48 protein-coding genes and 1 pseudogene (1 of these 49 running past the window's edge) are annotated in these 57671 nt (G+C 74.0%); 30 read left to right on the forward strand and 19 right to left on the reverse strand.

What is annotated here, in order from left to right:
• The first annotated feature begins 373 nt into the window (after positions 1–373).
• Positions 374–1402: a hypothetical protein gene (locus ACFXG1_RS16390; protein ID WP_384719553.1), complete on the forward strand. Its 1029-nt coding sequence runs from the start codon at positions 374–376 to the stop codon at positions 1400–1402.
• A 92-nt stretch (positions 1403–1494) separates the two neighbouring features.
• Here the strand turns inward: ACFXG1_RS16390 and ACFXG1_RS16395 are convergent, their stop codons facing one another.
• A complete protein-coding gene (locus tag ACFXG1_RS16395; protein ID WP_384743189.1) occupies positions 1495–4266 on the reverse strand; it encodes a hypothetical protein in 2772 nt (923 codons plus the stop codon).
• A gap of 675 nt (positions 4267–4941) precedes the next feature.
• Between ACFXG1_RS16395 and ACFXG1_RS16400 the strand changes: the two genes are divergently transcribed.
• Both ACFXG1_RS16400 and ACFXG1_RS16405 read left to right on the forward strand, forming a co-directional pair.
• Positions 4942–6177, forward strand: a complete 1236-nt coding sequence (locus tag ACFXG1_RS16400; RefSeq protein WP_384743075.1) for a S8 family peptidase — start codon at positions 4942–4944, stop codon at positions 6175–6177.
• A gap of 237 nt (positions 6178–6414) precedes the next feature.
• Positions 6415–7590, forward strand: a complete 1176-nt coding sequence (locus tag ACFXG1_RS16405) for a serine hydrolase domain-containing protein (protein WP_384743078.1) — start codon at positions 6415–6417, stop codon at positions 7588–7590.
• A gap of 82 nt (positions 7591–7672) precedes the next feature.
• Here the strand turns inward: ACFXG1_RS16405 and ACFXG1_RS16410 are convergent, their stop codons facing one another.
• Together ACFXG1_RS16410 and ACFXG1_RS16415 are read right to left on the reverse strand one after the other, a co-directional pair.
• The gene (locus ACFXG1_RS16410; protein WP_384719987.1) at positions 7673–8473 is read right to left on the reverse strand and encodes a class I SAM-dependent methyltransferase; all 801 of its coding nucleotides are present in this window, start codon (positions 8471–8473) and stop codon (positions 7673–7675) included.
• A gap of 162 nt (positions 8474–8635) precedes the next feature.
• Positions 8636–11848 (reverse strand): BTAD domain-containing putative transcriptional regulator, encoded by a 3213-nt coding sequence (locus ACFXG1_RS16415; RefSeq protein ID WP_384743082.1) that lies wholly within the window; start codon positions 11846–11848, stop codon positions 8636–8638.
• 471 nt (positions 11849–12319) lie between these two features.
• Between ACFXG1_RS16415 and ACFXG1_RS16420 the strand changes: the two genes are divergently transcribed.
• Genes ACFXG1_RS16420 through ACFXG1_RS16430 form a run of 3 tightly spaced genes read left to right on the forward strand, consistent with a single transcriptional unit; the run spans position 12320 to position 15349 of the window.
• Positions 12320–13069 (forward strand): SDR family oxidoreductase, encoded by a 750-nt coding sequence (locus tag ACFXG1_RS16420; protein ID WP_384722317.1) that lies wholly within the window; start codon positions 12320–12322, stop codon positions 13067–13069.
• Positions 13059–13742, forward strand: a complete 684-nt coding sequence (locus tag ACFXG1_RS16425; protein ID WP_384743085.1) for an NAD(P)H oxidoreductase — start codon at positions 13059–13061, stop codon at positions 13740–13742. The genes ACFXG1_RS16420 and ACFXG1_RS16425 overlap by 11 nt, the downstream gene beginning before the upstream one ends.
• Positions 13739–15349: an MFS transporter gene (locus tag ACFXG1_RS16430; RefSeq protein WP_384743088.1), complete on the forward strand. Its 1611-nt coding sequence runs from the start codon at positions 13739–13741 to the stop codon at positions 15347–15349. Before ACFXG1_RS16425 ends, ACFXG1_RS16430 begins: the two co-directional genes overlap by 4 nt.
• On the opposite strand, the pseudogene ACFXG1_RS16435 reads toward ACFXG1_RS16430, so the two are convergent.
• The 6 genes and pseudogenes from ACFXG1_RS16435 to ACFXG1_RS16460 form a co-directional block, all read right to left on the reverse strand.
• Positions 15282–16466, reverse strand: a pseudogene (locus tag ACFXG1_RS16435) (hypothetical protein); the annotation flags it as partial. The gene ACFXG1_RS16430 and the pseudogene ACFXG1_RS16435 overlap by 68 nt on opposite strands.
• 115 nt (positions 16467–16581) lie before the next feature.
• On the reverse strand, positions 16582–17760 hold the full coding sequence (locus ACFXG1_RS16440; protein WP_384719859.1) for a sugar ABC transporter permease: 1179 nt from the start codon (positions 17758–17760) through the stop codon (positions 16582–16584).
• Between the two features lie 71 nt (positions 17761–17831).
• Positions 17832–18728, reverse strand: coding sequence for an ATP-binding cassette domain-containing protein (locus ACFXG1_RS16445; protein ID WP_384719855.1), 897 nt, complete (start codon positions 18726–18728; stop codon positions 17832–17834).
• A 171-nt stretch (positions 18729–18899) separates the two neighbouring features.
• Positions 18900–19943 (reverse strand): substrate-binding domain-containing protein, encoded by a 1044-nt coding sequence (locus tag ACFXG1_RS16450; protein ID WP_384743192.1) that lies wholly within the window; start codon positions 19941–19943, stop codon positions 18900–18902.
• Between the two features lie 291 nt (positions 19944–20234).
• Positions 20235–21710 (reverse strand): FGGY family carbohydrate kinase, encoded by a 1476-nt coding sequence (locus ACFXG1_RS16455; protein WP_384721259.1) that lies wholly within the window; start codon positions 21708–21710, stop codon positions 20235–20237.
• Positions 21711–21741: 31 nt separating this feature from the next.
• A complete protein-coding gene (locus ACFXG1_RS16460) occupies positions 21742–22806 on the reverse strand; it encodes a 2-hydroxyacid dehydrogenase (protein WP_384743093.1) in 1065 nt (354 codons plus the stop codon).
• A gap of 233 nt (positions 22807–23039) precedes the next feature.
• Here ACFXG1_RS16460 and ACFXG1_RS16465 point away from each other — a divergent pair, with 233 nt between their 5' ends.
• From ACFXG1_RS16465 to ACFXG1_RS16475, 3 genes are all read left to right on the forward strand, one after another.
• The gene (locus ACFXG1_RS16465) at positions 23040–23693 is read left to right on the forward strand and encodes a histidine phosphatase family protein (RefSeq protein WP_384723123.1); all 654 of its coding nucleotides are present in this window, start codon (positions 23040–23042) and stop codon (positions 23691–23693) included.
• Positions 23694–23698: 5 nt separating this feature from the next.
• A complete protein-coding gene (locus tag ACFXG1_RS16470) occupies positions 23699–24475 on the forward strand; it encodes a DeoR/GlpR family DNA-binding transcription regulator (RefSeq protein WP_384723120.1) in 777 nt (258 codons plus the stop codon).
• Between the two features lie 132 nt (positions 24476–24607).
• A complete protein-coding gene (locus tag ACFXG1_RS16475) occupies positions 24608–26059 on the forward strand; it encodes an FGGY-family carbohydrate kinase (RefSeq protein WP_384743097.1) in 1452 nt (483 codons plus the stop codon).
• Positions 26060–26251: 192 nt separating this feature from the next.
• Here the strand turns inward: ACFXG1_RS16475 and ACFXG1_RS16480 are convergent, their stop codons facing one another.
• Positions 26252–26842: a lytic polysaccharide monooxygenase gene (locus ACFXG1_RS16480; RefSeq protein WP_384743099.1), complete on the reverse strand. Its 591-nt coding sequence runs from the start codon at positions 26840–26842 to the stop codon at positions 26252–26254.
• 340 nt (positions 26843–27182) lie between these two features.
• Here ACFXG1_RS16480 and ACFXG1_RS16485 point away from each other — a divergent pair, with 340 nt between their 5' ends.
• On the forward strand, positions 27183–27659 hold the full coding sequence (locus ACFXG1_RS16485) for a hypothetical protein (protein WP_384743102.1): 477 nt from the start codon (positions 27183–27185) through the stop codon (positions 27657–27659).
• 46 nt (positions 27660–27705) lie between these two features.
• Here the strand turns inward: ACFXG1_RS16485 and ACFXG1_RS16490 are convergent, their stop codons facing one another.
• Positions 27706–29049 carry a PLP-dependent aminotransferase family protein gene (locus ACFXG1_RS16490; protein WP_384722037.1) on the reverse strand — a complete coding sequence of 448 codons (1344 nt, stop codon included), beginning with the start codon at positions 29047–29049 and terminating at the stop codon, positions 27706–27708.
• Between the two features lie 341 nt (positions 29050–29390).
• Here ACFXG1_RS16490 and ACFXG1_RS16495 point away from each other — a divergent pair, with 341 nt between their 5' ends.
• A complete protein-coding gene (locus ACFXG1_RS16495) occupies positions 29391–29933 on the forward strand; it encodes a DinB family protein (protein ID WP_384722040.1) in 543 nt (180 codons plus the stop codon).
• A gap of 249 nt (positions 29934–30182) precedes the next feature.
• Here ACFXG1_RS16495 and ACFXG1_RS16500 read toward each other — a convergent pair whose 3' ends face one another.
• From ACFXG1_RS16500 to ACFXG1_RS16510, 3 genes are all read right to left on the reverse strand, one after another.
• A complete protein-coding gene (locus ACFXG1_RS16500; protein WP_384743105.1) occupies positions 30183–31001 on the reverse strand; it encodes an SAM-dependent methyltransferase in 819 nt (272 codons plus the stop codon).
• Positions 31002–31159: 158 nt separating this feature from the next.
• Positions 31160–31717 (reverse strand): TetR/AcrR family transcriptional regulator, encoded by a 558-nt coding sequence (locus ACFXG1_RS16505; RefSeq protein WP_384722737.1) that lies wholly within the window; start codon positions 31715–31717, stop codon positions 31160–31162.
• A complete protein-coding gene (locus ACFXG1_RS16510; RefSeq protein WP_384743108.1) occupies positions 31710–32129 on the reverse strand; it encodes a hypothetical protein in 420 nt (139 codons plus the stop codon). The genes ACFXG1_RS16505 and ACFXG1_RS16510 overlap by 8 nt, the downstream gene beginning before the upstream one ends.
• A 223-nt stretch (positions 32130–32352) precedes the next feature.
• Between ACFXG1_RS16510 and ACFXG1_RS16515 the strand changes: the two genes are divergently transcribed.
• Genes ACFXG1_RS16515 through ACFXG1_RS16525 form a run of 3 tightly spaced genes read left to right on the forward strand, consistent with a single transcriptional unit; the run spans position 32353 to position 34681 of the window.
• Positions 32353–33051, forward strand: a complete 699-nt coding sequence (locus ACFXG1_RS16515; protein ID WP_384721836.1) for an ABC transporter permease — start codon at positions 32353–32355, stop codon at positions 33049–33051.
• A complete protein-coding gene (locus tag ACFXG1_RS16520) occupies positions 33048–33722 on the forward strand; it encodes an ABC transporter permease (protein WP_384721833.1) in 675 nt (224 codons plus the stop codon). Before ACFXG1_RS16515 ends, ACFXG1_RS16520 begins: the two co-directional genes overlap by 4 nt.
• Positions 33722–34681 carry an ABC transporter substrate-binding protein gene (locus ACFXG1_RS16525; protein WP_384721830.1) on the forward strand — a complete coding sequence of 320 codons (960 nt, stop codon included), beginning with the start codon at positions 33722–33724 and terminating at the stop codon, positions 34679–34681. The genes ACFXG1_RS16520 and ACFXG1_RS16525 overlap by 1 nt, the downstream gene beginning before the upstream one ends.
• 48 nt (positions 34682–34729) lie before the next feature.
• Here the strand turns inward: ACFXG1_RS16525 and ACFXG1_RS16530 are convergent, their stop codons facing one another.
• Genes ACFXG1_RS16530 through ACFXG1_RS16540 form a run of 3 tightly spaced genes read right to left on the reverse strand, consistent with a single transcriptional unit; the run spans position 34730 to position 37743 of the window.
• Positions 34730–36022 carry a hypothetical protein gene (locus ACFXG1_RS16530; protein ID WP_384743113.1) on the reverse strand — a complete coding sequence of 431 codons (1293 nt, stop codon included), beginning with the start codon at positions 36020–36022 and terminating at the stop codon, positions 34730–34732.
• Positions 36023–36024: 2 nt separating this feature from the next.
• Positions 36025–36549, reverse strand: a complete 525-nt coding sequence (locus tag ACFXG1_RS16535) for a GNAT family N-acetyltransferase (RefSeq protein ID WP_384723094.1) — start codon at positions 36547–36549, stop codon at positions 36025–36027.
• A 30-nt stretch (positions 36550–36579) separates the two neighbouring features.
• Positions 36580–37743, reverse strand: a complete 1164-nt coding sequence (locus ACFXG1_RS16540; RefSeq protein WP_384743116.1) for an ABC transporter ATP-binding protein — start codon at positions 37741–37743, stop codon at positions 36580–36582.
• A 151-nt stretch (positions 37744–37894) separates the two neighbouring features.
• On the opposite strand from ACFXG1_RS16540, the gene ACFXG1_RS16545 reads away from it, so the two are divergent.
• On the forward strand, positions 37895–39196 hold the full coding sequence (locus ACFXG1_RS16545; RefSeq protein WP_384743119.1) for an alpha/beta fold hydrolase: 1302 nt from the start codon (positions 37895–37897) through the stop codon (positions 39194–39196).
• A 49-nt stretch (positions 39197–39245) separates the two neighbouring features.
• A complete protein-coding gene (locus tag ACFXG1_RS16550) occupies positions 39246–39998 on the forward strand; it encodes a PIG-L deacetylase family protein (RefSeq protein WP_384718714.1) in 753 nt (250 codons plus the stop codon).
• Between the two features lie 113 nt (positions 39999–40111).
• Here ACFXG1_RS16550 and ACFXG1_RS16555 read toward each other — a convergent pair whose 3' ends face one another.
• Positions 40112–40822: a polysaccharide deacetylase family protein gene (locus tag ACFXG1_RS16555; RefSeq protein ID WP_384718716.1), complete on the reverse strand. Its 711-nt coding sequence runs from the start codon at positions 40820–40822 to the stop codon at positions 40112–40114.
• Positions 40823–41326: 504 nt separating this feature from the next.
• On the opposite strand from ACFXG1_RS16555, the gene ACFXG1_RS16560 reads away from it, so the two are divergent.
• A complete protein-coding gene (locus tag ACFXG1_RS16560; RefSeq protein WP_384743122.1) occupies positions 41327–42781 on the forward strand; it encodes an MFS transporter in 1455 nt (484 codons plus the stop codon).
• 145 nt (positions 42782–42926) lie between these two features.
• Here the strand turns inward: ACFXG1_RS16560 and ACFXG1_RS16565 are convergent, their stop codons facing one another.
• Entirely contained in the window at positions 42927–43538 is a 612-nt protein-coding gene (locus ACFXG1_RS16565; protein WP_384722790.1) for a hypothetical protein, read from the reverse strand.
• 213 nt (positions 43539–43751) lie between these two features.
• Here ACFXG1_RS16565 and ACFXG1_RS16570 point away from each other — a divergent pair, with 213 nt between their 5' ends.
• The 13 genes from ACFXG1_RS16570 to ACFXG1_RS16630 form a co-directional block, all read left to right on the forward strand.
• Positions 43752–44405: a helix-turn-helix domain-containing protein gene (locus ACFXG1_RS16570; protein ID WP_384722788.1), complete on the forward strand. Its 654-nt coding sequence runs from the start codon at positions 43752–43754 to the stop codon at positions 44403–44405.
• A 208-nt stretch (positions 44406–44613) separates the two neighbouring features.
• Positions 44614–45642, forward strand: coding sequence for an NADPH:quinone oxidoreductase family protein (locus tag ACFXG1_RS16575; RefSeq protein ID WP_384743126.1), 1029 nt, complete (start codon positions 44614–44616; stop codon positions 45640–45642).
• Positions 45639–46841, forward strand: a complete 1203-nt coding sequence (locus tag ACFXG1_RS16580) for an acyl-CoA dehydrogenase family protein (protein WP_384724033.1) — start codon at positions 45639–45641, stop codon at positions 46839–46841. The genes ACFXG1_RS16575 and ACFXG1_RS16580 overlap by 4 nt, the downstream gene beginning before the upstream one ends.
• Complete coding sequence (locus ACFXG1_RS16585) at positions 46838–47956, forward strand: acyl-CoA dehydrogenase family protein (protein ID WP_384743129.1); 1119 nt, start codon at positions 46838–46840, stop codon at positions 47954–47956. The genes ACFXG1_RS16580 and ACFXG1_RS16585 overlap by 4 nt, the downstream gene beginning before the upstream one ends.
• Positions 47957–48070: 114 nt before the next feature.
• Entirely contained in the window at positions 48071–49690 is a 1620-nt protein-coding gene (locus ACFXG1_RS16590; RefSeq protein WP_384743132.1) for an ABC transporter substrate-binding protein, read from the forward strand.
• A 74-nt stretch (positions 49691–49764) separates the two neighbouring features.
• The gene (locus ACFXG1_RS16595) at positions 49765–50730 is read left to right on the forward strand and encodes an ABC transporter permease (protein ID WP_384743135.1); all 966 of its coding nucleotides are present in this window, start codon (positions 49765–49767) and stop codon (positions 50728–50730) included.
• On the forward strand, positions 50723–51589 hold the full coding sequence (locus tag ACFXG1_RS16600; protein ID WP_384743137.1) for an ABC transporter permease: 867 nt from the start codon (positions 50723–50725) through the stop codon (positions 51587–51589). The genes ACFXG1_RS16595 and ACFXG1_RS16600 overlap by 8 nt, the downstream gene beginning before the upstream one ends.
• Before the next feature lie 98 nt (positions 51590–51687).
• Positions 51688–52602 (forward strand): ABC transporter ATP-binding protein, encoded by a 915-nt coding sequence (locus tag ACFXG1_RS16605; protein ID WP_384724273.1) that lies wholly within the window; start codon positions 51688–51690, stop codon positions 52600–52602.
• The gene (locus tag ACFXG1_RS16610) at positions 52595–53272 is read left to right on the forward strand and encodes an ABC transporter ATP-binding protein (RefSeq protein ID WP_384743140.1); all 678 of its coding nucleotides are present in this window, start codon (positions 52595–52597) and stop codon (positions 53270–53272) included. The genes ACFXG1_RS16605 and ACFXG1_RS16610 overlap by 8 nt, the downstream gene beginning before the upstream one ends.
• 112 nt (positions 53273–53384) lie before the next feature.
• Positions 53385–54281 (forward strand): phosphatidylinositol-specific phospholipase C/glycerophosphodiester phosphodiesterase family protein, encoded by an 897-nt coding sequence (locus ACFXG1_RS16615; RefSeq protein ID WP_384743143.1) that lies wholly within the window; start codon positions 53385–53387, stop codon positions 54279–54281.
• 128 nt (positions 54282–54409) lie between these two features.
• Positions 54410–54604 carry a hypothetical protein gene (locus ACFXG1_RS16620; RefSeq protein ID WP_384743146.1) on the forward strand — a complete coding sequence of 65 codons (195 nt, stop codon included), beginning with the start codon at positions 54410–54412 and terminating at the stop codon, positions 54602–54604.
• 389 nt (positions 54605–54993) lie between these two features.
• Complete coding sequence (locus ACFXG1_RS16625) at positions 54994–55485, forward strand: hypothetical protein (RefSeq protein ID WP_384724502.1); 492 nt, start codon at positions 54994–54996, stop codon at positions 55483–55485.
• Positions 55486–55619: 134 nt separating this feature from the next.
• Positions 55620–57671 carry the 5' portion of an AAA family ATPase gene (locus tag ACFXG1_RS16630; protein ID WP_384743149.1) on the forward strand. The gene runs 1404 nt beyond the window's last position, so 2052 of the gene's 3456 nt are visible here — the first part of the coding sequence; the start codon lies at positions 55620–55622; its stop codon lies beyond the right edge, outside the window.

Here is a 57671-nt window from a genome sequence, read left to right on the forward strand (position 1 = left end):
GGGTTTCGTCGGGCTGTTGGGGGCCGGCGGGGCCCGGGAGTGATCTCCGGGCCCGCGCACCGGGGCGCGCGCCGCGCGCCCCGGCTTAGCCGGTTAGGTGTCGCTTCGTCCGGGTACGGCTCGTGGTCGTGTCGGCGCATGGGGTGACAGTCGGTCAGGTATAAACCGGGTGGTCCGCTCGGGGCGGGTGACGGGTCCGGTGCCCGTGGCGTCCCGGCGACGGCCGGTCGACCGGTACCGGGCCCCGGGCCGGGGCTCCTGGAGAGCAAGGCGGTCCCCCATGAGTACACCTCGATTCCTGTTCCCTTCTCCACTTCCCTCCTCTGCTCCCGATCCGTCGCGATGGCGTCGGGCGGCTGTCGCGGGCGGCGCGGTGCTCGCGACCGCGTGCGCCCTCCTGGTCGCGGTTCCGGGGACGGCGACCGCAGAGACGAGTCTGTGCACCGTCAACAACAGTCCGATCGTCAGCGAGACCATCACCGGCACCAGCGGGAACGACCTGATCCGATGCACGAGCGGTGTCTCCCCGGGTACCACGATCGACGCCGGAGAGGGGGACGACACCATCCGGATCTCGTCCGGCGGCGGAGTGTCCGTCAACAGGGGGACCATCAACGGCGGAGTGGGAAACGACATCATCTTTGTGACCGGTGGGACGACGGCCAGCAGCGGCAGGGGATCGGACGGGAACAACGGCGCTGTCAACGGAGGCGCCGGAGACGACGAGATCCGGGTCACCGCGGCGCACGGTCGCGGCGGCGGGGGAGACACCCGTACGGGAGGCGTCGGCGGGTACGGCAACACCGGGACCATCGACGGCGGTGGCGGGAACGACACCATCGTGGTCCGGGGCGGGAACGGTGGGCGCGGAGGGACCAGCAGTGGCGGCGGCACCGGTGGTGCGGCCAACCGCGAAGGGACCGTCGTCGGCTCGGGCTCCATCACCTTGATCGGTGGCAACGGCGGAAACGCCGGACAGACCCAGTTCGGCGAGACTCCGGACTCCGACGGGGGTGAGGGCGGTATCGGCAACGACGGCACGCTCAGGACCCGTCCGCTGTCCCTGAACAACCAGGTCACCGTGACTGGTGGAAACGGCGGCTTCGGGCTGTCCAACGGTGAGGGCGGCAACGGCGGCGACGCCAATGACGAGAGCATCACCATGGTCGGGCGCGTCACCCTCCGGGGCGGCAACGGCGGAGACACCCGCCAGACCGGCTCGGAAGGCGGCAACGGCGGCAACGGCAACGACGGGCCCCTCACCGTTCTCGGAGTGGGCGGCACCTCCACCGGCGGCAACGGCGGCGCCGGTCACCCCGGCGGGGCCGGCGGGCGCGGCAGCCGTACCGTCATCGACGGCCTGGTCACCACCATCGACGGAGCCCCCGGAGCCAATCGCTGACTCCCGTCGACGGCAGGAGCGGCGACGCGTGATCCCCACCCGTTTCCGCCTGCCGGGTGTGGGCCGGGAGACCCCGGCCCACACCCGCGTACCTAGGAAGCGTCCCGTACCGTGCCGGTGAAGACCGGTCCGTGCGGCGCGTCCCCCGGAGGGTCGAACCGCAGCCGCAGCGACTCCATCGGTTCGGCGCGGCCGTCGCGCTCCGTCGGGATCGCGACATCGACACTCGTCCGGCCCACCGGGACCATCACGGGGAAGTACGGCTCCGGAACGGCGACCGAAAGCGGACGCTCCGGCTCCGGGCCGGTTCCGATGTACTCGGCCAGCCACTCCGCGCCCACGTCGGTCGTGGACACCTCGGGCCCGCCGGTCACCGGCAGCACATGGAAACCGGCGTCCCACAGCTCGGCGTCCGCGGCCTGGGACAGGGACACCCGCCAGGTCAGCGGCTCGCCCTCGGTGACGTCGGCGGCGACGGGCGCGGCGGAGAACTCCGGCATCGGATCGTCGTTGAGCGTCGTGATGCCACCGTAGTCGGAGCCCACGACGGCGCCACGCGCCGTCTTCACGGACACGGCGTGCCCGTCGTCGTACGAGAAACGCGTGTTGCCCCGGACGGTCAGGGTGACATCCACCGGGTTCACCCCCGGGCGGACCGTCACGAGCCGTCCCCGCGGCATACCGGTCTCCGGGTCGGGGGTGTACACCCACACCCGGCCGGTGCCCTTGCCGGAGACCCGGACCGGATAGTGGTACGTCCGCTCGCCCGAGTCGCCCTCCTGCACCGTCAGCCTGCCGACGTCGATCCGCGGCATCGCGGCCTGCCGGACCGCCGGAGTGCCGGCGCGCCAGCCCCACGCGTCGATCAGCAGCAGCTCACCGTCTCGGCTGCGCGGTGTCAGCTCGACCTCCGCCAGCCGCTTCGTATCGACTCCGGACCGTACCGCGGCCCCCAGCCCGACCCGGACCTCCTGGGCCCAACGCGCGGAGATGTCGGCGCTGCCCGGCAGTCCGTCGAGCCGGACTCCGCCGAGGACGGCCCGCCGCCCCGAGGCGTCGGTGACCGCGACGTCGAACCGGGTACCGGCGCTGTCGGGCGGAACGGCGACCCGCAGGGCGAGCGCCCGGGAGTCCCCGGCCCACACCGGCCGGGCGGGCCGGATCCGTACCGGTGTGCCCGGCGCGGTCCACGCGGCCGTCACCGACTTGCGGCCCAACTCCTGCCGGGTGTGCCACAACGCGAAGTGCGGCGTGGAGAAGGACTCCCCCTGCGGCAGGCAGGCCGTCGGCTCGTCCCACGCGACCTGGTCGCACACCCGCCCGCCGGTCACCGACATACCGGAGTCCGGCAGCAGGACGGGCGCGCGGTGTCCGCCGACGGCGTGGGTGTGCACCCGTGCCGGACCGGCGGACGGCGCGCGGCGGCCCGTACCGTCGAGCAGCGGGCGCAGCCGGTCGTCGCCCCCGACGAACAGTTGGGCGGCGGCGGCGATGTACGTCGCCCCGGCCCGCTGCTGCCGGTCGGCGGTCAGCCGGGTCGGCGCGGAGGGCGCGCACACCGGGTCGGGCCGCTCCGGATCGTGCCAGAAGTCGTCCTCGGCGGGAGCCTCGGCCTGACCCGGTGTCCACTCGCTGTTGAAGTAGTTGTGGTTGGCGCCCACCATGTAGATCGCGCTGTGGAGCGCCGTACCGCTGCCGACGCCGCGGACGGCGTCGGGATACATCTGCCCCTGGAGGTCGGAGACATCGCCGTCACAGCCCGGGAGGATCGTCGCCGAGGGGACGTCCGGCGCCGGGTTCTGGCCGAAGAGGGTCGGGCCGATCAGCACGGTGCCGCGGATCCTCCAGCGCACCGGGCCCCGGTAGCCGTCCTGGTCGGCGGGCGCCCGGTGCAGACTGTCCATGGCGGCCCGGTTGACCCCCTCGCCGCCCCGGGAGTGCCCGACGAGCAGGACCCGGGAGAGATCGGCGGGCGCGCCCGCCCGTATCGCTGCCGGGGCCGTCGCGGGCTTCGCCGCCCACCCCGCCCAGCGCGCCAGATGCAGCCGGACCAGGGACGAACGGGCCTGCGCCCCCGCGTCGTCGATGGCATGGTCCTGGGCGTTGATCCCGTTCGCGGAGATCGAGACCGTCGCATAGCCCTGGGACGCGAGCAGCCGCTGGGCGCGGAGATAGCCCTTGTGGCTGGGTATGGGGCGCTGACCGTCGGCGCACGGCCAGATCAGGTCGGCCTCGCCGCCGGGGGTGTAGCAGGTGGTGTGGCGTCCGTGGAGGAAGAGCGCGAGGGGCCGCTTGCCGGGAGCCTCGCGCGGCGACACGACCACGCCGGTCATCTCCACGGGCGTGTCCATGCCCGGCAGCCGTACGGACGGCAGCCGGTACTCGCCGGTGGTGGTGGCGTACGGTCCCGCCACGCCAGGGTCGACCGCGTTCACGGGCGGAGGGGTGTACGGCGCCGCCTTGCGGGCGGAAGCGCCGGGCGGCTCGTCCGCCTTCCGGGCGGATCCGGCCGCGTCGAGCCTGCGGCCACCGGCCGTCACCCGCAGATCGCCGGTCCGCCCGATACGGGCTTCGTCGAGCGGCAGCCGGAAGGTGTGCCCGTCGGACACGGCCTCGGGGTAGCCGATGAGCCGGTCGCCCGCGAAGAACCCGACGCGGGCGTCGCCTATGGGTACACGGCGCTCCGAGCGCCACTCCAGATAGCGCTCCGACCCGGTGGCGGCGATCCGCCAGCCGTCGGGGAGCGGGGCCGCGGCGGAGGCCGTGGATGGTCGCGGGGAACCCGGGGGATCGGCGTACGCCGTCCCCGGAACCACCATTGCCAGCGCGAGGACCGCGGCGGTCGCGGTGAGCCTGCGCGACATTCGGATCACGTGGATCTCCTTGTCTTCAGCTTGTCTTCAGCGTCTTCGGCCGTGCTGAAGCCCCTCGGTCTCAGGGGCCCGTTTCCTTCCGGGGATGGCCGCGCGGACTCGATGGTTGCCTTGGGCGGGTGATGGCTTGATCACATCCCGGGGCGTCGGACGTGGCTCAACACGCCCATGGGAGACGGAGATTCGAGGAGGGGCGGAGCCGGCCGCCCGCCCGCGCGCGGCCCCGGCGGCCCGCAGATGATGGACCGTGATCCAGTGCGGCCCGGGACCCCCCCCGGGGTGCTCCCGGGGCCACTCCGGGAGCACCACCGGAAGCATCCCGGAGACGCCACCGGGAACGCTCCGGGCCGCCCTCGCGCCATCGCCGCACACAATCGCCACACGGCTGTAACAAGCCGTCCGCACCGCCCGCCGCACCCATCCCGGCCTGCGGTGATCCATCCAGCCGCGGCCGCCGCACCCCTCGTACGACCCGCTCGTCCAACGCCGTGACGCCGGGCCCCTCTTGTGAAATGACGGTCCTGTTGTCAGGGTGTGGTCCTGGCGGACGGAGTTGACATGCTCCTGACGCTTCGGGTGTGTGTGACACATCCGTGGAGCCGCACAACGTATCCACCACACGCACCACCCCCCACCGGCGCACCACCCATGAGGAGGATCCCTCTAATGGCAGTGACGCAGTACGACGGACGACGTGACACCGCCCGTTCCCGGCGCAGGCTCTCCCCCCTCGGGGCCACCCTGGCCGCCGCCCTCACCTTCGGCCTGATGACGGCGCTGCCCGCCACGGCGGCGCCCGACGCCCGTGAGGGCCGTATCGTCGACGCCGGCGCCGCCGGCGCGATCGCGAACAGCTACATCGTGACCCTCCGGGACGGCCAGGTGCGTTCGGCCACCGCCGAGGGCCGGGCGCTCGCGCAGAAGTACGGCGCGAAGATCAAGCGGACCTACACCACGGCCCTCAACGGCTACGCGGTCACCCTCTCCGAGGGCCAGGCGAAGAGACTCGCCGCCGACCCCAAGGTGGCGTCCGTCGCCCAGGACCGTACGGTCAGCACCCAGGCGACCCAGTTCAACCCGCCCTCGTGGGGCCTCGACCGGATCGACCAGCCCAATCTGCCGCTGAACCAGCGCTACAACTACCCGGACTCGGCCGGTGCGGGCGTCAGCGCGTACATCATCGACACCGGCGTCCGGATCACCCACGTCGACTTCGCCGGCCGGGCCTTCAACGGGTACGACGCCGTCGACAACGACAACATCGCCCAGGACGGCAACGGCCACGGCACCCATGTCGCGGGCACCGTCGCCGGCACCCTCCACGGAGTCGCCAAGCGGGCCCGGATCGTCGCCGTACGCGTCCTCAACAACGCCGGCTCCGGCACCATCACCGGCGTCGTGGCCGGGGTCGACTGGGTCGCCCGCAACGCCGTCAAGCCCGCCGTGGCCAACCTGAGCCTCGGTGGCGGCGCCAACAGCACCCTCGACGCCGCGATCCGCCGGCTCATCGCCTCCGGGGTCACCGTGGCGGTCGCCGCCGGCAACAGCAACGCCGACGCCTCCGGCTTCTCCCCGGCCCGGGTGACCGAGGCGCTCACCGTCGGCTCCACCACCATCACCGACACCCGGTCCAGCTTCTCGAACTACGGCTCCGTACTGGACCTGTTCGCCCCCGGCCAGAACATCACATCGGCCTGGCACACCAGTGACACGGCGACCAACACCATCTCGGGTACATCGATGGCCGCGCCGCACGTCGCCGGTGCCGCCGCCCTCCACCTGGGCACCAACCCCACCGGTACACCCGCCGCGGTCGGTTCCGCCATCGTGTCGGCGGCGACACCCGGTGTGGTGATCAACCCCGGTCCCGGCTCGCCCAACCGGCTGCTGCGCGTGAGCTGATCCAGCCTGCCGACCGGCCGCGGGCCGGACCGCGGTGACGGCGAGCCCCACACCTCACCGCCACCGCCCGCACGGCCCCCGGAGACACCCGGACCACGAGTCCGGCGCCTCCGGGGGCCGTCCGGCATTCCCGGGACGCGTCGGGGGCGGGATCGGGGGCGGGATCAGGGACGCGATCGGGGTCCGGCCGGGGAGATCCCCGATGGCCGTCCCGCCCCGCCCGGCCAGGCTGACGGCATGACACCGACACCCTCCCGACGACTCGTCCTCGGCGCCGCCGCACCGGCCGCCCTCGCCGCCGTCGGCGCGACCGGCCGGCCGGCCACCGCCGCCGGGACCGGCCCCCGGACCGCCACCGCGCCGACCTCCCGGGACCGGGCCTTACGAGCCGCGATCTCCGACCTCACCGCCCCGCACGCCACCTGCGCCCAGCTGACCGTCGACGACGGCGCCGGAGGCGAGCCCTGGTACGGCTCCGCCGGATACGCCCACCCCGCCGCCGAACGCCCGCCGCACCCCGGGGACGCGCTGCGGGTGGGCAGCGTCACCAAGATGTTCCTGGCCGCCCTCGTCCTCCAGCAGTGGGCCCGCGGGCGACTGGAGCTGGACGGGCCCATCGGCCGCCATCTGCCGGCCGGGCTGCTTCCGGACTCCTTCGGCCGGATCACCGTCGGCCAACTCCTCGACCACACCAGCGGTATCCCCCGGCACATCGGACTGCCCTCCGAGAACACCCCCGAGGAGGTCTGGCGGCACCGTCTGGACCGCTGGACCCCTGAGGAACTGCTCGCCACCGTCACCCACGCCGCGCCGTCCGGGACCGGCCGCGTCCAGGAGTACCGGGGCGTCAACTATCTGCTGCTCAGCCTGATCGTCGAAGACGTCACCGGGCAGACGTACACCGACGCCGTCGCCTCCCGGATCGTCCGACCCCTCGGACTGCGCCGTACCCATGTCCCCGGGCCCGACCCCCGGCTGCGCGGGCCCCACGTCCAGGGCTTCATCCGGATGACCGACGGCACCCGGCGCGACATCACGGTCCAGCGCCAGGACGCGTCCCGAGGCGACGGCGACATCGTCTCCAGCCATGCCGACCTCCTCCGCTTCCACACGGGCCTGCTCTCCGGCGAACTGCTCCCGCCGCACGCCGTCGAGCAGCTCTTCCGGGTCCCGTCCGTCCCGATGACCGACGGCGGCCCCGCGCGTTACGGCAGGGGATTCCAGCGGGCCGAGGCGAACGGCGTGGTGTTCTGGGGGAAGACCGGGGAGCAACACGGCTACCGGACCCGGGTCTTCGCCACCCGGGACCTGCGGACCCGGTTCGTCCTCACCTACCATCCGACCCGGCGGTCGGACCCCCGCCAGATGGTCGAACGGGTGGTTGCCGCCCTCACGGCCCCGCCCGCGCGCTGAGCCGGTCGACGACGCGCCCCGGAGCCGTGCGGCCGTCCGTCTCATACGGCCGTCCGTCCCGTACCGCCGTACGGCTCCCCGGTCAGCCCCGCCGGGCCTCGACGAGGCAGCGCCGCGCATACGCCACGAAGGGGCCGTGGCGCTCCATGAAACCGTGCAGTTCAGCCAGCCGGGGGCGGTAGGCGTCGACCGTGAAGCCCGGGACGGTCCAGATGACCTTACGGAGGAAGTGGACCACCGCCGCGATGTCGTGGAACTCCATCCGCAGCGCCTCCGTCCGCAGATCCACCACATCGAGGCCCGCCGCCTCCGCACCGGCCGCGAGCGCCACCGGGTCCGCGCCCGAGGTGGTCGCGCCCGGGGGAAGGGGGCGCCGCCCCAGCTCCTCCAGGGCCTCGTTCACCGCGCGCGGTCCCATCAGGAACTCGGTGAGCTCCCGTACGCTGCCCGCCCCCACCTGCTGCGACAGATACGTACCGCCGGGCCGCAGCACCCGGCGGATCTCGTCCCAGCGGGTCACCACCGGATGACGGCTCACCACCAGATCGAAATCCTCCGCCGGGAAGGGGAGATCGTCCTCGTCACCGGCCTCGACGACGAGCCCGCCGAGCGGCGCCAGATTCCGCCGGGCGATGTCCAGGTTCGGCGGCCACGACTCCGTCGCCACCAGGACCGGCGGCGCTACCGGGACCGAGGCCAGGACCTCGCCCCCGCCGGTCTGGACGTCCAGGGCCGCCCCGGCTCTCGCCATCCGGTCCGCGAGCAGCGTCGCGTACCCCCACGACGGCCGTCGCTCGGTCGCGCGCCCGGCGAACCAGGAGAAGTCCCAGCCCTCCGTCGGCGCGTTCGTACCCTCGGCGATGAGATCTTCGAATCGGGACACGGGCCGAGCCTGGCAGACGGGGGAGGACACCGCATCCATGTTTGCGCCCCGACGCGGCCCGCCGGGCGCGGCCTGTCCGGCGCTACCCGCCCGTCCCGGCAGCGTCGCCCCGTCCACCCCGTCCGCCCCGGGCCATCGGGGGACGCGGTGCCGGGCCGCCCGTCAGACGACGACCCCCGCCTCCGCCGGCGCCGACTCCGGGGCCAGAGCTCCGCCCCGTACGAACGCGGCGTCGAACCCCGCCTTCCCGAGCACCGCCTCCGCCGCCGCGCCGATCCGGTCCACATCGCCGCGCTCCGCCGCCGCCAGCGGCGCCCCCGTCGCCGCCCGCGCCGCGTCCGCGCACCCCAGCAGCAGCGCCGCCGCCTCCGCCCGGCCCGCCGGGACCAGCGCGTCCGCGAGCCCCTCCAGGGCCAGCGCCATCGCCCGCGGATCCCGTGTCGTCACCGCCGCCGCATACCCCTCCGACTGGAGCCGCAGCGCCTCCGCCGTGTCCCCGCGCATCGAGGCGACAAACCCCAACTCGGCCAGCACCAAGGCGTTCCCGCCCTCCAGACCGACCTCCCGGTGCCAGTCCAGCACCTCCAGCAGATGGCGCTCGGCGGCATCCTGATCCCCCTCACGGCGCGCCCCGAGCCCCAGCCCGATCAGCGCGTTGATCTCACCCGAGCGGAAGTCCAGCGCCGCCGACTCCCGCAGCGCCTCCTCGTGGTGCTCGCGCGCCGCCGCGAAGTCCCCGCCGAGCAGGGCGGCCCGGCCCAGGCCCGACAGCAACTCGGGGACCTGCGTCGACAGACCGAACCGCCGCGCCGTCGCCAGGCCCTCCTCCCGCAGCCGCCGGGCCGTCGGATAGTCCCCGTGGATCTCGGCGACCGCCGTGAGCGGGAAGACGAGCCGGAGCCCGCCACAGGCGTCGCCGATCCCGTCGAACAGCCGCGCGCCGAGCGTCGCGTCTTCCAGCGCGCCCACGAGATCGCCCCGCAGCAGCCGCTGGGTCGCCCGGTCCGCCAGCGCCGCCGCCTCCCCCCACCGGTCGCCCAGCGCCCGGAAGCCGTCGAGCGCGGGCCCGGTCAGCGCCTCACCGGCCGCGACATCGCCCGTACCGTGCAGCGCGTGGCCGAGGAACCAGCGCGCCCGCGCCAGTGCCGTGCCCGGCGCCCCGTCCCCGTACTCCCCGGCCGCGACGGTCTCCGCCAGCGCCTCGGCGAACAGCGCCGCCCGGTTCCCGCCGTCCCCGGCGAGCACCGTCACCGCGGCCCGCGCCACCAGGACCCGGGCCCGCAGCGCCGGATCGCCGGCGGGCAGCCCGCGTACGGCGGTCAGTACCCGGCGAGCCTCCGCGAGCCGCCCTCGCAGCACCCAGTACCAGGTCAGGGCGTCGGCGATCCGCAGGGCCCGGTCGGTGTCCCCGTACGCCCCCGCCGTCTCCACCGCCCACCGCAGATTCACGCTCTCCGCGTCCAGCCGGGCCAGCAGCCCGAACTGGCCGGGGCCCCGCAGCCCGGGAGCCGCCGACTCCACCAGCCGGACGCCGTACTCCAGATGCCGGGCCCGTACGGTGTCCAGCTCACCCGCCTCGCGCAGCCGTTCCAGACAGTACGCGGACACCGACTCCAGCAGCCGGTACCGTTCGCCGTCCCCGACGACCCGCACCAAAGACCGGTCCACCAGCCGGGCCAGCAGCTCGATGACGTCGTCGCGGTCGATGCCGCCGCCCGCGCACACCGCCTCGGCCGCCTCCAGCGTGTAGCCGTCCGGATGCGGCGCCAGCCGTCGCAGCACCGCCCGCTCCTGGTCGGTGAGCAGCTCCCAGCTCCAGTCGATCATCGCCCGCAGGGTCCGCTGACGCGCCGGGGCGTCCCGGCGCCCGGCGCGCAGCACCCGGAAGCGGTCGTCGAGCAGGCCGGGCAGCCGGTGCACCCCCAGCGCCCTGACCCGGGTCGCCGCCAGCTCCAGCGCCAGCGGCAGCCCGTCCAGCCGGCGCGCCACTGCCTCCACGGCGGCCCGGTTGCCGTCGTCGAGCCGGAAACCGGGCGCCCCGGCGGCGGCCCGGGAGACGAACAGCTCCACCGCGGCGCCGGGGGAGAGCGGCGGTACCGGCCACAGCGTCTCCGGCGCCAGCGCCAACGGCTCCTGACTCGTCGTCAGCACCACCAGTCCGGGCGCCTGCCGCAACAGCCGCTCCACCAGCGCCGCCGCCCGCTCCACCACATGCTCGCAGTTGTCGAGCAGCAGCAGCATCCGCCGCCCCCGCAACGCGGCTGCCAGCCGCTCCCCGGGCGATCCCGGCCGCCGGGCCCCCCACACCCCGTCGTCCCGCAGCCCCATGGCGGCCGCCACCACCTCCGCCGGATCGCCGCCCGCGCCCGCCAGCTCCACCAGCCGCACCCCGTCGGGAAAGTCGCCCGCCACCCGGTCGGCGACCGCCAGGGCCAGCCGGGTCTTGCCCACCCCGCCGGGCCCGGTGAGCGTCACCAGCCGCCGGGACCCCAGCAGCGCCGCGACCTCGCCCACCGCCGAGTCCCTGCCGACCAGTTCACCCGGCGGAACCGGAACCACGGGAACCACCGGAGCCCCACCCGCCGCCGTATCGCCCGTATCGCCCGTCGAGGCCACCGCGGCTACCGCCGGGGCCGCGACCCGTGGCGCGTCCAGCGACGGATCCCGCCGCAGCACCGCCGCGTGCAGCGCCACCAGCTCCGGGCCCGGATCGAGCCCCAGCGCGTCGGCGAGACCGCGACGGAACGTCTCGTACACGGCCAGCGCCTCACCCTGCCGCCCACTCGCGTACAACGCCCGTACCCGCGCCGCGAGCAGCCGTTCCCGCAGCGGATGCTCACCGACCCGCTCGGCCAACTCCGCCGCGAGCGCCGCGTGGTCCCCGATCGCCAGCCGCGCCTCGGAGCGGTCCTCCACGACCGTGAGCCGCTCCTCCTCCCAGCGGGCCGCCGCCGCCCGGACGAAGGACCGGTCGGCGAAGTCCGCGAAGGCGGGGCCGCGCCAGATCGCGAGGGCCTCCGCGAACAGCCCGGCCCGTACCGCGGGGTCGGGAACCCGGCGGGCCCGGGCCGCCAGCGTCCGGAAGGACGCCGCGTCCAGCGCCCCCTCGCCCGGGACGAGCTGATAGCCGGGCGCCCGGGACACCACCAGGTCCCGCCCGCCGGGCGCGGCCCGGGCGAGCACCGCGCGCAGTTGGGACACCTTTGCCTGCAGGGCCCGCTGCGGATGCCCCGGGGTGTCGTCGCCCCACAGATCGTCGATCAGCCGGTGGGCTGCGACCGGCCGCCCCGGATCGACCAGCAAGGACGCGAGCAGGGTGCGGACCTTCAGCTCCGGCACCCGTACCGGACGCCCGTCCCCGGCCCATACCGCCACCTCGCCGAGTATCCCGAACCCGATCCCGCCCGTCGCCGGACCGCCTGATGCCGTCCTACGCGTCGCCGGACCGCCCGTCGCCGCCGGCCCGCCGGGTCCTGGTCCTTCCGCCTCCCGGTGCCGGACCGCCGCGTCCCCCGCCCGACGTCCCGACCGTCCGTCGTCCCTACCCCGCATGACCACTCCTTCCCCCTCCCCGGCCCCCGCCGGGGTCTCGGCCCCACCGGCCTTTTCCGCACCTTGTCACACCCGCGCGATCACGCCGAAGTTATCCACAGCCCGCGTCCGCCGCCGTGCGGAGCGACCGCCGAACCGGCCCCCGAACCGGCCCGAACCGCGCCCGAAGCGCCCCCCAACCCGGCCCGAACCCGGCCCGAACAGATTCCGAGCCGGACCCGAACACCCGGGCCGCAGTCTCTTCATCAGCAGCCGGACGCAGCAGGCGGACGGCCCACCGGAAGGACCGAGACCATGCAGCGCTTCCACGGCAGGACCGCCCTCGTCACCGGCGCGAGCCGCGGCATCGGCCGCGCGATCGCTCTCCGCCTGGCGGCGGAGGGGGCCCGGGTCGGTATCCACTACGCCGTCAACGAGGCCGCCGCGCAGAACACCCTCACCGCGGTCGAGGCGGCGGGCGGCAGCGGCTTCCTCGTCCGTGCCGAACTCGGCGTCCCCGGCGACGCCGACGCCCTGTGGGCAGCCTTCGACCGGCACGCCGACGGACTCGACATCCTTGTCAACAACGCGGGCGTCGCCGGACACGGCACCATCGACCAGGTCACCGAGGCCGACTACGACCGGGTCTTCGCCGTCAACGCCAAGGCCCCCTTCTTCATCGTCCAGCGCGGTCTGAGCCGACTGCGCGACGGCGGCCGGATCATCAACATCTCCTCCGGCGTCACCAAGGTCGCCTTCCCCGGTATGACGTCGTACGCAGCGTCGAAGGGCGCCGTCGAAGTGCTTACGCTCACCCTGGCGCAGACCCTCGGCTCCCGGGGCATCACCGTCAACGCGGTCTCCCCGGGCACCATAGAGACCGATATCCACCCGTGGATGGCCGACGCCGACGCGAAGGCCGCCGCCGGGGCGTACTCCGTCTTCAACCGGGTGGGACAGCCCGAGGACGTCGCCGACGTGGTCGCGTTCCTCGCCTCCTCCGACGGTCGCTGGGTCACCGGCCAGAACATCGACGCGAGCGGAGGATCCGGCCTTGGCATCTGACCTCGCCCCCGCGACCGCCCGCGCCCCGGGGCGGCACACCCTGCTGGTCCTCGCCCACCCCCGGGCCGACTCCCTCACCGCCCGGGTCGCCGGGCGGCTGCGGGACCGCCTCACCGAAGGCGGCGGCACCGTCGACCTCCTCGACCTCCACCGGGAGGACTTCGACCCCCGGCTCACACCCGCCGACGAACCCGACTGGGAGAACCGGGAGAAGGAGTACTCACCCGAGGTCCGGGCCCAGATGGCCCGGGTCGCGCGCGCCCACGACATCGTCGTCGTCTTCCCCGTCTGGTGGTACTCGGTCCCCGCCGTCCTCAAAGGCTGGATCGACCGGGTCTGGAACTACGGCTTCGCGTACGGCCGCAGCACCCCCCGGCTCGCCGGGAAACGCATGATCTGGCTCGGCCTCGCCGGGGCGGACGCCGACGGCTGGACCCGAAGCGGCCTCGACGACGCCCTCGACCTCCAGCTCCGGGTGGGCATCTCCCGCTTCTGCGGAATCGACGACGCCACCGTCCGGCTGCTGCACGGGACGGAACTCTCCGGGATACCCCCGCACCGGCGCCCCGCGCGCGTCCAGGAACTGCTCACCGAAGCGGAGGCGGCCGTACTCCCCGGCCGCCCTGCCGCACCCCGCCTCGACACCTCCACGGAAACGAGGGTCTCCGCATGACCACCGCACCCCCGGCGGGCGGCGTCCGCCGCCCCTGGCTGGGACTCGCCGTCCTGCTCCTGCCCGTCACCCTGATGACCGCCGACCTCGGTGTCCTCTGGCTGGCCACCCCCTTCCTCGCCGCCGACCTGCGCCCCACCGGGACCGAACTCCTGTGGATCACCGACATCTACGGCTTCCTCACCGCCGGGACCCTCGTCGTCATGGGAACCCTCGGTGACCGCGTTGGCCGAAGAAGGCTGCTGCTGTACGGATCCGCGGGCTTCGTCGCGGCGTCCCTGCTCGCCGCCTATGCCACCGGCCCCCTGATGCTGATCGTGGCCCGCGCCCTGCTCGGCGTCGCCGGGGCCGCCGTCCTCCCCTCCACACTCGCCCTGATCAGCCATATGTTCACCGACGCCCGGCAGCGGGCCACCGCTGTCGCCCTGTGGGTGACCGCCCTCTCCGCCGGGCTCGCCGCCGGCCCCGTCGTCGGCGGCGTCCTGCTCGACCACTGGTGGTGGGGCTCCGTCTTCCTGATCGGCGTTCCGGTGATGCTCCCGGTCCTGCTGCTCGCCCGTGTCCTGCTGCCCGAGTACCGGGATCCCGGCGCCGGCCGGCTGGACCTGGCCAGTGTGGCGCTGTTCCTGCTCGCCGTCCTGCCGCTGATCTACGCCGTCAAAACCGCGGCGGCCCACGGGCCCGGTGCCGGTACAGCCGTATCGCTCGCCGCCGGAGCCGCCCTCTCCGTCGCGTTCGTCCGCCGCCAGAACCGGCTCGCGCACCCCCTCCTCGATCTGCGGCTCTTCCGCGACCGGGCCTTCACCGGCGCCCTGCTCGCCCTGCTGCTGGGGATGACGGCCCTCAACGGCGTCGAGTACCTGGTGCCCCAATACCTCCAGTCCGTCGCGGACAAGTCACCCCTGGAAGCCGGTCTATGGCTGCTGCCGGGAGCCGCGGGACTGGTCATCGGCTCCCAGCTGACACCCCTCCTGATACGCCGGATACGCCCGGCCGTCGTCATCGTCGCCGGGCTCGCGGTCGCCATCGGCGGCTACGCCACCCTGGTCGTCGCCGAAGGCGTCGTCCCGGTCTCCCTCGCCCTCGCCGTGATCATGTTCGGGGTGGCTCCGATCAGCGTCCTCGGCACAACCCTCGCCGTGGGCGCGGCACCCCCGGAGAAGGCGGGAGCCGCGGCGGCCACCGGCCAGACGGCGTACGACCTCGGGCTCGCCCTGGGCATAGCCGTCACCGGCAGTGTCGCGGCAGCCGTCTACCGGTCCGGGATGCCCGACAGCGCGCCCGCCGAAGCCCGTGACACCCTCGGAGCCGCACTGGCCCTGGCCGGGAGAATGCCCGAGGGCGCCGACGGCCTGATCGCCGCGGCCCGCGAATCGTTCACCCACGGCCTCCAGTGGGCGGCGCTGCTGAGCGCCGGGTTCGCCCTCGTCACCGCCGCTCTCGTGGGGATCCTGCTGCGGCACGTGCCGCCGGTCGGTGCACCGATACCCCGCCCTGCGGAACCCGTGGGACCGGCTTCGTCCGAGGAACGGCCCGGCCGACCCGTTCGAACGGATTCACCGCACCCGTCCAGTGATGCAGCACCGCGCGTCCCGTCCGGCGTGTGACACCGCCCGAGCTGACCGTCCCCGCCTCGGCGACGTAATGCGTCCCGTCGCCGACGGGGACGAGGCCGTACTGCCCCGCCGCCCGATGGCCGGAGATCCCGGTCGGCAGGTCGAACAGTCCGCTCCGCCGCAGAGTGAGGTGATGCCCCAGCTGCGGCACCGGCTGACCGCGGACCGGTGCGAGCCGGACCGGCGCGGAGCCGTCGACCACATAGAGGGTGTAGTGGGGGAAACCCGGTTTCCTCCCCCGGTAGACGGCCATCAGCCAGTCACCGCTCGCCGGATCCCAGGCCAGGTTCTGCACCCCATAGGTGGTGTTGCCGGTATAGACGAAAAACCGGCCGTCGGACGAGGCCGGACCGGTGCGGTGCGGATCGTCCTCCGAGAAGGGCCGCTCGTACCGGCCCCAGTCCCCGACGTCGTACTGGAGAAGCACCTGATGGTCGTTGTCCTGCCGGGTCGTGTTCGAGTAGACGCCATAGGCGACGGTCAGCCGGTTGCCGCCCCGCCCGCCGAACGCCGGGCCGAAGGAGAGACCGTCGATACCGCTGGTGCCGTACCGGTGGTCGGGCGTGTCACCGGTATCGCCGTCGAAGACCCCGTCCCCATCCATATCGGCGGTGTAGTCGTCCGCGACCTGCCGAAGATGGACCGTCGTCATCACCCCCGACGTCTGCGCGTCCAGGTTCATCCGGGTCATCCGGTCCGGGTCGAAGACGGCGATATAGAAGGCCTCGGCAGACTTGTACTCCAACGAGCCGTACAACCGGCCGTCGTCGGGATTGACGTCCAGATCCCCCAGATGGCCCGTCAGACCCGTCACCGAGCCGAGTGGACGGCCCGCCAGATCCGTCTTCACCAGCAGATTGGTGAAGGAGAAGTACATGACGCCGCGGATCGGATCCAGCGCCATGCCCTGCAAATGGCCGGAGCGCCAGGCCCCGCCGTCGATCACGGCGGGCGGGGGCGAGAACCCGGCCGCCGCCGGCGCGGCGGCCGGGACCGGCCCGGCGGGGGCGCGGGCATGGGCCGTACCGTGCCCCGCCGACAGGGCGGTCACCGTCGCGGCGGCCAGCAGCGCCGTCAGTCCTGGGCGTGAGGGGAGTCGCGGTCGCATGGGATCCTTCCGGGGCCAAGTCCGGCACGGAACGGGCGGACGCTGCGGAACGGGTGCTCGGTTCGGGACGGTCGGACGTTCGGTCGGTTCGGGGAGACGGCCGGCGGGCGCCGGGTCAGGCCCGGCCGTGGGCGACCCGCGAGCGCCGGGCCACGGCGTCGAGGGCCACCGCCAGAAGCAGTACCCCGCCGGTGACCATGAACCGGTAGGCCGAGTCGAGATTCAGCAGAGTGAGGCCACTGGAGATCGACTGAATGACCAGAACCCCCAGGAGAGCGGCGAAGGCCGTCCCCCGGCCCCCGAAGAGACTGGTGCCCCCGATCACCGCCGCCGCGATGGCGTTGAGGTTCACATCACCGCCGCCACTGCTCTGATTGGCCGCCGCCAGCCGCGACGCCGCCAGGATCCCCCCGACGGCGGCAAGCGTCGAGCAGAGTGTGAACGCGGCGGTGAACACGCCGTTCACATCGATACCCGCCCGACGGGCGGCCTCCGCGTTGCCGCCGACCGCGTACACGGCTCGGCCGAACGAGGTCCGCGACAGCACATAGTGCAGCACCAGCACCAGACCGAGGAAGAAGACGAACATCCAGCCCACCCCCCGGTCCCGCTGGAGATACCAGACCGCCGCCCCCAGCCCCGCCAGCAGGGCCAGGCTCCGCCCCAGGAGCAGCCGTCGCGAGGTGGCGGGCAGCCCGGCCTCGCGGCGCTCGGCGGCCCGTGCCGCCCCGGCGCCGTACAGCGCGACCGCACCCGCCACCACCAGGGCGTACGCGAACCAGGGCGGCAGGAAGTGCAGCTGGGCGAAGGAGACCGGACCGGAGTCGAACGGCAGATTGACCGACCCCTGGGGGCCCAGCACCCACAACTGGACCCCGAGGAACCCCAGCAGCCCGGCGAGGGTGATCACAAAGCTGGGCACCCCGATCCGGTTGTACACCTGGGCGTAGCACCAGCCGATCGCCGCCCCCGACACCACCGCCGCGGCCACGGCCGCGTACACGGGTAGCCCCCGGTCGACCCAGAGGACCGCGAGGAGTGCCGACGACAGCCCGCTGACCGAGCCGACCGACAGATCGATCTGACCGACCAGCAGCACACAGACCACACCGAGGGCGATGACCCCCACCGGGACGCTCTCCAGCGCCAGATTGGTCAGATTGGCGCTGGAGAGGAAGACCGGGTTCAGGAGCTGCATCACGGTCCAGATCACCACCAGACCGGCGAGTACCGGCAGCAGCCCGAGATCCCCGCCGCGCAACCGGGCCCCGGCCGCCCGCCGCAGCTCCCGCAGCCGCTCCCCGGGGCCGCGCGGCGGCCCGGGAGCCCGTTCGACGGTATCGGGGGCGGTTGCCGACGCGCCCGTCACCGTATCTCCCGCCGGACGTCCGGCCCGGACTCCGGGCCCGCCGCGGACACCCCGCGCCGGACCACCCGGCGGAGGGCGGCGCCGTCCGCGGCCCCGGTGATGGCCGCCACCAGCTCCGACGCGCTCGTCCGTTCGGCGTCGAAGACCCCGCTGTTGCGGCCCAGCCGCAGTACGGCCACGGTGTCGGCGACCGCCAGGACATCCGCCATGTTGTGGCTGATCATGACGATGCCCAAGCCGCGATCCCGGAGCCGCCCGATCAGCTGGAGCACCTCCGCCGTCTGGGCCACGCCCAGTGCGGCCGTCGGCTCGTCGAGGACGACGACCCGGGGGTCACCGAGCAGTGTCCTGGCGATCGCCACGGTCTGCCGCTGACCGCCGGAGAGGGCCGCCACCGGCACCGTGACCGACGGGATCCGCGCCGACAGCTCGGCCAGCAGCGCCCGGGCCCGTACCTCCATCGTCACCACGTCGAGCCGCGCGCCCCGCAGCTCACGGCCGAGATAGAGGTTCTCGACGACGTCGAGGTTCGGGCAGAGCGCCAGATCCTGGAACACGGTCGCGATCCCGAGGCGCCGCGCCGCGGCCGGGTCGGACACGGTCACCGGCCGTCCGGCGAAGCGGATGGTGCCCGTGTCCGGGGTATGCACCCCGGACAACACCTTGACCAGGGTGGACTTCCCGGCGCCGTTGTCACCCACCAAAGCGACGACCCGCCCGGCGGGCACATCGAGATCGACATCGGCGAGTGCGGCCACCGCGCCGAAGGACTTGCCGATCCCGCGCAGGGAGAGCAGCGGTTCACCGGCCGGGTCCCCGGCGGTGGAGGGCGACGGCAGGGCGGAGGGCGGAGGCGACGGCGGGAGCGGTAGGGGCGGTGGGGGTGGCGGCATGGCGGCCTTCCGGCAGGCGGGGCGAGAACGGGTCGCCACCGCGACGGAACGGAACAGATCTGACTCGGCGGAACGGAGTGAAGACGGAACGGAAGGAAACGGGATCCGGTGGGGGCGGAACCGGACCGGAGGGGACCCCGCCCCGGGGGCGTCATCGTGCGGACACCCGTCTCAGCGGATGCCCAGCTCCGCGCAGTCCGCCGCGTAGGTCGCGGTGCACACATCGGCCGCCTTCAGCGGTCTGCCGTCGCCGACGAGGACGTCGGCGATGTTCTCGCGGGTGACGACCGTCGGGGTGAACAGCTCCGACGGGGTGTCGAAGAGGGTGGCGTTGCCCCGCGGCCGGCTGCCCTCGAGGAAGGCGTGGGCGGCCGTGGCCGCCGCCTCGGCGACCGTCCTGATCGGCTTGGAGACGGTGGTGAACTGGTCGCCCGCGACGATCCGCTGCGCGGCGGCGAGTTCGGCGTCGTTGCCGGTCACCGGCGGCACCTTCACCCCGGCGGCCTTGAAGGCGGCGACGGAACCGCCGCCGGTGCCGTCGTTTGCCGCCGCGACCCCTGCGATCCGCCCCGGGAACTTGCTGATCTGGCCCGAGACCCAGCTCTGGGCCTTGCTCGGCTCCCACGACGGGGTGTCGTACTCGGCGAGCACCGTCACCCCACCGGCGTCGAGGGCGCCGCGCATGCCCTTCTTGATGAGGCCCGCGGCGGCGTCGGTGGGGGAGCCGTTGACCTGGAGCACACCACCCCGCGCCCCGTCGGCCTTCAGCCGGTCCACCAGCGACCGGCCGATCATCGCCCCGATCTTCTCGTTGTCGAACGAGATGTAGTAGTCCGCCTTCACCGCCGGGATCGGGCGGTCGTACGCGATGACGGCGACCCCCCTGGACCGGGCGGTCCGCACGATCGTGGCGGCGGCGGCCGAGTCCACCGGATCGATCACGAGGACCCTCGCGCCCTGGGCGAGAACCGAGTCGGCCTGCTGTTGCTGCTTCGCGGCGTCACCCGCCGCGTTCTGATAGAGGACCCGGCAGCCGCCGCAGAGCCGCTTCATCTCCGCCTTGAACAGCGGGGCGTCATACGCCTCGTACCGGGTGGAGGCCAGATCGGGCATCAGAAACGCGATCTTCGCGTTCTTCGGGGAGCCACCGACCCCGGTCCCGCCGGACGTCTCGGTCGTACAGGCCGCGGCGGAGACGATCAGGGCGGCGACGATCGCGGCCGCGGCGAACGGTTTCGGCGGGCAGGGGAACGGCGGGCAGGGGAACGGCTTCGACGGTAAGGGGCGCACTGCGGTTCTCCTTGCACTCGCGGAGGCGTCCGCCGGATGGGCGGGGCGGACGGCTGGGGCGTCGGAGGGAGAGCGGGGGAGTGCCTGAGGCGGTCTCAGAAGGCCGGCACGGAGGGGATCGTGGCAGGATCGCCACCGGGAACGCGGTCAAATTAACACCGGCCATGTGATGAGTGTCAATGAATCCGTCAGAACCAACAGGCCGTGATAACACGTTCAGGGACGGGTGACGCGCGTTCCGGATCCGCTCCAGCGGGCCCGCGCGACGGCCAGCTCGCCGCGGTAGCGCGCGTAGCCCTCCTCGTACCGCGCCCGCGCGCCGGTCCTGGGCTCCACCGTCCGGTGCCGCGGCAGCGCCCCCGGCCCGCCGTCCGTACCGAGGGACGCCCTGGCCACGGCCGCCACACCCGCCGCGCCGACCTGCTCCTCCGCGGGAATCCGGACCGGTACGCCGAGGACGTCGGCGATCAGCTGGGCCCACAGCACCGAGCGGGTGCCCCCACCGCACAGGGCCAGGGTTCCGTCGAGTCCCGCCGTCTCCAGACAGTGCCGCGCCGCGTACGCGACGGCCTCGCACACCGCGCGCACCACATCCGCCGGGCCGGTGGCCAGATTCAGCCCGTCCAGCCTGCCGTGCGCGGCGGGTTCCACGAACGGCGCCCGCTCGCCCGCCTCCGACAGGAACGGCAGCGCGGTCACACCCCGCGCCCCCGGCGGGCTCGCGGCCAGCAGCGCGTCCACGTCGTCCGTCCCCGCGCCGACCAGACCGAGCACCCACTCCAGGGCGGCCGTGCCGACCATCGCGGGCATCGCGCGCAGCCACCGGCCGGGCACGGGGGTGCACAGCCACATCCCGGCGGGCTCCGCCGCCGGGTCCAGATCGACCCGGTCGGTCAGTACCTGACTGGCCAGTGTCGTACCGAGGATCAGCAGCCCGTCGCCCGGCTCCCGCACCCCGGCGCCGATCGCGCAGGCCGGCAGATCGTACGGGCCCGCAACCAGCGGCAGCCCCTCGGCGAGGCCCAGCAGTCCGGCGCCCGACGCGTCGAGGCCGAGGACCGTCCCCGGGGCCGCGGGCTCCGGCAGCAGCCGCGCCTGCCCGGCCACCCCGCAGGCGGCCAGCGCCCCGGGCGCGTAGCCCCGGGTCCGCGGATCGAGGAACGGCAGCGTCGCGTCGGACGCGTCCAGACAGACCACCCCGGTCAGCCGCTGCGCGACCGCGTCCACGCAGTAACCCGCGACGGCCGCCCGGTCGAGCGCCGAGGGCTCGTGCTCCTGGAGCCAGTTCAGCAGCGGCCCGTGACAGCCCGGGAACATGCCCGAGCCGGTGTGCGCGTACGCCCGCCGGATCGTGCCGTCCGCGAGCCAGCGCGTCACCAGGTCCGACGCCCGCGCGTCCATCCAGGAGATCGCCGGGCGCACCGGCCGTCCGGCACCGTCCCGCAGCCACAACCCGTCGCCCTGGCCGGTGAGCGCCAGCGCTTGTGGTGCCCGCCCGGACGCGGCCACCACATCGCGGACCACCTCTCCCACACTCGCCACCACATCGTCCAGGTCCTGCTCCACCCGGCCGCCCGGCAGCCGCTCCAGCCGGGAGCGCCGCGCCGCCGACGCGATCGCCGCGCCCTCCTCGTCGAAGAGGACGGCCTTGGTGACCGAGGTGCCGATGTCCACCCCGAGCACGACGGTCACGACCCGCCCTCCGGCTTCCGGGAGGCGGCGGTCATGACCGGCCCGCCGCGAACACCTCGGGGTTGGCCGGGTGGACGAGCGCCTCACCACGGGTGAACCGGCCGACCTCGGCCGCGGTGATCGCCGCCGCGCGGTGCGCCGTCTGCCGGGTGGCCCCCGCCAGATGAGGGGTGGTGATCAGGTTCGGGGCGTCGCGCAGGGGCCAGTCGGCGGGCACCGGTTCGACGTCGTACACATCGAGGGCGAGCGCGCCGAGCCGGCCGCTCCTCAGCAGCTCCGGCAGCGGGCCGTGGTCGAGCAGTCCGCCGCGCGCCGAGTTCACCAGCACCGCGCCGGGCGGCAGCAGCCCGAGCCGCCGGGCGTCGATCAGCTGCCGGGTCTCCTCGGTGAGCCGGGCGTGCAGGCTCACCACCGAGCTGCGCCGCAGCAGGGCGTCCAGCTCGACCAGCTCGACCCCGTCCGCCGCCGCCCCGGCCGGATCGGCGTACGGATCGGCCACCAGCACCCGGGCGCCGAAGGCCAGCAGGACCCGGGCGACGATCCGGCCGATGGCGCCGTAGCCCACCAGGCCGACGGTGGCGCCGTCGAGTTCGACGCCGCCTTCCTCGTACGCGTACAGATCACCGCGCCAGGTGCCGTGCCTGAGGTCCGCGTCCGCGGCGCTGATCCGGCGCATCGCGGTCAGCATCAGACCGATCGCGAACTCGGCCGCCGCCGGGGCGTTGCGGCCGGGCGCGAAGCTGATCGCCACCCCGTGCCGGGTGGCGGCGGCCAGGTCCACATTGACCGGGCCGCCCCGGGAGACCGCGACCAGCCGCAGCTCCGGCGCCGCGGCGAACACCCGCTCGGTGAACGGCGCCATCTGGGTCACACAGACGGACACCCCCGGCGAACCCGTCAGCGCCCCGATCAGCTCCTCCTCCGTACCGCTCGCCTCGTGCACCCCGCCGACGGAGTGGAACGGCTCGTGCGGCCAGGGCAGGGTCAGCTCGGTGAACTCGGGGCGGTCGCCGCCGGCCCCGGCCAGCTCCTGGGAGAGCGCGGTCCTGATCAGCTCGGGTCGGACGAAGTGGTCACCGGCGGCGAGGATGCGCATGAGGACCGTTCCTTCTGCGGGGCGGCCGGCCCCGGCCGTACCGGCACCGGGCCGAGAGTTGTCTGTTAAATTTAACAGCGGTGACGTGAGGCGGCAATGACGTCCCCTCACGTCCCGGCGCCCGCCCCCACCATCCGCGCACACCGCACACCGCACACCGCACACCGCGCGGCGTGCGCGGGCCCGGCTCCTCGCGCTCCGATCCCCGTCCGCCCCGGAAAGGACCGCACCCGATGACCTCGCGCCTCCTGCTCGTCCGGCACGGCGAGACCGAGTGGCACGCCGAGAACCGCTATGCCGGGATCTCCGACGTCGCCCTCACCCCGAAGGGCCGGGCGCAGGGGGCCGCCCTCGCGCGCTGGGCCGCCGGCGCCGGGGTGAGCGCCGTCGTCGCCTCCCCGCTCGGCCGCGCCCGGCACACCGCCGAACCCGCGGCCGACGCCCTCGGCCTCCCCCTGGAGGTCGTGCCGGGGCTGCGGGAGATGGATTTCGGCTGGGGCGAGGGCCGGACCGTCGCGGAGATGGCCGCCGAGGACCCGGAGGCGGTACGGCGGTTCCGCGAGGACGCCGGCTCTGGACTCTTCCCGGGCGCCGAACCCCTGGCGGACGTCGCGGCCAGGGCCACCGCCGCCCTGCGTGATCTTGCGGTACGCCACCCGGACGGCACGGTCCTGGTCGTCGCCCACAGCACCCTGCTGCGGATCGCGCTCTGCGCACTGCTGGGGCTGCCCCTGGGGCGCTACCGGCTGCTCTTCCCCCGGCTCGACAACACGGCAGTCACCGAGATCCGGATCTCGGCCGGGGCGACGGCCCTGTACGGCCTGAACGTCCCGACCGGCCCCGCCGAAGGCACCCGCCCGGCGTCCGCGCGCCGTACGGAAGACTGACGGCCATGACCAAGAACTCCGCCGACGAGCGCAGACGGACCATAGCCGACCACGTCGTCCGGCACGGCACCGCCACCGGCGCCGATCTCGCGCGGCTGACCGGGGTGAGTCTGATGACCGTCCACCGCGACCTCGACGACCTCGAACGCCGCGGTGTGCTGCGGCGGTTCCGCGGCGGCGCGTCGGCCAGGCCGTCCACGGTCTTCGAGTCCAACCTCGACTACCGCCTCGGGGTGAACACGGCCGAGAAGGAGGCCGTGGCACGGGCCGCCGCCACCCTGGTGGAGCCCGGGATGTCGGTCATGCTGGACGACTCGACCACGGTCCTTGCCCTGGCCCGGCTGCTGGCCGGGGCAGCACCACTGACCGTGGTCACCAACGCCCGCCGGGTGGTGGACGTCTTCGCCGAACGCGAGGATGTGCGGCTGCTCGCCCTGGGCGGCGAGTACTCCCGTACCCACGAGTCCTTCAACGGACTGCCCTGCGTCGAAGCCGTGGAGGCGCTCTCGGTGGACCTGGTCGTGGTCTCCACCTCGGCGCTCGACGCGCGGATGGCCTACCACCAGGAACAGGACGTCGTCCTGGTCAAGCGCGCGATGCTCGCGTCGGCCGCCCGCAAGGTGATGCTGATGGACCACACCAAGCTGGCGCGCACCGCCCTGCACCGGGTCGGCCCGGTGAGCGGCCTGGACGAGCTGATCGTCGACGACGGGGTCGCCCCCGAACTCCTGGCAGAACTGCGCGAACGGACCTCGGTGACGGTGGCGCCGGTCGCGCGCTGACCGCGCCCGCCATCCGCGCCCGCCAACCGTCCCCACCGCCGTGTTCGATCACGTGTTAACTTCACACCGCCCAGAACATGCCCTGGTCGGAGCCGTATCCCCGGTCGCCGTGCGTGAGAGGACCCGTTCCGGATGAGCAGTCGCCCCGTCGTGGTCGGGATCGACATCGCCACCGCCTCCGTCCGCGTCCTGGCCGTGGACGCCGAGGGCGGGGTGCTCGCCGAGGCGCGGGAGCGCCTGCCGGATCCGGTCCGCGGTCCCGGCGGCATCAGCGAACAGGACGCGGGCGCCTGGTGGCCCGCCGTCCGCTCGGCGCTGCGCCGGGCCACCGGGGCGCTGCCCGGCGGCGGCCGGGAGACGGTGGCCGTCGCGGTGTCCGCCACCTCCGGCACGATCGTCCCGGCGGGGCCCGGCGGCCGGTTCCTCGGCCCGGCCCTGATGTACGACGACCGGCGCGCCGCCGACCTCAACGCCGAAGCCCAGCGCGCCGGAGCCGCCCGCTGGAACGCCCTCGGTCTGACCGTGGGCCCCACCGCCGCCCTGGGGCGCGCCGTCTGGTGCCTGCGCGCCCACGGGACCGGACTGCGCCGGGTCCTGCACACGCCCGATGTGGTGGGCGGCGCCCTGACCGGGGGACCCGTGCCCGCGGACTGGAGCCATGCCCTCAAGACGGGGTACGACCCCCGGGCCGGCCGGTGGGCCGACGAGGTGTTCGCCTCCCTCGACTTCCCCGTCGGGTACCTGCCCGATGTGGCGGCGCCCACCGCGGAGGCCGGGACCGTGTCGCCGGCGGCGGCCGAGGCCACCGGGCTGCCCGCGGGCTGCTCCGTCCGGCTGGGGATGACCGACGGCTGCGCGGGCCAGCTCGCCACCGGCGCGGTCGCCCCTGGCCAGTTCGTCGGGGTCCTCGGGACCACCTACGTCCTCAAGGGCGTCTCCGCCGAGCTGGTACGCGACCCGGCGGGTGCCCTCTACAGCCACCGCCACCCCGACGGCTGGTGGCTGCCGGGCGGCGCGTCCAACACGGGGGGCGAGGCGCTGGCGGAGGTGCCCCCGGAGCGGCTCGCCGGGCTCGACCGGGCCGCCGCCGGGCGGGGACCCGCCTCGTACGTCCGCTATCCGCTGCGCCGCGAGGGGGAGCGGTTCCCGTTCGTCGCGGCCGGGGCCCGGGGGTTCGCCCTGGGGGTGCCGGAGGACGAGACGGACGCCCACCGGGCGGCGCTGGAGGGCGTCGCCTTCCTCGAACGGCTGGCGGTGGAGCGGGTGGAGGCCCTTGGCGTGCCCGTCACCGGTCCGCTGCACGCCGCGGGCGGCGGCAGCCGCAGCCCGGTGTGGACGGCGATCCGGGCCACCGTGCTCGACCGCCCGGTCCTGGTCGCGCGGCGGGCGGAGACGGCCTTCGGGGCGGCGCTGCTGGCGGCGTCCGGCACGCTCCACGAGGACCTCGCCGCGAGCGCCGCCGCGATGGCGGGCCCAGGTGCCGGGGCCGAGGTGGTGCCGGTACGGGACGAGCGCGCGGCCCTGGACGACGCGTACGGCCGGTTCGTGACCGGGCTGAGGACCCGGGGCTGGCTCGACGGCTGACACGCCGGCTGGCCTTCGGTGTCACCGGGCGGCCTTGGGTGTCACCGGTCGGCCTTCGGTGTCGCCGGGCGGTCCGGTGCGGCGGTCCGGGCCCATGTCCCCGGACCGCCGCTGTCCGTAGGCACCGGCGGATGAGCCCCCGCCGGTGCCCGGCTCCGCGCCCCGGTCAGCCGGGTACGGCGGTACCGGCGGTCAGAACCGCACGTCGGAGCAGTTGTAGAAGGCGCCGTTGGTGTCCGCGATCGTCCAGACGCCGAGGATCAGATGACGGCCGGACTTCTGCGGCAGCTTCCCGGTGTGCGTGACGGTGGCCGGGGGCCTGGCCCCGCCGAACGGTACGGTCAGGAACGGCTGCGGCTCCAGATCGGCCCGGGTGAGCGGCTTGGCCGGGTCCCAGCCGTCCTTGGTGACGTAGTACGTGAAGTCGGACGTCGCGTGCCGGACCTTGATGCGCCACAGGAAGGTGTGCTCACGGCCCGCCGTCAGCTGGGTCGTCGGCCAGGCGCCACCGCGCGGATCGTCCAGTTCGGAGAAGCGGCCGACGCCGCCGGCGCAGATCGAGCCGTCCGCCGGGCCGCCCCGGGGGAAGCCCTGGATGCCCTCGACGCTCTCCGGCTCCCAGACGATCTGGCCGCAGTTCTGCACCGCGCCGGTCTGGCACACCTTCTGCCTGCTGACCGGGGAGTCCGCGTACCCGTGGCTCTGGGCGCTGCCCGGCAGGGCGAACGTCAACAGCCCGGCCATGCCTGCGCCGATCAGGGACGGAACGATTCTTCTTCGCATGCTGTGCTCCATGGGGTGGGGGGATGGAGTGGGCAGTGGGGTGCCGCATGCGGCCGGACGCCCCGGCGCACCGCCGGGTGTCCCGGCCCGGGCCGCCTCATGCGGATCGGGCCGGGAGCGGTGCGGGTACGGGGCGAACCGGTCGGCTCTTCAGGTCTAGACCAAGTCGGAGGGTAGTGCTCCGCGTTGGGCGTGTCCACCGTTCCCGCTCGGATAGCGGACGACGCCGCCGGCGGCCGACGAGGCGCCGTTGACGGCCCCGGGGGCACCTGTCAGCGTGCATCGCGCACCGACCACAGCAGTCCCGCCGGCCCGGCGGGCGACAGGGAGGGGTCCGTTGATGAACACCCGTACACGCAGACCGGCGATCGTCTCGGCGGTCGCGCTCGCCGTCTCCGGCGCGCTGCTCGTCGCCGGGGGCGCCGGCCTGGCACAGGCCGCGCCCGCCGCCGCGCCCGCTCAACAGACGGCGCATTCCGTGATCCAGAGTCAGCCCACCCCGGACGAGCAGGAGAAGCTCCGGGAGATCGCCGCCTCCATCTGGACCCCGGAGCTGGCCGCGGGCTGGAACATGAACGCCGATGTCGCCGATGTCCTGTCGCAGGCGACCGACCGCATCATCCAGTGTTCCGCCGCCTACGCCCTGGTGCCCAAACCCCCGGGTTTCCGCCCCGGCATCGGCTATCTGGTCTCGTACTGGAAGAACATCCGGGACTACTTCCTCGCGGTGCGCGGGGACCGCCAGTACAAGGCGTGCGTGGTCTCGACCGCCGCCTACTACCGCTCGATCATCGAGATGGCGTCGGCGGGTATCTGAACCCGGGGGCGTACGGCGCCGGTGACGCGCCGTACGCCCCGCGTCCTCAGTCGCCGACCAGATCGTCCGGGGCCGAGCGGGCGAGTTGGGCGAGGGTGGTCAGGGCCCGGTCCAGCACCGGCGCGGGGGGCGACGCCAGACCGATCCGTACCGCGTCGGTCGCGCGGTGCCGGGCGACCGCGAACGCGGCGGCCGGCACCACCCCGATACCGCGGCGCGCCGCCGCGGCGACGAAGGTGTCGGAGCGCCAGCCGTCGGGCAGCTCCCACCAGCAGTGGTACGACATCGGCTCGGTACGGATCGAGAAGCCCGCCAGCAGCCGCCGGGCGGTCAGCTGACGCGCGGCGGCCTGCCGCTGTTTGGCCAGGACCAGGGTCCGTACGGTGCCGTCGCGCTGCCAGCGCGACGCGGCCTCCAGGGCGAAGCCCATGGGCTGGTTGCCGCCGGAGCGCAGGGCGACCGCGACGGCGGCGCGCAGCGCGGGCGGGACCACCGCGTACCCCAGGTTGAGGCCGGGGGCGATCCGCTTGGAGAGGCTGTCGACGAGTACGGTCCGCTCGGGCGCGAGGGCGGCCAGCGGCGGTACGTCGTCCCGGAGGAACGCCCAGACGGTGTCCTCGACGGCGGTGATGCCCAGCCGGATCAGGATCTCGGCGAGCGCGGCGCGCCGCGCCGGCGACATCGTCACCGACAGCGGGTTGTGCAGCGTCGGCTGGACGTAGACCGCGTGCAGCGGCCCGCCGCGCCGGGCCCGTTCCACCGCCTCGGGTACCAGCCCCTCCTCGTCGACGGCGAGCGGGACGACGGTGGCGCCCAGCCGGGTCGCCAGGGACTTGACCGCGGGATACGTCACCTCCTCGACACCGATCCGGCCCCCCGGCGGGACCAGCGCCGCGAGGGTCGCGGCGATCGCCTGGCGGCCGTTCCCGGCGAAGAGCACCCGCTCGGGCGCGGGCCGCCACCCCCCGCGGACCAGCAGATCGGCGGCGGCCTTCCGGGCTGCCGGGGTCCCGGCCGGGCCGACCGGGCCCAGCGCCGACGCCAGTGCCTCGGGGCGCAGCAGCGGTCCGAGGCCGCGGGCCAGCAGCTCCGACTGCTCCGGTACCACCGGGTAGTTGAGCCCCATGTCGATCGGACTGCGCTCGCCCTCGGTGAGCGCGGGGGAGAGGGGGAGGGAGTCGGGGGCGGCGCGGACGAACGTGCCCCGGCCCACCTCGCCCGAGGTCAGCCCTCTGCGGGCGAGTTCGCGGTAGACCCGGCCCGCGGTGGACGGCGCGATCCCGCGCAGCCGGGCGAACTCCCGCAGCGGCGGCAGCCGGTCGCCCGGCCGCAGCCCGCCCGATCTGATCTCCTCCGTCACCGTGTCCGCGACGCTCTGATAATCCGTCAACGCCCCTCCTCCCCGCACCCACCAACAAGCCGCGATATGCCCCGACAAGCCCTGAAAGATCCGATGGCCACCGGCCGACAGCGGCCGGACGACGGCCCGACGCCCGCCCGACACCGATATGAGCCGTCGTCGCCGCTCGGCACCACCCCGCTTTGCGCGCATCCAATCATGTGATTGCACCGAGTGCAATATCGGGGATTGCACCGAACCTCTCCGGGTCCTACACTCGGAAACCGTCCGATGCTCCGTACACCGAGTGGTGCCGGGGCGGACGACCGCGCCGGACGGCACGCCCCACGCCCGGCGGTGGACGGTGGCCATGAGGAAGGAACCCGTGTCCGATGAGCGCGACGCCGCTGACGCGGCCGGTCCCGGTCTCGCCGTCCCTTCCGCTCCCGCACTGCCGTCGCTGCGACTTCGGCGACCGGCCCTTCGGGCGTGAGACCGCCGCGGACGTCCTGCGCGACTACGCGAGCCGCTGGCGGCGCGTCCTCACCGACCCCGCCGTCCCCGCGCGCGGAGTGGGCACCCTGGCCTGGTCGCCGCTGGAACACGGCTGCCATGTACGGGATATGTGTCTGCTCTTCCACCAGCGGCTCGACCTGACGCTCGGCGCCGCGCCCACCGGTCCCGCGCCGGACGGGGAGGGTGAGCGGGGGCGGGTGCCCGGGCTCTACCGCGACGAGGACCCGGGCCGGGTCGCCGACGAACTGCGCGCCGCCGCCGGGGCGCTGGCCCGACGGCTCGACGGGCTGGACGCCGCCGACTGGGACCACGAGGACCCGAGGCTGCCCGGTGAGCGGTTGACGGTCGAGTTCTTCACCCGCCATCTCCTCCACGACATCGCCCACGACCTCGGCGAGGTGCTGCGGGCCGGGGGCTGACCCCGGCCCGGCGGGCAGGGCGTGCTGGACGGCGGCCCCGGTGGTCCTCGGGCCGTCGATCGTCATGGACTGAACCGGCGGGCCACCCCGGTCTCCGGCGGTGAACGCGTCACCGTCACCCGTGACACGGGCCCTTCCCGGCTCCGCCGACGGGTCCGTCTCCCGCCCGCGGTGCTGCCGCCGGGGCGTGGGCCCGCCCCGGCGGCGGTCTTCCACCGCCGGGGCGGGCGGCCCCGGCCGCCTCGGCGACTACGGCTTGCGGCCCACTCCGCCCAGCGCGATGACGTCGCCGTCCGTGCGGGCGCCCGGCGCCGGACGCCACTGAGCCAGCGGCACGACCCCCGGCTCCAGCAGTTCGAGCCCCTCGAAGAACCCGGCGATCTCCTCCGGGCCGCGCAGGAAGTAGGGCGCGGCGCCGCTGTCGTTGTACCGGCGGGTGGCCTCCGAGTTGCCGACATGCGTACTCACACTGTCGTTGAAGACCAGATAGCTCCCCGACGGCAGCGCGTCCATCACCTGCCCGATGATCGAACGCGCCTCCTCGTAGGTGGAGACATGGCCGATCACCTGCATCAGGGTCAGCGCCACCGGGCGGCTCAGATCGAGGATGTCCTGCGCCTTGCCGATGATGGCGGCGGGGTCGTGGAGATCCGCGTCGATGTAGTCGGTAGCGCCCTCGGGCGTGCTCACCAGCAGGGCCCTGGCGTGCGCGAGGACCAGCGGGTCGTTGTCGACGTAGACGATCCGCGACGAGGGCGCGGCCCGCTGGGCTATCTGATGGGTGTTGTCGGCGGTCGGCAGACCGGTGCCGATGTCGAGGAACTGACGGATCCCCACCTCGGCCGCGAGATGGGTGACCGTCCGGGCGAGGAAGGCGCGGGAGTCCCGGGCCAGATCGACGATCCCGGGGAAGGCCTGCCGGAACTCCTCGCCGACCGCCTGGTCGACGGGGTAGTTGTCCTTGCCGCCCAGCCAGTAGTTCCAGACCCGGGCGGAGTGCGGTGATCCGGTGTCGAACTCCGGATGCCGCGACTGACCCGTCTCGGTGCCCGGCTTGTCGGCTGTCATGGCGTGAACCTCCCGGCTTTCCTGCGATGCAGAAGTGATCTCTGCGCCTCAACCTAGTGCCGCCGTTCCGCCGCACCGACAGTGGGTGGCTCATACAGGCTGATTGGCCGGAACGAAGGGAACGAGGGGAACGAAGGGGACGGATGGTGCTCCGGAGGTCAGTGGGTGTGCTCCGACGGAGTGTCCTCCGCGCGCCGCCGGGCCGACGCCGCCGCCGCGAAGGCGGTACAGCCGTCCGCCCACGCCCTGTCGAGATCGGCGCCCGGCGGGAACCGGCCGTCGAGTTCGAGCATCACCATGCCGTGGGCGAACGCCCAGGTCGCCCGGGCGAGGTCGGGATCCCCGCACACGGCCCGGAACAGCGGTGCCGCGGTGCGCTCCTCCAGGCCTTCCGGCAGTGCGTGCCGGGGCAGCGGCCGGGCGGCGGTCAGCCGGTACATATGCGGGTGGGCGAGGGCGTGTTCGCGGTACGCGCGGGCCAGGGGCAGCAGTCCCGGCTCGGCCGCCTCCACCGCCGCCAGATGGTCGGCCGTCTCCGTCATCCCAAGCACGACCAGCGCGTTCTCCATGGCGGCCTTGTCGGGGAAGTGCTTGTAGAGGGACGGAGCACGGATTCCGACGCGTCCGGCGATCGCCCGCATGGACATCGCCTCCACACCCTCCTCCTCCAGGATCCCCCGCGCCGCGGCGACGATCTGGGCGGCGCGGTCAGCCACGGCGCACCGGCCGGCGCAGGACGATCCGGAGCTGCCAGGCGAGTGCGGCGGTGAACAGGGGCGGCCAGACCAGCGGGCCGAAGGTGTAGAACACCAGGACGGCGAAGGGGATCCAGCCGTTGGAGGCGATCCGCGCCACCGGGCCCCGCCCCCGGACGGCCCGGTGGGCGAGGCCGGGGGCGGCGAACAGGAGCAGCGCGGCGAGGGTCGTGGACAGTCCGTACTTCTGCGCCTCGAAGACGGCGAAGGCGGCCAGGAAGAGCGCGAGGGCTCCCCGGGCGATGCCGAAGGGCCGTGTGTCCGGGCGCCACGACGCTGTCGCCGCACGGTCGCGCCACGGCCGCGGCGCGGTCCGGCCGCCGCCGGTGAAGGGGGCGGGCCGGGCGGGTGCCTCCGGAGTCCGAACGCTCATCGCACTCTCCCTCAGCTCTGGCTAACAGTGTTAGCTCGGTATGTCCCACCTTAGGGCTAACGCCGTTAGCCGTCCAGGGGTGCGACGCCGCGGACATCCCAGCCCCCGGCCCCTGGTCCCCGGACCTGGGATCGCGGACATCCCGGACCCGTTCCCGCTCCCGGGATCGCCCGTTCGGCCGAGACGGCGCGCGCACCGTCCGCCCCCGGGCTCCAATGAACAGATGACCGCGAGCGGCACCCCACCGGACGACTGCCTCGCCCGCAACGAATGGATCTGCGGCGCCTATCTCTCCACCCGCCGCGAGATCCTGCTGGACGCCGTGCTCCAGCACCTCCAGCTCACCGCGGCCGCCGTGGCGCTCGCCCTCGTCCTCGCCGTCCCCCTCGCCGTCGCCGCCCGCCGCTGGCGATGGGCCGCGGGACCGGTACTCGCCGTGACCACGATCCTCTACACCATCCCGTCGCTCGCGATGTTCTCCCTGCTGCTCCCGGTCTACGGACTCTCCGCGTCCCTCGTCGTCACCGGCCTCGTCCTCTACTCCCTCACCCTGCTGGTCCGCAATGTCCTCGCCGGACTGCGCGCCGTCCCGGAGGAGACCCGGCAGGCGGCCCGGGGCATGGGCTACGGTCCCGTCCGGCTGCTCCTGACGGTCGAACTCCCGCTCGCGCTGCCCGCGGCCGCCGCCGGACTGCGGATCGCCACCGTCTCCGCGATCTCCCTCGTCACCATCGGCGCGATCGTCGGCTACGGCGGCCTGGGCAACCTCATCTACTCCGGGATGAACACCTACTTCAAAGCCCAGGTCCTGACCGCCTCCGTCCTCTGCGTCGGTATCGCCGTCGCCGCCGACCTCCTCCTGCTGTTCCTCCAGCGGCTCGCCACCCCCTGGGCCCGGGAGCGGAAAGGGGCCGCCGGGTGAACACCCTCTCCCAGGCGTGGCAGTGGCTCACCGACCCCGCGCACTGGTCCGGCGACGGCGGTATCGCCCAACGGCTGGCCGAACACCTCTTCCTCACCGTCGTCTGTCTCGCCCTCAGCTGTCTGATCGCCCTCCCCGTCGCCCTCGTCCTCGGCCATATCGGCCGCGGCGGCGCGCTCGCCGTCAACATCTCCAACATCGGCCGGGCGGTCCCCACCTTCGCCGTCCTCGTCCTGCTGCTGCTCAGCCCGATCGGCGGGTACGGCGCCTGGCCCACGATCATCGCCCTCGTGCTCTTCGCCGTACCGCCGCTGCTCACCAACGCGTACGTCGGGATGCGCGGCGTCGACCGGGACGTCGTACGGGCCGCCAGAGGCATGGGTATGACGGGCCGCCAGCTGCTGCGCGGGGTGGAGGTCCCCCTCGCCCTGCCGCTGATCCTCACCGGGGTGCGGATCGCCGCCGTCCAGCTCGTGGCGACCGCGACCATCGCCGCGCTCGCGGGCGGCGGCGGCCTCGGCCGGATCATCACCGCCGGATTCAATCTGGCGTCCACCCCGCAGGTCGTCGCGGGCGCCGTCCTGGTCGCCGTACTCGCCCTCCTCGTCGAGGGGGTCTGCGTCCTCGCGGAGCGCCTCGTCCCCGCGGGCATCCGGCGGACGGCCGTCTGATGCGCCGCCGACCCCGGCGGATCCGGACGGCGCTGGCCGCCGTCGCGCTGCTTCTGACCGCCGTATCCGCCTGCTCCACCGGTCCGTCGCTGGAGCACCAGGGCGATGTCACCGCCCCGCCCGGCGACAGCCGCGATCTGACGGTCGGCTCGGCCGGCTTCACCGAGAGCGATCTGCTCGCCCAGATGTACGCCCTGCTGCTCCGGCACGCCGGATACCGCGCCGGGATCCTCTCCGTCACCAACCGGGAGATCTACGAACCGGCGCTGGAGACCGGCCGGATCGATGTCGTACCCGAGTACGCGGCCACCTTCGCGGACTGGCTGAACGCCAAGACCCACGGGCCGGACGCGCCCCCCGTCGGATCACCCGACCCGGCGAAGACGATGGCCGCGCTGCGCCGGCTCGCCGCACCGCGCGGCCTCACCGTCCTCGACCCCGGCCGGGCCGTCGACCAGAACGCCTTCGCCGTGTCCCGCGCCTACGCGGCCGAGCACGGCCTGAAGACCCTGAGCGACCTCGGCCGGTCGAAGCTCCCGGTCCGGCTCGCGGCGGGCGACGAATGCGTCCAGCGCCCCTACTGCGAACCCGGGCTGAGGAAGACGTACGGCATCGACATCGTCGCCGTCGACCCCAAGGGCGTCGGCACCACCCAGGCCAAACAGGCCGTCCAGAGCGGCCGGGACCAGATGGTGCTCACCACCACCACGGACGCCACGCTCGACCAGTTCGGCCTGGTCCTGCTCGCCGACGACAAGCACCTCCAGAACGCCGACTACATCGTGCCCGTGGTCAACCGGGCGCGGGCGGGCGGCCCCGGTGTCGTCCGCGCCCTCTCCGCGCTCAACACCGTCCTGACGACGGCCGATCTGGCGTCGATGAACGAACAGGTCGACAGCTGGCGCCGACTGCCGGAGGACGTGGCCCGCGCCTATCTGGAGCGGAAGGGACTGCTGTGACACCCGGGTGTGAAACCCGGGCGGACCGGTCCCGGGCTCAGGCCCCGTTCAGGCCCCGCCCGGGCTCCCGGTGACCGGTGGCCTGGCGTGGAGCTGCTCCAGCCGCCGCTGGAGAACGCGCAACGCCCCCCGCTGGCGGCCCGGCACCCGTCGGCGCAGGGCGACGAGCCGGGGCGCCGCGCCCCGGGCCCGCTCCATGTCACGGATCTGCTCCCACTGGTGGTGGGCCCGGTCGACCGCGCCCTCCACATCGGGATCGTCGGGGGCCTGCCGCCCCGCCAGCCGGGCGTCCGCGGCCGTCATCCACAGCTCACAGCTGAGCGCCGGATCGCCGGCGAGCCGCGCCAGATCCGCCCGGACCTCCAGCCAGTGGACCGCCTGGGGCGAACGGGGGCCGTACGCGCGCAGTTCCCGCTGCTCCCACGCGGCGGCGACGGCCGCGGCCTCGCCGTGCCGCCCGGCCTGCGCGGCGGCGAGGATCGCGGGATGCGGATCCTCGGGCGCCACGGGCGCGGGGGCGGCGCCCGCCGGCACCGGCGGGGCCGCCGGGCCCGAGGGTGTCACGGGCCCCGCGGCACGCGGCGGCACGACGACCGGTACGGGCGCCAGCAGCAGGGCCCCGACCGCACCGGACTGCTGCGCGGCCTGCTCGTGCAGCGCCGCCGGAGCCGGCCGGGCGCCGCTGCGCCAGATCGCGGCGCACGCCCCGAGATAGCCGGGTACGGCCGCCTCCCGGCGGGTCGGCGGCGGCGCCACCTGCCCGTACAGCCGGATCGCCGAACCGAGCGCGAGCAGCCGGGGACCCTCGTCGGTCAGCCGCTGCCAGACATCGGGCGCGGTGACGAGATCGACGACGACGGTCGTCGTCCCCGGGCGGCGGATCGTCAGTTCGGAGGCGAGCCAGTGCCAGGGCAGGGCCGTGTAGCGCAGGGTCGTGGGCGTGGTCCTGGCGAGCGCCAGATGCGGCAGCCGCTGCCGCCGGTCGAGCTGGAGCTGACCGGTGACGTACAGGAACAGCGGTCCCTCCGCCGTCGCGGCGGCCCGGATCCGGGTGAGCACGGTCTGCGGGTCCAGCGGGTCCGCCAGCTCCACGACCGTGGCGGCCGGGGTGCCCGTCAGCGCGCTCGGCGGAACCGCGGCGAGCGCGGGCAGCACCGACCCGGCGTCGATCAGACGCCCCCGTCCGACCGGCGCCGCCGCGATGAGCAGGGCGGTCCCCGGCGCGGTCGTTTCCCCACCCGTGATCAGCACACCAGCACCGTAGCCCAATCCGATGAGAGCATCGCGCGACACCGCCTCCACCAGGGCGACGACCATCTGCTCCAGGGGCCCTGGGCCCACAGCTACCCCAACGGTCCCCGCGGCAGCGGACCGGCCGTCAGGGGCTTGCGCATGACTCGTTGCCGGGTGACACCGTCCGGCAGCAGCGGGCCGGGGTCGTCCGTGGTGACGAAGCCGCGGCGGAGGTAGAGCGCGATCGCCGTCGCGTTGCCGGGCACGACGAGCAGCCGCAGGGACCGCGAACCGGCGCCCAGCGCCCGCTCCTCGCAGGCCGCGATCAGCCGGTCGCCGACACCCAGGCCCCGGGCGGTGGGGGAGACCCAGACCGAACGCAGATCGTACGAAACGATGTCCGTCACCGGGTCCGTGGGGACGATCCGGGCCATCCCCGCGGGCTCCCCCGACCGTTCGGCGATCATGTTGTACGACCCCGGAGTCGCCGACGCGGTCCGCCAGCGGTCCTCCTCGCCCCGGTGCCAGTCCGCGGCCCGTGCCGTGAACGCGTGCGGGGCGTCGGCCAGCGCTGTCCGCCGGAGCGCGCTCCACAACGGCCAGTCCCGCTCCCCGGCTTCCCGAATGATCACCATACGGGGCAGTATGCCGAAGCCCGCCCCGACTCACGCGTCCGACACCGAGTCGAACTCCACCTCGTCCCGCGCCACGCCCTGCGCGTCCGCGTCCACCGAACGGCGCAGCGCCTCGTGCAGCTTCGCCGGGGTCAGCACCCCCGCGAAGCGGTCGCCGTCGAGGACCGCGATCCAGCCCGCGTCGTGCTGGAGCATCTCGCCGAACGCCTTCTTCAGCGGGGCGCCCAACGGGACCCAGGCCTCCATACGGCGCGCCAGATCGCCGACCGTGCCCTCCTGTCCGGCGATCGCGAGGGCGTCGGCGGCGACCCAGCCGTGCAGATCGCCGCCGGTGCCGAGGACGACGGCCCAGCGGGCGCCCTGGCCCCTCAGCCGGGCCGCGGCGTCGCGGGCGGTCTCGTCGGTACGGGCCACGGGCGGCTGTTCGAGGTCGTCTGCCTCGATCCGGGTGACCGAGAGCCGTTTGAGGCCCCGGTCCGCGCCCACGAACCGGGCCACGTAGTCGGTGGCCGGGGTACCGAGGACCGCGGCCGGGGTGTCGTACTGCTCGATGTGCCCCTGCCCGTACACGGCGATCCGGTCGCCCATCCGTACCGCCTCCTCGATGTCGTGGGTGACGAGGAGGACCGTTTTGCGGACGGCGGCCTGGAGGGCGAGGAACTCGTTCTGGAGCCGTTCGCGGACGACCGGGTCGACCGCGCCGAAGGGCTCGTCCATCAGCAGCACCGGCGGATCGGCGGCGAGCGCCCTGGCCACCCCCACCCGCTGCCGCTGGCCGCCGGAGAGCTGGGCCGGGTAACGGGAGCCGTACGTCTTCGGATCGAGGCCGACCATGTCGAGCAGTTCGGCGGCCCTGGCCCGGGCGCGGGCCTTCTTCCAGCCCAGGAGGGCGGGGACGGTGGCGGTGTTGTCGAGCACCGTACGGTGCGGGAAGAGCCCGGCGCCCTGGATGACGTAGCCGATCCGGCGCCGCAGCTTCACCGGGTCGACGGCGGTGACGTCCTCACCGCCGACGCTGATCCGGCCCGAGGTCGGCTCGATGAGTCGGTTCACCATCATCATGGTGGTCGTCTTGCCGCAGCCGGACGGCCCGACCAGGGTGACCAGCTCGCCCTCGGCGACCTCGAACGACAGCCCCTCGACGGCGGTCGTCCCGTCCGGATAGACCTTGCCGACCTGCTCGAACCGGATCATGCCCCCACGCTAGGAGCGGGTCCGCCGCCGCGCACACGGTCGGCCACCGTCCGGGGACGGCCCCTCGGTGCCGGGACCGGGAACCGGACCCCTGTGTGATCCCATGGGCGAGCATGTCCATGTACGTAACAACCACCCGGCAGGAGTATCCGTGGCCCGCTACCACCAGCCCGGCGTCGTCGTCACCGACCACCGCTTCACCGTCCCCCTCGACCACGACGCCCCGGACGGCGGACAGCTGGAACTCTTCGGCCGGGAGATCGCCGCCGTCGGCCGCGCCGAAGGCGGCGATCTCCCGTGGCTCGTCTATCTGGAGGGCGGCCCCGGCTTCGGCGCCCGCCGGCTCACCGGCCGTCAGGCCTGGCTCGACCGGGCCCTGCGGGACTACCGCGTCCTCCTGCTCGACCAGCGGGGCACCGGCGCCTCCACCCCGCGGAACCGGCAGTCGCTCGCCGCGCTCGCCGGCCCCGCCGCCCAGGCCGGCCATCTCGCCCTCTTCCGCGCGGACAGCATCGTCCGCGACTGCGAGGCCGTCAGAACCCGGCTCACCGGCGGCGCCCCCTGGACCGTCCTCGGCCAGAGCTTCGGCGGCTTCTGCGCCATCCACTATCTGAGCACCGCCCCCGAGGGGCTGCGCGAAGTCCTCATCACCGGCGGACTGCCGAGCCTCCACCACCACGCGGACGACGTCTACCGGGCCGCGTACCCCCGGATCCGGCGGAAGAACGAGGCCCACTACGACCGCTATCCGGACGATGTGGCGCGCGTCCGCCGGATCGCCGCCCATCTCGCCGAGCACCGCACGGTCCTGCCCGGCGGCTACGTCCTGACCCCCGAGGCGTTCCAGTCGCTCGGGCTGATGCTCGGCACCGCCGACGGCAGCCACCAGCTCCACTACCTGCTGGCCGACGCCTTCATCCGGGCCGGGGACCGCCTCGAACTGTCCGACGCCTTCCAGGAGTCGGCGCTCGCCGCCCTCTCCTTCGCCGGACATCCCCTGTACGCCCTGCTCCACGAGGCCTGTTACGGCGGCGCCGGCGACCGGCCGACGGGCTGGGCCGCCGAGCGCGTCCGCGCCGAGTTCCCCGCCTTCGACGCCCGCGCCGCCCTCGACGGCGACGACCCGGTCCTCCTCACCGGCGAAACGATCCACCCCTGGCACTTCGAGAGCGACCCCGCCCTGCGCCCCCTGCGCGAGGCCGCCGAACTGCTCGCCCACCGCGCCGACTGGCCCGCCCTCTACGACCCCGCCCGGCTCGCCGCCAACGAGGTGCCCGTCGCCGCCGTCGTCTACCACGACGACATGTACGTCGACACCGCCCACTCCCTGGAGACCGCGCGCGCCGTCCGGGGGCTGCGCACCTGGGTCACCGACGAGTACGAGCACGACGGACTCCGCACCGGCCCGCACGTACTCGACCGGCTCATCGGCCTGGTCCGGGGCGAGACCTGAGCCTCCCGCACCCCCGGGGAAACCGGGCGCCGCGACGTATCCTGCGATCATGACCGACGCCACGGACCAGACGGACCAGCTCGCCCCGATGCCCGACGACTGGCGGCGCGCCCTGGCCGTCGTCGCCCACCCCGACGATCTCGAATACGGCTGCTCCGCCGCGATCGCCGGATGGACCGACGGCGGCCGGGAGATCGCCTACCTCCTCGCCAGCCGCGGGGAGGCGGGCATCGACACCGTCCCGCCCGCCGAGTGCGCACCCCTGCGGGAGCGCGAGCAGCGGGCCAGCGCGGCCGTGGTGGGGGTGACCACCGTGGAGTTCCTCGACCACCGCGACGGGGTGATCGAGTACGGTACGGCGCTGCGCCGCGACATCGCGGCGGCCATCCGACGCCACCGGCCCGAACTGGTCATCACCCTCAACCACCGGGACACCTGGGGCGGTACGCACTGGAACACCCCCGACCACCGGGCGGTCGGCCGGGCCACCCTCGACGCGGCGGCCGACGCGGGCAACCGCTGGATCTTCCCCGAACTCGTCGACGAGCAGGGCCTCGAACCGTGGGACGGGGTCCGCTGGGTCGCCGTCGCCGGATCGACGACCCCGACCCACGCGGTCGACGCGTCCGCCGGACTCGAACGCTCCGTCGCGTCCCTGATGGAGCACCGCACCTATATCGAGGTGCTCACGGACCAGGACCCCGAGACGTACTGCCGCGGCTTCCTCACGGAGACCGCGGAGGCCACCGGCCGCCGGTTCGGCGGCAGGCCCGCGGTCGCGTTCGAACTCTTCCCGCGCTGACCGCGCCGCCCGCCGGCCGAGGACCCGCCGCGGCACACCCGCGGAAGCGACGGCCGCCCCCTCCGGACGAGGGAGCGGCCCCGGCGGCCCCGGTCAACAGGCCCCGCCGCCGGCTACCAGCGCACGGCCTTCGCGTGGAACGTCAAGCCGGGCCACGCCTGCACGGGCTCCTTCGAATACGCGATCCGGCCCGCGCACATCTTGCGCTCGGCCAGTCCGTCCACGATCTTCGGGATGGCGGCGAGCGTCGTCTTCAGACCGTCGTGGAGCAGGATGATGCCGCCCGGCCGCACCGTGAGCGCGTTCGCCGCGATCGCGTCGGCGGAGATTCCGCTCCAGTCCACCGTGTCGGCAGTCCAGATCACCTCGGTCATGCCCAGCCGGGCCGCGTCCTGCCGGGTGCGGGCGTCCGTGCTGCCGAACGGGGGTCTGAAGAGCTTCGGCGACCGGCCGGTCTGGGACCGTACGACCCGGCTGGTGTCCCGCAACTCCGCGAAGGCCGTGGCGGCGTCGAGCGCGACCAGGTTCGGATGGGTGTACGAGTGGTTGCCGATGTGGTGCCCGTCGGCGGCGATCCGCCGGGTCAGGTCGGGCCGGGCGGCGGCCTGGGTGCCCAGTGTGAAGAACGTCGCCCGGACGTCCCCGGCGTCGCGCAGGGCTTCCAGATACGCGGGGGTGTCGGCCGTCGGCCCGTCGTCGAACGTGATCGCGGCGTATCCGCCGGAGCAGCGGCCGCCGCTCCCGGAGTCGCCGTGTGCCACCGCCGGCGCCGTCGCCAGCGACATCACGGTCGCCAGGGCGGCACCGAGCCAGATCCGGGTCATGCCTCGCCTCTTCATTGCGCGTCCTCTCGGTTCGGTCGTGGATCGCCGTGGCCGGGAGGAACAGAAGCGGCCGCCACCCCGGCCGGCGCGTCGCGCGCCGCCCGGAGCGTTGCCCTGACCCTGTGTGCCGTTCCCGCCTGCCCGTCCACGCGAGGCCGGGTTGTCTCGCACACCTGTGCGCGGGTCGGCCGGAGACCATTGAACGCGAAACGGAGTCGTTACGGACGAGTAATTCCCGATTACCCGGGGCGAGTTGGGATCGGCGGGGCGGTCCCGACCCGTCCCTTCGATCGTCGCCACCGGTCCCGTTATCCGGTTGCGCGGCGGGCGGGCGCCCGCGTTAGGATCCCCGCATGGGTGTAGCAGTTACCGAGTAGTGCGGGCGTATCGCGCCATGGCCGTGGCCGCACCGGTTCCACCGGTGGGGCAGGATCGCCGTGCCGGTACAGAAGCGTCCCGACGACCCTCTGGTCGTGACGTTCCGTAGCCTGGAGCACCCCACTCGTGAACGCCCTTCCCGGAAACGGGGGAGCGCCCCGTGCCGTCGACCGCCGGATGCCGACGCTCGCCCTGCTCTCCCTCCTCCAGTTCCTCATCGCCCTCGACGTCACCGTCGTGAATGTGGCGCTGCCGTCCATCGGCGCCGAGTTCGGCGCCCCCACCGACTCCCTCTCCTGGGTCGTCACCGGCTATACGCTCGTCGGCGGCGGTCTGCTGCTGCTCGGCGGGCGGGTGACCGATCTGCTCGGCCGCCGCCGGATGTTCCTGCTCGGCGCAGCGCTGTTCGCCGTTGCGTCCCTCGTCGCCGGTGCGGCGCCCGATCTGCCGACGCTGATCGGGGCCAGGTTCGCCCAGGGCGCCGGTGAGGCGCTGGCGTCCCCCGCCGCGATGTCGCTGATCGCGCTCCTCTTCCCGGAACCCGCCGAACGGGCCAAAGCCCTCGGCATCTGGGGCGCGATCTCGGTCGGCGGTCTCGTCGCCGGTGTCCTGCTCTCCGGAGTGATCACCGAACTGCTGCACTGGCGCTGGATCTTCGGTGTCAATGTGCCGATCACCCTTGCCGTGCTGCTGCTCGCGCCGAGGCTCGTCCCGGCCGACGGGCCGCGCGGCCGGACCGGGCCCCTCGATCTGCCGGGCGCCGCCCTGCTGACCGCGGGTCCGCTCTGCTTCGTCTTCGGCATCGTGGAGTCGGTACCGACGGCCGTCGCGGCGGGCGCCGTACTGCTGGCCGCGTTCGTCGTCGTGGAGGCGCGGACCCGTCATCCGCTGGTCCCGCTCGCCTTCTTCACCCATCGCGTCCGGGCCGTCGCCAACGGTGTCACGGTCCTGCTGAGCGCGGCGCTCTCGACCGCGTTCTTCCTGCTGACGCTCTATCTGCAGGATGTGATCGGCTTCGGCCCGCCGGCGGCGGGGCTGGCCTTCCTGCCCTTCTGCGCGGCCCTCTTCCTCGCCGTCTCCCAGGTGTCGCGGCTCATCGGCGCGATCGGCGTGACCTATACGGCGACCCTGGGTCTCGTCCTCACGGCGGCCGGTCTGGCCTGGCTGGCCCGGCTGCCCGACCGGGGCACCTACGCCGTCGACGTCCTGCCCGGCATGGTGGGCGTCGCCGCCGGTATGGGCATCGGTCTGATCGCCCTGCAGAACGCGGCCCTGCACGGGGTCACCGCCGACGACGCCGGAGTCGCGTCGGGCGTCCAGCGCTCCGTCGACCAGCTGGGCGGATCCCTCGGACTCGCGGTCCTGGTCGGGATCGCGACGGACGTCACCGGGGTGGCGGGCTTCCGTACGGCGTTCCTGTACGCCCTCGCCGGAGTGGTCGCCGCGGCGGTCGTCCTGCCGTTCATCGCGCCCCGCGACCGGAAGCCCGGCGGCGGTACGGCACCCGAGGGCACGCCTTCCGAGGAGACGCCGGGCGAACCGGTGGCCGGAGCACGGGAATCGGAGGGAGGGAAGGGATAGCAGGGACGGCGGAGCCGACGGCCGGCACGCGAAGGGGTCGTACCGCCGCCGTACGGTGGCGGTACGACCCCGCGCCCCTCGCGTCCCCTCGCGCCCGCTCACGACCCCACGACTCCGCGACTCCGCGGTCCCGCGGCCCCGCCGGTCAGCGCGCGGTCCACCGCGCGGCGGGCCAGTCGGACTCGTCGTAACCCTCGGGAAGGACCCCGCACGGCGAGTGGAGCGTGACGGCGAGAATCCGTGTCGCCCGGTACCAGTTGACGTCGATCTTGTCGTCGCCGCTCGGGGCGACATAGCGGAACCCCTGGTCGGAGGCGATGTTCTCACTGACCAGCCGCCAGCCGAGCCGCTCCAGCCGGGCCCGTACCCGGTCCTGGCCCGCACGGGCCGTCGCCGGATCGGTGTCCTCGAACTTCCAGTGCAGCCAGAACCCGGCGACATCGGGACGCATCCGCTGCGTCACCAGCCCGCGCAGTCCCCGGTAGGGGCAGGTACTGGTGGCGACGGTGCCGCCGGCCGCCGGGCGGCCGGGGAGTGCCAGATCGTCGTAGACCACCTGCGCCTGCGCCTTGAGGCCCTCGGCGATCCGGTCGGGGTCGGTAGCCGGATAGGGCGGGCCGTTCCACCACAGACCGCCGACGGCGAGCACGCCCGTGGCGACCAGGGTGCCCACGGTCCACAGGACCGCACGGGACCCGCGGCGGCGCCGCGCGGTCAGCGGCGGCCGGGCGGCGTGGGGAGGCGGCTGATTCTGCATGCCGGGAGCGTAGGACGCGCTCAGGAGGCGGGACATGCGCTCCCCTACTCAGGCGGTACATGAGTACGGGCCCGGCCCCCTGCCACGGGCATCCCGGGACGGGCCTCCCGCCGCCGGAGGCGGGTCCGCTGGTTCAGGTCCGCGGGTTCGGGACCGAAGCCCGTGCGTTCTTCCGGATTTGACAAACCACCTTGCCGGTTCTGCAATGGAGCCATGACCGGGGAGCAGCGGAAGCGCGCCGGGCGCGCACAGGGTGAACGGCCGGACGGCGAGCAGTGGGAGACCGAGCGGATCGGCGCCGTACTGGACGGTGTGGGGCCCCGGTTGCGCCGGATCCGACGGGAGCGGGGCGCCACCCTGGAGGCCCTCTCGGAGGTCACGGGGATCTCCGTCTCCACCCTGTCCCGGCTGGAGTCGGGGCAGCGCAGGCCGAGCCTCGAACTGCTGCTGCCGCTGGCCCGCGCCCATCGCATGCCCCTGGACGACCTGGTGGGCGCGCCGGCGGTGGAGGACCCCCGGGTGCGCTCCAAGCCGATCGTGCGGGAGGGCCGGACGATGCTGCCGCTGACCCGCAAACCGGGCGGACTGCAGGCGTACAAGGTGGTCCTGGAGCCGGTCACCGGCGATCCTGACCCTCGTGCCCATGAGGGGTACGAGTGGCTGTACGTGCTCAACGGGCGGCTGCGGCTGATCCTCGGCGAGCACGACCTGGTGCTCGGCCCGGGTGAGGCGGCCGAGTTCGACACCCGCGTCCCCCACTGGTTCTGCGCGTCCGGCGACGCCCCGGTGGAGATCCTCAGCCTCTTCGGCCCTCAGGGCGAACGCATGCACGTCCGCGCCAAGCCCCGCCCCCGCGCCGCGCGCTGACGCCCGGCGGCCCGGGCTCCCCGCTTGGCCGTGTCCGCCGCCGGGCCGGTCAGCGCCCGTCAGCACCGGGTCGGAGTCGGTCAGAGCCGGTCAGGGTCCGTCCGAGCCCCTCCGACCCCGTTCGGGGCCTTCCGCCCAGTCAAGCAACCGCTTAGTATGCGCCCGAGTCCCGTACGTACCACCGCCGATGGTTTGTGGAGGGTCCCGGATGCAGGCATGGCGAGTGCACCGGCACGGCGAGCCGCACGAGGTGATGCGGCTGGAGGAGACGGAGCCGCCGACCCCCGGTCCTGACGGGCTGCTGGTGCGGGTGAGAGCCGCGAACGTCAACTTCCCGGACGCGCTGCTGTGCCGCGGGCAGTACCAGGTCCGCCCGCCGCTGCCGTTCACGCCCGGTGTCGAACTCTGCGGCGAGACCGAGGACGGGCGCCGGATCGTCGCCACCGCCGCCCTGCCGTACGGCGGCTTCGCCGAGTACGCCGTCGCGGACGCCGCCACGGTCCTGCCCGCGCCCGAAGCGCTCGACGACGCCGGGGCCGCCGCCCTGACCGTCGGCTATCAGACGGCGTGGTTCGCGCTGCACCGCAGGGCCGCCCTGCGACCGGGGGAGACCCTCCTGGTCCACGCGGCGGCCGGTGGCGTCGGCAGCGCCGCCGTCCAGCTCGGCAAGGCGGCCGGGGCCCGCGTCATCGGGGTCGTCGGCGGCCCCGGCAAGGCGCGCGTCGCCCATGACCTCGGCTGCGATCTCGTCGTCGACCGCCGGAGCGACGACGTCGTCGAGGCCGTCCGCGATGCCACGGCCGGCCGGGGCGCGGACGTCGTCTACGACCCCGTCGGCGGCGCCTCGTACGCCTGGTCGGCGAAGTGCGTCGCCTTCGAGGGCCGGATCGTCGTCGTGGGCTTCGCCAGCGGCGACGTACCCGCCCCCGCCCTCAACCACGCCCTGGTCAAGAACTACGCCGTCCTCGGCCTCCACTGGGGCCTGTACCGGCGGCACGACCCGGACGCCGTCCGCGCCTGCCATACCGAGCTGACCCGGCTGGCCGCCGACGGCGTCGTCGCCCCGCTGATCGGCGACCGCGTCGCCCTCGCCGACGCGGCCCGCGCCGTGCAGCGTGTCGCCGACGGCACCACCACCGGACGCCTCGTCGTCCTCCCCGGCACCGGCACCGGCACCGGCACCGGCACCAGCACCGGCACCGGCGCTCGCACCGCGACCGGGGGCGACACCCGATGACGTACGAGGACTCCGCCGCGCCGGACGCCGCCGCGCTGCGCGCCAGGGCCCGGGACCTCATCGCCGCCCGGCCGCCCGCCGCCACCGCCCCCGCCGACTTCCTCCGCGCCCGCTTCGACGCCGGACTCGCCTGGGTGCACTACCCGGAAGGGCTCGGCGGGCTCGGCGCGCCCCGCGCCCTCCAGCCCGTGGTGGACGCCGAACTCGAAGCCGCGGGCGCCCCCGGCAACGACCCCCACCGCATCGGTATCGGCCTCGGGATGGCCGCCCCGACCGTCCTCGCCCACGGCACCGACGAGCAGCGACGGCGCTTTCTGCGCCCGCTGTGGACCGGCGACGAGGTGTGGTGTCAGCTCTTCAGCGAGCCGGGCGCCGGATCCGATCTCGCCGCGCTCGCCACCCGCGCCGTCCGCGACGGCGACGACTGGATCGTCGACGGCCGGAAGGTCTGGACGTCCAGCGCCCATATCGCCCGCTGGGGGATCCTCGTCGCCCGTACGGACCCTGCCGTCCCCAAACATCGGGGGCTCACCTACTTCGTCTGCGATATGACCGCGCCCGGCGTCGACGTCCTCCCTCTGCGCCAGATCACCGGCGAGGCCGAGTTCAATGAGGTCCTCCTCGACGGGGTGCGGATTCCCGACGCCCACCGGCTGGGCGCCGTCGGCGACGGCTGGCGGGTGGCCCGCACCACCCTGATGAACGAACGCGTCTCCATCGGCGGCGCCCGGCTGCCCCGGGAGGGCGGCATGATCGGCAAGGCCGCCGCGCTCTGGCGCGACCGCCCCGATCTGCGCACCCACGATCTGCACCAGCGACTGCTCGGTCTCTGGGTGGAGGCCGAGGTCGCCCGGCTCACCGCCGAACGGCTGCGGCAGTCACTCACCGCGGGACACCCGGGTCCCGAGGGCAGCGCCGTGAAACTCGCCTTCGCCGAACTCAGCCAGCGCGCCAGCGGCCTGGAGGTCGAACTGCGGGGCGGTGAAGGGCTGCTGTACGACGACTGGACGCTCCGGCGCCCCGACCGGGTCGACTTCACCGGCCGCGACACCGGCTACCGCTATCTGCGCGCCCGCGGCAACTCCATCGAGGGCGGCACGACCGAGGTACTGCTGAACATCGTCGCCGAACGCGTCCTCGGCCTCCCCGCCGAACCGCGCGACGACAAGGACATCCCGTGGAAGGACCTGTCCCGATGAGCCCCGACCCCGCCCGGCCCCCGGCCGGGGAGACCGGCCCCAACCTGCTCTACTCCGATACCGATGAGGCGCTGCGCGCCTCGGTCCGCGCCCTGCTCGACGACCGTGCCGACGTGCCCGCCCTGCTCGAACGGGCCGAGGCCGGGGATCCGTACGACCGCGGCCTGTGGGAGGCGCTCGGCACCGGGATCGGTGCCGCCGGGCTGCTCGTCCCCGAGGCACTCGGCGGGCAGGGCGCGAGCCATCGCGAAGCGGCCGTCGTGCTGGAGGAAGTGGGCCGGGCGGTGACCCCCGCCCCCGTGCTGACCGGCTGCGTCATCGCCACCGAGACCCTGCTCGCCCTCGATACCGGCCGGGCCGATGTCGCCGGGCTGCTGGCCGGGATCGCGGCCGGCCGGACGACCGCCGTCCTCGCCGTCCCGTTCTCCGCCGGCCCCTACGCCCCGCCGCCCCCGCCCGCCGACGGCCGGATCACCGGCGTCGCGGACGCGACCGTCGCCGATGTGCTCCTCGTGCCCCGGCCGGACGGCCTCTACGCGGTCGACGCCGCCGACGCCCTCGTCGAGCCACTGACCGTCCTCGATCTCACCCGGCCGCTCGCCGCCGTGACCTGCCCCGCCGGTGCCGGGACCCGGCTGGGGCACCCCGCCGATGCGGACCCCGCGGTCCGGCGCGGACTGCTCGCGGGCGCCGGACTCCTCGCCTCCGAACAGCTCGGCGTCGCCGAGTGGTGTCTGGAGGCGACCGTCCGCCACACCCGTGAGCGCCGCCAGTTCAACCGCCCCGTCGGCTCCTTCCAGGCGCTGAAACACCGGATGGCCCGGCTCTGGCTGGAGCTGGTATCGGCCCGCGCCGCCGCCAGGAACGCCGCCGACGCCCTCGCCACCGGCGCCCCCGACCTCGCCGTCGCGGTCGCCGTGGCCCAGGCGTACGTCTCCGGCACCGCCGTGCGCGCCGCCGAGGAGTGTGTCCAACTCCACGCCGGGATCGCCATGACCTGGGAGCACCCCGCGCATCTCTATCTCAAGCGCGCGAAATCCGCCCAGCTCGCACTGGGTTCCCCGGGCGCACACCGGGCACAGCTCGCCGAGCTGATCCCACTGCCCGCGCCCTGACCTGCGGAGAAGCGGAACGGAACGCGAGGGTCCCCCTGCCTTGCGATCGCGCCGTGCGGTTTAATTGCATGGCATTCGCAAGAACCGTGGATCTTCATTAGGGGTGTGGGTAGCGTGTCCGCTCCATCGGCCCGCCGGGACCGTTCCGGCCGTCGTATACGCAAGGCGGCGGTCGTCGCCCTGGCCGCCGCGCTCACGGCGGGCCTCGCGGCCTGCTCCAACCCGGGGGGAGCCGGGTCCGACGGCTCCGGCGACTCGGCCGTCGTCGGTATCGGTACGGAGCCCGAGAGCCTCAGCCCCCTGCTCGGCTTCGGCAAGGACGGCAACTCCAAGATCTTCGACGGGCTGCTCGCCCTGGGCACCGACATGCGGCTGAAGCCCGCGCTCGCCGCCGCCCTGCCGAAGGTGAGCCCCGACGGGCTGACGTACACCTACACCCTGCGCGAGAACGTCACCTTCAGCGACGGCAAGCCCTTCACCGCCGCCGACGTCGTCTTCACCTACCGGACGATCCTCGACCCGAAGACGAACAACGCCTCCAAGTCCGAACTCGACGCGATCAAGAACGTCGAGGCCACCGGCGACGACACGGTCGTCTTCACCCTGAAGTACCCGTACGCGCCGTTCGCGCACCGCACCGTCCACCCGATCGTGCCGAAGCACGTCGTCACCGGACAGGACGTGAACACCGGGCCCTTCACCACCCGGCCCGTCGGCACCGGACCGTACGTCCTCAGCGGCTGGTCCAAGGGCGAGAAGATCAGCTTCAAGGCGAACCCCTCCTACTGGGGCGGCGCGCCCGCGGTGAAGAAGTTCACCATGGCCGTCATCAAGGACGACGACGTCCGCGCCACCCGGCTGCGCGCCGGCGACCTCGACGGCGCCATCCTGCCGCCCAACCTGGCCGCCGGCTTCAAGAGCGACAAGTCGAAGAAGACCCACACCGCCACCACCTACGACTACCGGACCGTGACCCTGCCGACCGGCAACAAGGTCACCGGCGACCTCGCCGTCCGCCGCGCCCTCGATGTCGCCGTCGACCGCGAGGCCATGGTGGACAAGATCCTCGAAGGCGCGGGGAAGCCCGCCTACGGTCCCGTACCGACCGACAGCGAGTGGTTCACGAAGGGCACCGAGCGCGCCCACGACCTCGACCGGGCGAAGAAGATCCTCGACGACGCGGGCTGGCGGGCCGGCGGCGACGGGGTCCGGGCGAAGGACGGCGTCCGCGCCGAGTTCACCCTCTGGTACCCCGCCGGTGACAAGCTCCGCCAGGACCACGCCCTCGCCTACGCCTCCGACGCCAAGAAGGCCGGGATCTCCATCAAGACCCAGTCCGGTCCCTGGGAGGTCATCGAGCCGCGGATGAAGCAGGACGCCGTCCTCGCGGGCGGCGGCGCCCCGGCCGACCCCGATTTCGACCAGTACCTCCTGCTGACCTCCACCGTGGCGGGCGACGGCTTCAACAACATGGGCTGGTACGACAACCCGGCCGTCGACCAGGCCCTCGTCAAGGGCCGCCAGAGCGGCGAGGCGGCCGAGCGGAAGACGGCGTACGACACCGTCCAGCGCGAGCTGGTGAAGAACCCCGGCTACACCTTCCTCACCCACATCGACCACCTGTACGTCGTCAACGACGCGTGGGACGGCCCGAGCACCCAGGTCGAGGGCCACGAGCACGGACTGGCCTCCGGCCCCTGGTGGAACGTCGAGGACTGGACCCCGAAGAAGTGACCGGCGCCCTCACCGGGGCCGCCGGACGGAAGGCGGCGCCCCGGCCGGGGCGCCGCCGGACGCCATGGGGTCCGATGGCCCGCATGGCGGGCCGTCGGGCCCTCTTCGCGATCCCGGTCCTCCTCGCCGTCACCTTCGGCGTGTTCGCCGTCGCGGCGGCATCCCCGTTCGACCCGGTCAAGGCGTACACCGGCACCGCGGGACTCACCGCGCGCCAGGAGGACCTCGACCGGATCCGCGCCAACCTCGGCGTCGACGAGCCGCTCGTCAGCCGCTGGTGGAACTGGCTCACCGGCGTCCTGAGCGGCGACCTCGGCGACTCCGCCGTACTGCGCAGGCCGGTCGCCGACGCCATCGGCGAACGCGTCGGCTGGTCCGTCCTGCTCGCCGTCACGGCCTTCGCCCTCGCCGTCCTCGTCGGCACCCTCCTCGGCGTCCTCGCCGCCCGGCGCCGCGGCGGCTGGCTCGACCGCGCGGTCAGCTCCGTCGCGTACACCCTCGAAGCCGCGCCCGCGTTCTGGCTCGGGCTCCTCGCCATCTGGTTCTTCGCCCTCCACCTGGGCGTCCTGCCCGCCGGCGGACTCACCGACACCGGCAGCGACACCGTCACCTTCGACCAGGTCGCCACCCATCTCGTCCTCCCCGCCGCCGTCCTCGGCCTCTCCCAGACACCGTGGTTCTTCCTCTACGTCCGCGAAGGCGTCGGCGACGCACTCGAAGAGGACCCGGTACGCGGCGCCCGAGCCCGCGGCATCGGCGAACGGACCGTCCTGCTCCAGCACGCCCTGCGCTCCGGGATGCTGCCGATGCTCACCCTCATCGGCTCCCGGGTACCCGAACTGATCACCGGCGCGCTGCTGGTCGAGACCGTCTTCAGCTGGCCCGGGATCGCCGCGGCCACCGTCGAGGCGGCCACCTCGGTCGACTTCCCGCTGCTGGCCGCCCTCACCGTGCTCGCCACCGCCGCGGTACTGCTCGGCAACCTCCTCTCCGATCTGCTGTACGGACTCGCCGACCCGAGAGTGGGCTTCGATGGCTGACCTGGTCTGGCGGTCCCGGGGACACGCCCGCCGCTCCACCCGTACCGTCCGGGTCACCGTCTCGGCGGTGATCGTCGCCGCCGTGGTGCTGGCCGTCCTGATCGTGCCGCCGATCGTCCAGCTCGACGAACAGGCCGTCGACCTGTCGCAGAAGCTCCAGCCGCCGTCCCTCGCCCACCCCTTCGGCACCGACGACGTCGGCCGCGATCTGCTGCTGCGCTGCATCTACGGCCTGCGGATCTCCCTGCTGGTCGGGTTGGTGGCCGCACTGGTCGCCACGATCGTCGGCACCCTGGTCGGCGCCGCCGCCGCGGCCTTCGGCGGCTGGACCGACCGGCTGGTCATGCGACTGGTCGACACCTTCTCCTCGGTACCCCATCTGCTGCTCGGCATCTTCGTCGTCGCCATGTTCCGGCCCGGGGTCTGGCCGGTGATCGTCTCCGTCGCGGTCACGCACTGGCTCTCCACGGCCCGTATCGTCCGCTCCGAGGTGCTGTCGCTGCGCTCCCGCCCGTACATCGACGCCGCGATCTCCGGCGGCGCGTCCCGATGGCGGGTCACCAGCCGCCATCTGATCCCCGCCGTCCTGCCGCAGGCCGGGCTCGCGGCGGTGCTGATGGTGCCGCACGCCATGTGGCACGAGTCGGCGCTCTCCTTCCTCGGCCTGGGGCTCCCGAGCCACCAGGCCAGCCTGGGCAATCTGATCCAGACGGCCCGGAGCTCCCTCCTGGCCGGTGACTGGTGGCCGACGCTCTTCCCCGGCCTCTTCCTGATCGTCCCCACCCTCGCGGTGGCCGGTCTCGCGGGAGCCTGGCGGGAGCGGATCAACCCGCGCCGCCGATCGGAGCTGATGCTGTGAACGACACGATCGGAGCGGACGGCGCACACGTGCCGGAGGCGCGCCCCGGGTCCGGGCGTACCGTACTCGCGGTACGCGATCTCTCCGTACGGTTCCGGATGCGCGGCGGCCGCCATGTCGCCGCCGTCACGGGCGCCGGCTTCGACCTGGCGGCGGGGGAGTGCCTGGCCCTGGTCGGGGAGAGCGGCTGCGGTAAATCCGTGCTGGCCTCCGCCCTCCTCGGCCTGCTCCCCGGCAACGCCGAGACCGCCGGAACCGCGACCGTCGCCGGCACCGAACTCCTCGGCGCCGACGAACGCACCCTGGCCAGGACCGTACGCGGCCGGCTCGTCGGTCTCGTACCGCAGTCACCGGCCGCGCATCTGACACCCGTACGGACCGTCGGCGCCCAACTGGAGGAGACCCTGCGGGAGCTGACCGGGGTATCGCGCAAAGCGGCCCGCACGGCGTCCGTCGCCGCGGCCGAGCGCGCCGCCTTCCCCGCCGACCACCTCGACCGCTATCCGCACGAACTCTCCGGCGGGCTCGCCCAGCGCGCCGCGACGGCGCTCGCCCTCATCGGCGACGCCCCGCTGCTGCTCGCCGACGAACCCACCACCGGACTCGACCGCGACCTGGTGAACCGGACCGCCGACGAGCTGCGCCGGCACACCGACGAGGGCCGGGCCCTGCTGATGATCACCCACGATCTGGCGGCGGCCGAACGGATCGCGGACCGGGTCGCGGTGATGTACGCGGGCCGGATCGTCGAGCTGACGGACGCCCGGTCCTTCTTCGGCGACCCCGGGCCCCGGCACCCGTACTCCAGGGGACTGCTCGACGCCCTGCCCGAACGCGGCTTCACCGCCGTACCCGGCCTGCCGCCCGAACTGGGCGACCTGCCCGCGGGCTGCGCCTTCGCCGCCCGCTGCGACCGGGCCGACGACGGCTGCGGCGTACGCCCCGCGTTCACGGACGGCCTCGCCTGTCACCGTCCGGTCGTCCCGGCGGCCGAGGAGGCCCACCGTGCTTGAGATCCTTCGCGTCACCGCGGGCTACGAGCGGGCCGCGCCGGTCGTCCGCGACGCGTCCCTGACCCTCGCGCCCGGCGAGTCCGTCGGACTGCTCGGCCCCAGCGGCTGCGGCAAGTCGACCCTCGCCCGGGTCGCCGCCCTGCTGCACCGGCCCTCGTCGGGCGGAGTCGTCGTGGACGGTACGCCCGTCCGCGGCTGGCGCCACGCGGCCCCCCGCGAACTGCGGACCGCGATCGGCGTCGTGTTCCAGCAGCCCCGGCTCTCGGCCGACCCCCGGCTCACCCTCCACGACCTGATCGCCGAACCGCTGCGGGCCAACGGCCGCCGGGCCGGGGCGGCGGAGCGGACCGTCGAACTGTCCGCCGCCGTGGGGCTGACGCCGGATCTGCTGCGCCGCCGTCCGCACGAGGTCAGCGACGGACAACTCCAGCGCGCGTGTCTGGCCCGCGCGCTGGCGCTCCGGCCCCGCTGGCTGGTCTGCGACGAGATGACGGCGATGCTGGACGCGTCGACCACGGCCGCGCTGGTGGCCGTCGTCGAGGCGTATCGCCTGGAGAGCGGCGCCGGACTGCTGGCCGTCGGCCACGACAAGGTCCTGCTGGACCGGTGGTGCGACCGTACCGTCCACTGGGACGAGGTGGCCCCGGCGGCGGAGGCGGCCGCCGGCTGAACACCGGGCGGCGGACGGCGTACGGGGGGCGAACACTCGGCAGTCCCCTCCCGCCGGGCCCGGCCCGCGCCGATACTCGGGTGACCCGCCGCCCCCGAACCGGAGGTCCCCCGTGCCGACCACCCGTCGCCGCGCAGTGACGACCCTCGCCGCCGCCCTCACCACGAGCCTCGCCGTACCGGCCACCGCCCGCGCGGCCGAGGCCCGTCCGGTCCCGCCCCATCCCGGCACCCGACCGCTGCGGCGCGCCCACGCGCACAACGACTATCTGCACCCCCGGCCCCTGCACGACGCCCTCGCCCACGGCTTCACCAGCGTGGAGGCGGACGTCTTCCTGGTGGACGGCGAGCTGCTGGTCGCCCACACCCCCGCCGAACTCGACCCCGCCCGCACCCTGCGATCCCTCTATCTCGACCCGCTGCGCGAGCGGATACGGGCCCACCACGGCACGGTCCACCCCGGCCACCGGCGCCCGGTACAGCTGCTGGTCGACATCAAGCACGACGGAGTGGCGTGCTATCGCGAGCTGGACCGCCAACTGCGGGCGTACCACTGGATGTTCAGCCGCTCGTCCCGGGACCGGGTCCACCCCGGCGCCGTCACCGCCGTGGTCTCCGGCGACCGGGCGGCGCGCGGGCCGATGGAGGAACAGCGACGGCGGTACGCCTTCTACGACGGCAGGCTCGACGACCTCGGCACCACGGCGCCCGCCTCCTTCGCCCCCCTGGTCTCCGCCAACTGGAACTCGGCCTTCGGCTGGCAGGGCACGGGCCCCTTCCCGGCGGCCGAACGGGCCCGGCTGCGCGACCTGGTGGACAGGGCCCACCGGGAGGGGCGGCGGATCCGCTCCTGGGCGACCCCCGACACTCCGGGACCGCCGCGCGACGCGGTATGGGCGGAGCTGCTCGCCGCGGGCGTCGACCACCTCAACACCGACGATCTGCCGGGCCTGGAACGCTTTCTGCGCAGCCACGACACCGGCGGCGCCGTGCGGTACGGCCGCCGCTGACCTCGTCGCCTGCGCCAACCACCCGTCCGGCGGACACGCCGGACAGCCGAACGGATCCTCCCCTGCGCCAGACTGACCGGCGAAAGCCGCAATTCGCGCAAAAGTTGGCAAGGTGGAGGAGGTCGGCGATGGTGGTCTCGGTGTCGGTTCTACTGCTTCTGGTCGTTCTGGCTGTGGTGTTCCTGAGGAGCGGCGGGCTGAAGTTCTCCCACGCGCTCGTCTGCGTCCTGCTCGGCTTCTTCATCGCGGGCACCAGCATGGCCCCCACCATCCACGAGGGCGTCGCGGCCACGGCCGAGGTCGTCGGCAGCCTCCACCCGTAGCGCGCGGGCGCGGTCGGGGACTGAGGCGCCGACGTGCGAGGGCCGGGGTCCCGGAGCGGCGCCGACTCCGCTCCGGGATCCCGGCCCACCCGGCGGCCACCTCGGAGGTGGTGGGCGGCCACCGGCCCGCACCGTCCCCGGCGACGTCCGCCGGCGGGCGGGCGGGTCACGGACGGGAGACCGTGTTCGCCGGGTGAGCGGCCCAGTGAACCGGCCGTGACGTTGCGACCGCGTTGCGCGCCGCCGTCCACCCGGCGGGTCGACCAGGACGTCCGCGTCGACTTCCGGGCCCCGGCCGGGCGGGCGCCCGGGCCGCGTTGTCGGTGGGTCGGGACACAATGACGCGTACGGGGCCGTGAGCCGCGGTCCCGTACGCCGAAGGAGGCCCCGTGTCCGACGCCCCAGCCCCGCCGAGCCCGGCCGCGTCCGAACCGGACGACTCCGGAACCGCCGCCCTCGACCGCCTCGCCGAACTGCGCGAGGTGACCGTACGGGCCGGGGGCCGGGACCTCTGGATCACCCTCGACTCCGGGTACACCCCCCACTCCACCGAACCGCCGCTCGACCCCGGGGCGATCGCCGCCCTGCTGCCCCGGCTCCGCGCCCTCGTCGCCGACTTCGAGACCGTCAGGGCACGGGCCACCGGCTATCTGTGGGAGTGGGGCGCGACGGGCGACGAGCCGCCCGAGGAGAAGGCCGCGTTCCTCCGGGACATGGTTCCCACGACGCTGGCCGTCACCAGCGCCGCCGAACTCGAACTCCACTACGAAGACATGGGAGCCATGGGAGACACGGGCGACAGCTACATGATGGAGGGCTACTGGCCGGTCGTCCGGCACGACGGAGAACTGAACCCGGTCGCGGTCACCGTCGAGTCATGACCCGTCCCGAGCCGTCCCGCCCCGAGCCGTCCCGAGCCGCCGGTCCTGACCGGCCGCTTCGGGGAACCGGCGGCCCGATTCCGCGGCCGTCCGGCACCTCGCGGCCGGGGGAACCGTACGATCGGGGCTCCGACGTGAGGGGGCCCGTGGACATCACCCGGCTGAGCAATCCGTACGACTTCCGCAATCCGGTGCGCGACGCCGCGCACTTCGCCGGCCGGGGCGCGGAGATGTCGACCGTCCACTACCAGCTGAAGCAGGCGGGAGTCGGCAGACCCTCGGTCTGCGTCGTCCTGCACGGACAGCGCGCCGCGGGCAAGACGAGCCTGCTCAACGCCATCGACCGGATGGCGCGCGAGGACGGATACACCACCGTACGGGTCGAACTCCTCGTCGGCGACGGCGAACCCGTGGTGTTCTTCCGGAAGCTGTACGAGGAACTGGCCGTGGCCGTCGCCGAGGAGCCGGCGGGCCGCGACGGCGGTCCCCCCTTCGACGTGGCCGCGGTCCGCCGGGTGATGGCCGGGGCCGCCGCCCCCGCCCCCGGCGACCCGTGGCAGTTCCCGGAGGCCGTCGCGCTCGCCGGTCCCGGCGGACCCGTTCCCGAGGCGGCCCTCCGCGCCGACCTCACCCGCGTCGTGGGGCTGCTGCGCCACCCCTTGGTCCTCCTCGTCGACGAGGCCCAGGTCATGGCCGCCGACGCCCGGGTGCTCTCCGTGCTGCGCTTCCTCACCAGCCGGGTCGACGGCCTGGTCCTCGTCCTGGCCGGCACATCGGGGCTGATCGACCAGATCCGGGACGTCCACGCCCAGATACTCCGCCAGTTCACGGAGATCGAGGTCCGGCGGTTCACCACCCACGAAGAGGTCTTCGACTGCGTGGTCCGCCCACTGCGCGCCATCGGCCTGCCCGCCTCCATGGTGTCCGCGTCGATGGCCGGTGAACTGATGCGTCTGACCGGCGGCAACCCCTACGAGATCCAGCTGTACTGCCATGAGATCTTCGCCCGCAGGCAGCGCGGCCTGACCGACACGCTCCAGCTGACGACCGACGTCGTCGAGGCCATCCGCGCCGAACTGGAGACCGGCCGCGATCTGATGGAGCGCCCCCTGATCCGGGCGGTACGGGCGATGGACACCGAACAGCTCATCGCCTTCAACATCCTCACCTCGGCCCTCGGCGACGCCACGGCCGACGAGGTCTGGTTCGCCCATGTCCTCGGCGGCCCGCCGCAGATCACCCGGGCCGACTTCGAGCGGTGCCGCGCCCGGCTGGTGGCCGACGGCATCCTCGCCGACACCGAGGTCGTCGGCTTCGCCGCGGAGAGCGAACTCCTCGACGAGATCTACGCCCGCGTGTGGACCACGGGCCGGCTGCCGGATTCCCCGCACGCCCAGATCACGACCCGCGGCGGACTCCGGTCCCAGTTCGTCAACCGGATCCTGAAGCTGCTGCACGACTTCTCCGACCGGAGCCCGCTGCGGATCCTCCCCACCTGCTGCCCCGCGATGTCCGCGGACGATGTGCACCGCAACTTCGCCGCCCTGGACACCCTGCCCGACAGCGGCCCCGACGCCACCCCCACCGTCGACACGGCCCACTCCGCGATCCTCGGTGCCGGGGAGCCCGGCGCGCTCGATCTGACGACCGTCCGGTGCCGCTACGGCGAACTGACCGTCGAACGCTGGCTGTACGCCGCCGACCACGAGGACATCGAACTGACCGGGCGGCCCGAGTTCGCCGAAGCCGCCGCACGGATCGCCGCCTTCGGCGGTGAACTCTCCGCCGAACGGGTTCGGATCCCCCTGCGGAGCTGGCCCGCCGAGCAGTGGCTGGCCCGCGCCACCGGACGGCTCCGCGGAGATCTGGCGGAGAACCACAAGGCGGCGGCGTACGAACACTACGCGGACGGCGACCGAGAGGCCGCGCTCCGCCACTTCCGGCTCGCCTTCGAACTGATCCCGGACTGGGAACAGGCCAACAGTCTGTTGTATCTGTCCCTGGTCTCCGGCGACGCGCCCCAGGCACTGCACTGGGGAAGCCGCGCCCAGGCACTGGCGGACCACCCCGACGCCCGCGCCCTCAGTACGTACAACCGGGCCATGGCCCGACTGCTGGCCGGCGACACCGGCCGGGCGGGCGGACTGCTCGCCCGCGCCGCGGCCGAACTGGAGTCCCTCGGCGTC

This window comes from Streptomyces sp. NPDC059248, from assembly GCF_042753905.1.
Taxonomy (GTDB): Bacteria; Actinomycetota; Actinomycetes; order Streptomycetales; family Streptomycetaceae; genus Streptomyces.

Bases quoted from the DNA above. Each gene is read 5' to 3' on its own strand.
- ACFXG1_RS16395 (WP_384743189.1), bottom strand. From the start codon at position 4,266: ATGTCGCGCAGGCTCACCGCGACCGCCGCGGTCCTCGCGCTGGCAATG.
- ACFXG1_RS16400 (WP_384743075.1), top strand. From the start codon at position 4,942: ATGGCAGTGACGCAGTACGACGGACGACGTGACACCGCCCGTTCCCGG.
- ACFXG1_RS16405 (WP_384743078.1), top strand. From the start codon at position 6,415: ATGACACCGACACCCTCCCGACGACTCGTCCTCGGCGCCGCCGCACCG.
- ACFXG1_RS16420 (WP_384722317.1), top strand. From the start codon at position 12,320: ATGCAGCGCTTCCACGGCAGGACCGCCCTCGTCACCGGCGCGAGCCGC.
- ACFXG1_RS16430 (WP_384743088.1), top strand. From the start codon at position 13,739: ATGACCACCGCACCCCCGGCGGGCGGCGTCCGCCGCCCCTGGCTGGGA.
- ACFXG1_RS16445 (WP_384719855.1), bottom strand. From the start codon at position 18,728: ATGCCGCCACCCCCACCGCCCCTACCGCTCCCGCCGTCGCCTCCGCCC.
- ACFXG1_RS16460 (WP_384743093.1), bottom strand. From the start codon at position 22,806: ATGCGCATCCTCGCCGCCGGTGACCACTTCGTCCGACCCGAGCTGATC.
- ACFXG1_RS16465 (WP_384723123.1), top strand. From the start codon at position 23,040: ATGACCTCGCGCCTCCTGCTCGTCCGGCACGGCGAGACCGAGTGGCAC.
- ACFXG1_RS16470 (WP_384723120.1), top strand. From the start codon at position 23,699: ATGACCAAGAACTCCGCCGACGAGCGCAGACGGACCATAGCCGACCAC.
- ACFXG1_RS16475 (WP_384743097.1), top strand. From the start codon at position 24,608: ATGAGCAGTCGCCCCGTCGTGGTCGGGATCGACATCGCCACCGCCTCC.
- ACFXG1_RS16480 (WP_384743099.1), bottom strand. From the start codon at position 26,842: ATGCGAAGAAGAATCGTTCCGTCCCTGATCGGCGCAGGCATGGCCGGG.
- ACFXG1_RS16485 (WP_384743102.1), top strand. From the start codon at position 27,183: ATGAACACCCGTACACGCAGACCGGCGATCGTCTCGGCGGTCGCGCTC.
- ACFXG1_RS16495 (WP_384722040.1), top strand. From the start codon at position 29,391: ATGAGCGCGACGCCGCTGACGCGGCCGGTCCCGGTCTCGCCGTCCCTT.
- ACFXG1_RS16500 (WP_384743105.1), bottom strand. From the start codon at position 31,001: ATGACAGCCGACAAGCCGGGCACCGAGACGGGTCAGTCGCGGCATCCG.
- ACFXG1_RS16510 (WP_384743108.1), bottom strand. From the start codon at position 32,129: ATGAGCGTTCGGACTCCGGAGGCACCCGCCCGGCCCGCCCCCTTCACC.
- ACFXG1_RS16515 (WP_384721836.1), top strand. From the start codon at position 32,353: ATGACCGCGAGCGGCACCCCACCGGACGACTGCCTCGCCCGCAACGAA.
- ACFXG1_RS16525 (WP_384721830.1), top strand. From the start codon at position 33,722: ATGCGCCGCCGACCCCGGCGGATCCGGACGGCGCTGGCCGCCGTCGCG.
- ACFXG1_RS16535 (WP_384723094.1), bottom strand. From the start codon at position 36,549: ATGGTGATCATTCGGGAAGCCGGGGAGCGGGACTGGCCGTTGTGGAGC.
- ACFXG1_RS16540 (WP_384743116.1), bottom strand. From the start codon at position 37,743: ATGATCCGGTTCGAGCAGGTCGGCAAGGTCTATCCGGACGGGACGACC.
- ACFXG1_RS16550 (WP_384718714.1), top strand. From the start codon at position 39,246: ATGACCGACGCCACGGACCAGACGGACCAGCTCGCCCCGATGCCCGAC.
- ACFXG1_RS16555 (WP_384718716.1), bottom strand. From the start codon at position 40,822: ATGACCCGGATCTGGCTCGGTGCCGCCCTGGCGACCGTGATGTCGCTG.
- ACFXG1_RS16565 (WP_384722790.1), bottom strand. From the start codon at position 43,538: ATGCAGAATCAGCCGCCTCCCCACGCCGCCCGGCCGCCGCTGACCGCG.
- ACFXG1_RS16570 (WP_384722788.1), top strand. From the start codon at position 43,752: ATGACCGGGGAGCAGCGGAAGCGCGCCGGGCGCGCACAGGGTGAACGG.
- ACFXG1_RS16575 (WP_384743126.1), top strand. From the start codon at position 44,614: ATGCAGGCATGGCGAGTGCACCGGCACGGCGAGCCGCACGAGGTGATG.
- ACFXG1_RS16580 (WP_384724033.1), top strand. From the start codon at position 45,639: ATGACGTACGAGGACTCCGCCGCGCCGGACGCCGCCGCGCTGCGCGCC.
- ACFXG1_RS16585 (WP_384743129.1), top strand. From the start codon at position 46,838: ATGAGCCCCGACCCCGCCCGGCCCCCGGCCGGGGAGACCGGCCCCAAC.
- ACFXG1_RS16595 (WP_384743135.1), top strand. From the start codon at position 49,765: ATGGCCCGCATGGCGGGCCGTCGGGCCCTCTTCGCGATCCCGGTCCTC.
- ACFXG1_RS16600 (WP_384743137.1), top strand. From the start codon at position 50,723: ATGGCTGACCTGGTCTGGCGGTCCCGGGGACACGCCCGCCGCTCCACC.
- ACFXG1_RS16605 (WP_384724273.1), top strand. From the start codon at position 51,688: ATGCGCGGCGGCCGCCATGTCGCCGCCGTCACGGGCGCCGGCTTCGAC.
- ACFXG1_RS16620 (WP_384743146.1), top strand. From the start codon at position 54,410: ATGGTGGTCTCGGTGTCGGTTCTACTGCTTCTGGTCGTTCTGGCTGTG.